Source organism: Solirhodobacter sp. (assembly GCF_964715405.1).
This window is the reverse complement of record NZ_CBAICG010000028.1, coordinates 1-45,649: the sequence shown is the minus strand read 5'-3', so window position 1 is coordinate 45,649 and position 45,649 is coordinate 1. Positions and strand designations below refer to the sequence as shown.

At 67.1% G+C, this 45,649-nt stretch carries 40 protein-coding genes; 20 read left to right on the top strand and 20 right to left on the bottom strand.

Features of this window, described 5'->3' with window-relative positions:
* Positions 1-225: hypothetical protein (locus tag AC11WY_RS13145; RefSeq protein ID WP_482926197.1), on the bottom strand; the 225-nt coding region annotated here is incomplete at its 3' end.
* Positions 226-233: 8 nt separating this feature from the next.
* On the opposite strand from AC11WY_RS13145, the gene AC11WY_RS13140 reads away from it, so the two are divergent.
* Genes AC11WY_RS13140 through AC11WY_RS13105 form a run of 8 tightly spaced genes read left to right on the top strand, consistent with a single transcriptional unit; the run spans position 234 to position 10,774 of the window.
* Positions 234-1,397 carry a glycosyltransferase family 4 protein gene (locus AC11WY_RS13140; RefSeq protein WP_482926195.1) on the top strand — a complete coding sequence of 388 codons (1,164 nt, stop codon included), beginning with the start codon at positions 234-236 and terminating at the stop codon, positions 1,395-1,397.
* A gap of 14 nt (positions 1,398-1,411) precedes the next feature.
* On the top strand, positions 1,412-2,542 hold the full coding sequence (wecB, locus tag AC11WY_RS13135) for a non-hydrolyzing UDP-N-acetylglucosamine 2-epimerase (protein ID WP_482926193.1): 1,131 nt from the start codon (positions 1,412-1,414) through the stop codon (positions 2,540-2,542).
* A 23-nt stretch (positions 2,543-2,565) separates the two neighbouring features.
* Positions 2,566-3,837 carry a UDP-N-acetyl-D-mannosamine dehydrogenase gene (gene wecC / locus AC11WY_RS13130; RefSeq protein WP_482926191.1) on the top strand — a complete coding sequence of 424 codons (1,272 nt, stop codon included), beginning with the start codon at positions 2,566-2,568 and terminating at the stop codon, positions 3,835-3,837.
* 37 nt (positions 3,838-3,874) lie between these two features.
* Positions 3,875-5,002 carry a Gfo/Idh/MocA family protein gene (locus tag AC11WY_RS13125; RefSeq protein ID WP_482926189.1) on the top strand — a complete coding sequence of 376 codons (1,128 nt, stop codon included), beginning with the start codon at positions 3,875-3,877 and terminating at the stop codon, positions 5,000-5,002.
* Entirely contained in the window at positions 4,999-7,128 is a 2,130-nt protein-coding gene (locus AC11WY_RS13120) for a bi-domain-containing oxidoreductase (RefSeq protein ID WP_482926187.1), read from the top strand. The genes AC11WY_RS13125 and AC11WY_RS13120 overlap by 4 nt, the downstream gene beginning before the upstream one ends.
* Complete coding sequence (locus AC11WY_RS13115; RefSeq protein WP_482926185.1) at positions 7,125-7,865, top strand: class I SAM-dependent methyltransferase; 741 nt, start codon at positions 7,125-7,127, stop codon at positions 7,863-7,865. The genes AC11WY_RS13120 and AC11WY_RS13115 overlap by 4 nt, the downstream gene beginning before the upstream one ends.
* 16 nt (positions 7,866-7,881) lie before the next feature.
* Positions 7,882-9,525, top strand: a complete 1,644-nt coding sequence (locus AC11WY_RS13110; RefSeq protein WP_482926183.1) for a heparinase II/III family protein — start codon at positions 7,882-7,884, stop codon at positions 9,523-9,525.
* 19 nt (positions 9,526-9,544) lie between these two features.
* Positions 9,545-10,774 (top strand): glycosyltransferase family 4 protein, encoded by a 1,230-nt coding sequence (locus tag AC11WY_RS13105; protein WP_482926181.1) that lies wholly within the window; start codon positions 9,545-9,547, stop codon positions 10,772-10,774.
* Positions 10,775-11,099: 325 nt separating this feature from the next.
* Here AC11WY_RS13105 and secA read toward each other — a convergent pair whose 3' ends face one another.
* Positions 11,100-13,823: a preprotein translocase subunit SecA gene (secA, locus tag AC11WY_RS13100; protein WP_482926179.1), complete on the bottom strand. Its 2,724-nt coding sequence runs from the start codon at positions 13,821-13,823 to the stop codon at positions 11,100-11,102.
* 184 nt (positions 13,824-14,007) lie between these two features.
* On the opposite strand from secA, the gene AC11WY_RS13095 reads away from it, so the two are divergent.
* From AC11WY_RS13095 to AC11WY_RS13080, 4 genes are all read left to right on the top strand, one after another.
* On the top strand, positions 14,008-14,922 hold the full coding sequence (locus AC11WY_RS13095; RefSeq protein ID WP_482926177.1) for a peptidylprolyl isomerase: 915 nt from the start codon (positions 14,008-14,010) through the stop codon (positions 14,920-14,922).
* Between the two features lie 21 nt (positions 14,923-14,943).
* Positions 14,944-16,323 (top strand): bifunctional glutamate N-acetyltransferase/amino-acid acetyltransferase ArgJ, encoded by a 1,380-nt coding sequence (gene argJ, locus AC11WY_RS13090; RefSeq protein WP_482926175.1) that lies wholly within the window; start codon positions 14,944-14,946, stop codon positions 16,321-16,323.
* Positions 16,324-16,378: 55 nt separating this feature from the next.
* Entirely contained in the window at positions 16,379-16,777 is a 399-nt protein-coding gene (locus tag AC11WY_RS13085) for a (deoxy)nucleoside triphosphate pyrophosphohydrolase (protein ID WP_482926173.1), read from the top strand.
* Between the two features lie 135 nt (positions 16,778-16,912).
* On the top strand, positions 16,913-17,050 hold the full coding sequence (locus AC11WY_RS13080) for a hypothetical protein (RefSeq protein ID WP_482926171.1): 138 nt from the start codon (positions 16,913-16,915) through the stop codon (positions 17,048-17,050).
* 94 nt (positions 17,051-17,144) lie between these two features.
* On the opposite strand, the gene infB is transcribed toward AC11WY_RS13080, so the two are convergent.
* The 8 genes from infB to AC11WY_RS13040 form a co-directional block, all read right to left on the bottom strand.
* Positions 17,145-19,685 carry a translation initiation factor IF-2 gene (infB, locus tag AC11WY_RS13075; protein ID WP_482926169.1) on the bottom strand — a complete coding sequence of 847 codons (2,541 nt, stop codon included), beginning with the start codon at positions 19,683-19,685 and terminating at the stop codon, positions 17,145-17,147.
* A complete protein-coding gene (locus AC11WY_RS13070; protein WP_482926167.1) occupies positions 19,682-20,314 on the bottom strand; it encodes an RNA-binding protein in 633 nt (210 codons plus the stop codon). Before AC11WY_RS13070 ends, infB begins: the two co-directional genes overlap by 4 nt.
* 16 nt (positions 20,315-20,330) lie before the next feature.
* A complete protein-coding gene (nusA, locus tag AC11WY_RS13065) occupies positions 20,331-21,947 on the bottom strand; it encodes a transcription termination factor NusA (protein WP_482926165.1) in 1,617 nt (538 codons plus the stop codon).
* 15 nt (positions 21,948-21,962) lie between these two features.
* Positions 21,963-22,580 carry a ribosome maturation factor RimP gene (rimP, locus tag AC11WY_RS13060; RefSeq protein ID WP_482926163.1) on the bottom strand — a complete coding sequence of 206 codons (618 nt, stop codon included), beginning with the start codon at positions 22,578-22,580 and terminating at the stop codon, positions 21,963-21,965.
* A gap of 131 nt (positions 22,581-22,711) precedes the next feature.
* Positions 22,712-23,182 carry a tryptophan-rich sensory protein TspO gene (gene tspO, locus AC11WY_RS13055; protein ID WP_482926161.1) on the bottom strand — a complete coding sequence of 157 codons (471 nt, stop codon included), beginning with the start codon at positions 23,180-23,182 and terminating at the stop codon, positions 22,712-22,714.
* Between the two features lie 68 nt (positions 23,183-23,250).
* Positions 23,251-24,426, bottom strand: a complete 1,176-nt coding sequence (locus tag AC11WY_RS13050; protein ID WP_482926159.1) for an acetyl-CoA C-acyltransferase family protein — start codon at positions 24,424-24,426, stop codon at positions 23,251-23,253.
* A complete protein-coding gene (gene maiA, locus AC11WY_RS13045; RefSeq protein WP_482926157.1) occupies positions 24,423-25,058 on the bottom strand; it encodes a maleylacetoacetate isomerase in 636 nt (211 codons plus the stop codon). The genes AC11WY_RS13050 and maiA overlap by 4 nt, the downstream gene beginning before the upstream one ends.
* A complete protein-coding gene (locus tag AC11WY_RS13040; RefSeq protein WP_482926155.1) occupies positions 25,055-25,483 on the bottom strand; it encodes a MarR family winged helix-turn-helix transcriptional regulator in 429 nt (142 codons plus the stop codon). The genes maiA and AC11WY_RS13040 overlap by 4 nt, the downstream gene beginning before the upstream one ends.
* Positions 25,484-25,669: 186 nt before the next feature.
* Here AC11WY_RS13040 and AC11WY_RS13035 point away from each other — a divergent pair, with 186 nt between their 5' ends.
* From AC11WY_RS13035 to fahA, 3 genes are all read left to right on the top strand, one after another.
* A complete protein-coding gene (locus AC11WY_RS13035; RefSeq protein ID WP_482926153.1) occupies positions 25,670-26,704 on the top strand; it encodes an MFS transporter in 1,035 nt (344 codons plus the stop codon).
* A 114-nt stretch (positions 26,705-26,818) separates the two neighbouring features.
* Complete coding sequence (hmgA, locus tag AC11WY_RS13030) at positions 26,819-28,159, top strand: homogentisate 1,2-dioxygenase (RefSeq protein ID WP_482926151.1); 1,341 nt, start codon at positions 26,819-26,821, stop codon at positions 28,157-28,159.
* Between the two features lie 3 nt (positions 28,160-28,162).
* Positions 28,163-29,422 (top strand): fumarylacetoacetase, encoded by a 1,260-nt coding sequence (gene fahA / locus AC11WY_RS13025; RefSeq protein ID WP_482926149.1) that lies wholly within the window; start codon positions 28,163-28,165, stop codon positions 29,420-29,422.
* A gap of 3 nt (positions 29,423-29,425) precedes the next feature.
* Here fahA and AC11WY_RS13020 read toward each other — a convergent pair whose 3' ends face one another.
* Positions 29,426-30,160 (bottom strand): metallophosphoesterase, encoded by a 735-nt coding sequence (locus AC11WY_RS13020; RefSeq protein WP_482926199.1) that lies wholly within the window; start codon positions 30,158-30,160, stop codon positions 29,426-29,428.
* A gap of 306 nt (positions 30,161-30,466) precedes the next feature.
* Between AC11WY_RS13020 and AC11WY_RS13015 the strand changes: the two genes are divergently transcribed.
* Positions 30,467-30,946: a hypothetical protein gene (locus AC11WY_RS13015; RefSeq protein ID WP_482926147.1), complete on the top strand. Its 480-nt coding sequence runs from the start codon at positions 30,467-30,469 to the stop codon at positions 30,944-30,946.
* Between the two features lie 74 nt (positions 30,947-31,020).
* On the opposite strand, the gene AC11WY_RS13010 is transcribed toward AC11WY_RS13015, so the two are convergent.
* The 5 genes from AC11WY_RS13010 to AC11WY_RS12990 all read right to left on the bottom strand — a co-directional run bounded on the left by AC11WY_RS13010 (position 31,021) and on the right by AC11WY_RS12990 (position 34,541).
* Positions 31,021-31,947 (bottom strand): electron transfer flavoprotein subunit alpha/FixB family protein, encoded by a 927-nt coding sequence (locus tag AC11WY_RS13010; RefSeq protein WP_482926145.1) that lies wholly within the window; start codon positions 31,945-31,947, stop codon positions 31,021-31,023.
* Position 31,948: 1 nt separating this feature from the next.
* Entirely contained in the window at positions 31,949-32,710 is a 762-nt protein-coding gene (locus tag AC11WY_RS13005) for an electron transfer flavoprotein subunit beta/FixA family protein (protein WP_482926143.1), read from the bottom strand.
* Positions 32,711-32,843: 133 nt separating this feature from the next.
* On the bottom strand, positions 32,844-33,416 hold the full coding sequence (locus tag AC11WY_RS13000; protein WP_482926141.1) for a cob(I)yrinic acid a,c-diamide adenosyltransferase: 573 nt from the start codon (positions 33,414-33,416) through the stop codon (positions 32,844-32,846).
* Entirely contained in the window at positions 33,416-33,625 is a 210-nt protein-coding gene (locus tag AC11WY_RS12995; RefSeq protein ID WP_482926139.1) for a twin transmembrane helix small protein, read from the bottom strand. Before AC11WY_RS12995 ends, AC11WY_RS13000 begins: the two co-directional genes overlap by 1 nt.
* Before the next feature lie 82 nt (positions 33,626-33,707).
* Positions 33,708-34,541: an SDR family NAD(P)-dependent oxidoreductase gene (locus AC11WY_RS12990; RefSeq protein ID WP_482926137.1), complete on the bottom strand. Its 834-nt coding sequence runs from the start codon at positions 34,539-34,541 to the stop codon at positions 33,708-33,710.
* 279 nt (positions 34,542-34,820) lie between these two features.
* On the opposite strand from AC11WY_RS12990, the gene AC11WY_RS12985 reads away from it, so the two are divergent.
* Complete coding sequence (locus tag AC11WY_RS12985) at positions 34,821-37,004, top strand: glycosyltransferase family 2 protein (protein ID WP_482926135.1); 2,184 nt, start codon at positions 34,821-34,823, stop codon at positions 37,002-37,004.
* A gap of 72 nt (positions 37,005-37,076) precedes the next feature.
* Complete coding sequence (locus tag AC11WY_RS12980; RefSeq protein ID WP_482926133.1) at positions 37,077-39,413, top strand: DNA topoisomerase IV subunit A; 2,337 nt, start codon at positions 37,077-37,079, stop codon at positions 39,411-39,413.
* Here AC11WY_RS12980 and AC11WY_RS12975 read toward each other — a convergent pair whose 3' ends face one another.
* Positions 39,414-39,674 carry a spike base protein, RCAP_Rcc01079 family gene (locus tag AC11WY_RS12975; RefSeq protein ID WP_482926131.1) on the bottom strand — a complete coding sequence of 87 codons (261 nt, stop codon included), beginning with the start codon at positions 39,672-39,674 and terminating at the stop codon, positions 39,414-39,416.
* 266 nt (positions 39,675-39,940) lie between these two features.
* Here AC11WY_RS12975 and AC11WY_RS12970 point away from each other — a divergent pair, with 266 nt between their 5' ends.
* Both AC11WY_RS12970 and AC11WY_RS12965 read left to right on the top strand, forming a co-directional pair.
* Positions 39,941-41,149, top strand: coding sequence for a glycosyltransferase family 4 protein (locus tag AC11WY_RS12970; protein ID WP_482926129.1), 1,209 nt, complete (start codon positions 39,941-39,943; stop codon positions 41,147-41,149).
* Positions 41,150-41,373: 224 nt separating this feature from the next.
* A complete protein-coding gene (locus AC11WY_RS12965) occupies positions 41,374-41,661 on the top strand; it encodes a hypothetical protein (protein ID WP_482926127.1) in 288 nt (95 codons plus the stop codon).
* A 79-nt stretch (positions 41,662-41,740) separates the two neighbouring features.
* Here AC11WY_RS12965 and AC11WY_RS12960 read toward each other — a convergent pair whose 3' ends face one another.
* The 3 genes from AC11WY_RS12960 to AC11WY_RS12950 are packed head-to-tail and all read right to left on the bottom strand — an operon-like array spanning position 41,741 to position 45,490.
* Entirely contained in the window at positions 41,741-42,421 is a 681-nt protein-coding gene (locus tag AC11WY_RS12960) for a rhomboid family intramembrane serine protease (protein ID WP_482926125.1), read from the bottom strand.
* A gap of 59 nt (positions 42,422-42,480) precedes the next feature.
* Positions 42,481-44,070, bottom strand: coding sequence for a VPLPA-CTERM-specific exosortase XrtD (gene xrtD, locus AC11WY_RS12955; protein WP_482926123.1), 1,590 nt, complete (start codon positions 44,068-44,070; stop codon positions 42,481-42,483).
* A gap of 13 nt (positions 44,071-44,083) precedes the next feature.
* Positions 44,084-45,490, bottom strand: a complete 1,407-nt coding sequence (locus tag AC11WY_RS12950) for a hypothetical protein (RefSeq protein ID WP_482926121.1) — start codon at positions 45,488-45,490, stop codon at positions 44,084-44,086.
* Positions 45,491-45,649: the final 159 nt, after the last annotated feature.

The window sequence follows — 45,649 nt, the reverse complement described above, 5'->3', positions numbered from 1 at the left end:
ATCGGGAAAGCGCGCCTCGAAAGCCTGGCGCGACATTGGGCGATCAGATTTCCAGCGGGCGGGCATGTGAGAACAATACGGAAACGCGACGCCTGCCGCAAGCCCTCGCACCACATGTTGTGGCTCCGGAGTCAGGGGGATAAGCCTTTCAGCCGCGATTGTGGTGTTTTTCGCGATATACCAATTTTTCAAATCGGCCTCACAGAAAACACCTGTGTCGAACAAGGATTTTAATGCTCGTAGCCAATATCATTGAGGAAGCCAAACTCGGCGGGCCGCAGATCCGGATGGTGCGGGTGGCGGCGGCGCTGGGTGACGCGGCGCGGACGCTGATCGTCATGCCGCGCGCCAACTCGGAGGCGTTCATCGCGGCCTGCGATGCTGCTGGCGTGCGCCACGTGGCATTGCCAATGACCCGCATCACCAAGGAATGGCGCGTCGCGCTCGGCTTTGTGCTCTTCTCGCCGATCGAGGTGATCCGCCTGGCGCGCCTGCTGCGCCGCGAGCGGATCGAGTTGGTCCATGCCTCCGGGGGAAGCTGGCAATACAAGGCGGTTCTGGCCGCGCGGTGGGCGGGCATCCCCTCGGTCTGGCACCTGAACGACACGCAGATGCCCGAGGTCATCCGCTGGGTCTTCCGACGCCTGTCGCCGTTGCCGACAGGGTTCATCTTCGCCTCCAACCGGTCGCGCGATTACTACGGCAATCTGCTGGCGCACCGGGTGCAGGACGTGATCCCCTCGACGGTCGATGCCGCCCACTTCGATCCGGCCCTGCCGCTCGCCGGGGATGCCGACGTCCTGACCCATCTCGGCGCGGCGCCGGTGATCGGCACGGTGGCGAACATCAACCGCATCAAGGGGCTGGAAACGCTGATCCGCGCTGCCGCGGCGGTGAAGCTGCGGATCCCCGATCTCAGGGTTGTGGTGATCGGCCCGGTCTACCCGAACCAGCAAACGCTTCATGCCGAGTTGGGCGAGTTGGCCCGCAGCCTTGGCCTTTCCGACAGCATCGAATGGGTCGGCGGCCGCGCCGATGTCCGACCGCTGCTGGGGCGGTTCGACGTTTACGTCTGCAGTTCGCTGGCCGAATCCTCGCCCGTCTCGGTCTGGGAGGCGATGTCGATGGCGCGCCCGGTGGTGTCCACCGACGTCGGCGATGTCAGCCTTCACCTGACGGACGGCGAAAGCGGCTTCATCGTGCCGGTCGGCGACGATGCCGCGATGGCCGACCGGATCGGCGCCTTGTTGGCCGACGAAGCCCTGCGCAAGCGGTTCGGGGCCCGCGCCCGCGAAACCGTGATCCGCGAGTTCAGCCCGGCGAAGATTGCGGACAAGACGCTTGCCCTTTACCAGCGCGTGCTGGACGCATGGCGGCAGGGCAAGGCAAAACCATGAGCGGCGAGGCCCAGATGAAAGTCCTGACGGTTTTCGGCACGCGCCCCGAGGCGATCAAGATGGCGCCTGTCACCAAGGCCCTTGCCGCGGCGACCGACATCGAGGCGCGGGTCTGTGTCACCGCCCAGCACCGCGGCATGCTTGATCAGGTGTTGCAACTGTTCGGCATCGTCCCGGATCACGACCTCGACCTGATGCGGCCGGGGCAGGACCTGACCGGGGTCACCTGCGGCGTGCTGGAAGGGCTGAAGCCGGTGCTGGAGGGCTACCGCCCCGACCTCGTGCTGGTGCACGGCGATACCACGACCACGCTCGCCACCTCGCTGGCCGCCTACTACGCCCGCGTGCCGGTTGCGCATGTCGAGGCCGGGCTGCGAACGCACGACATCTATTCGCCCTGGCCCGAGGAAGTGAACCGCAAGGTCGCCGGCGCCATCGCCGAACTGCATTTCGCGCCGACCGAGCGGGCGCGGCAGAACCTGCTGGCCGAGGCGGTGCCCGAGGCGCGCATCTTCGTGACCGGCAACACCGTCATCGACGCGCTGCACGAGGTCGTAGCGCTGCTCGATGCCGACGCGGCGCTGCAAAGCGACCTTGCGGCCCGCTTCCACCTCGATCCGTCGCGGCGGATGATCCTGGTGACCGGCCACCGCCGCGAAAGCTTCGGCGCCGGGTTCGAGCGCATCTGCGAGGCCTTGCGCCTGCTGGCGGCGCGCCCGGATGTCGAGATCGTCTACCCCGTGCATCTCAATCCGAACGTCAAGGGCCCGGTCGAGGCCCGCCTGTCGGGGCTGCCCAACGTCCACCTGATCCCGCCGCAGGACTACCTTCCCTTCGTCTACCTGATGAGCCGCGCCGACATCATCCTGACCGATTCGGGCGGTGTCCAGGAAGAGGCGCCGGCGCTTGGCAAGCCGGTGCTGGTGATGCGCGAGACCACCGAACGACCGGAAGCCGTCGATGCCGGAACGGTGCTTTTGGTCGGGACCGATGTCGATACCATCCTGCGGCAGACCGCCCGGCTTCTGGACAATGCCGAGGCATACCGTCAAATGCGCGTCGCACATAACCCCTATGGCGACGGCAAGGCGACCGGACGGATCCTGGCCGCCTTGCGCGATTGGCATCGGCGGAAGACTCTCTGAGCAAGGCAATGAGGCAGCAAGACATGCGCGACGACGATTTCAAACGAATCTCGGTGATCGGTCTCGGATACATTGGTCTTCCGACCGCAGCGATGTTCGCATCACGCGGCTACACGGTGATCGGCGTCGATATCAACGAGGCCACGGTGAACACCGTCAATCGCGGCGAAATCCATATCGTCGAGCCCGAGCTCGATATCGCCGTGCGCTCGGCCGTCACCGGCGGCTACCTGCGGGCCACGACCACGCCAGAGCCCGCCGACGCCTTCCTGATCGCCGTGCCGACGCCTTTCCGTGGCGAGAACCGGGCCCCCGACATCTCCTACGTCGAGGCGGCCGCAGCCTCGATTGCGCCGGTTCTGGCGCGCGGCAACCTGGTCGTGCTCGAATCCACCTCGCCGGTCGGCACCACCGAGCGGATGGCCGAAATTCTGGCGGCCGCCCGCCCCGATCTGAGCTTCCCGCAGAGCCACGGCGAAGCCTCCGACATCCGCATCGCGCATTGCCCCGAGCGTGTACTGCCCGGCAAGGTGATGCAGGAACTGGTGACCAACGATCGCGTCATCGGCGGCACCACGGCGCGCTGCTCGGCGCTGGCCGCGCAGCTTTACCGGATCTTCGTTTCCGGCGATTGCGTGCATGCCAGCAGTCCGCGCGCCGCCGAGATGGTCAAGCTGACCGAAAACAGCTTCCGGGACGTGAACATCGCCTTCGCCAACGAGCTGTCGCTGATCTGCGACAAGCTCGACATCGACATCTGGGAACTGATCTCGCTGGCCAACCGCCATCCGCGCGTCAAGATTCTCCAACCCGGCCCGGGTGTCGGCGGCCACTGCATCGCCGTCGATCCGTGGTTCATCGTCGCGAGCGCGCCCGACGAGGCGCGCCTGATCCGCACCGCGCGCGAGGTGAACGACGCCAAGCCCGAGTGGATCATGGACAAGGTGCGGGCCGCGATCGCCGCGCATCTGGCCGCAAACCCCGACATGACCCCGCAAGAGGTCACGGTGGCTTGCTACGGGCTCGCCTTCAAACCCGACATCGACGACCTGCGTGAAAGCCCTGCGCTGGAGATCGTGGCGCACCTTGCGCTGGACCTGCGCGGCCCGCTGCTGGTGGTGGAGCCATTCATCGCCAAATTGCCGCGCGCGCTGTCCGAAGGGGTATCGCTGGTCGCGTTCGACGAGGCCCGGCGACGCGCCGACGTGCACGTGATGCTGGTCGATCACAGGGCCTTCAAGGGCACCCCCCGCCCGGATGGGCGGATCGTCGATGCGCGGGGCGTCTGGCGGTGAGTCGCCGCCGCGCCGACAGGATGGCTGGGCCCGCCACATGAGCGCGCTGCGCAAGACACTGCGTTACATTGGCATCTACGGCCTTGGCCGGACGATGTTCAAGGTGGCCGCCCGTACCCGCCGGGCCCCCGCGCTGGTGTTCCGGCGGCATGATCCGCAGGACATCGGCCTGATCGGCTGCGGTCAGTTCGGCACCGCGACACTGGGCTATTTCCTCACCCGCCGCTTTGGCCGCCGCATCCGCTGGGTCTATGACACCAACCCCACCGCCGCCCGCACCGCTGCGCGGCTTCTGGCGGTGCCGAACGTGGCGCGCGGTGTCGACGATATCCTGAACGACTCGCAGGTGCGTCTGGTCTACGTCGCCTCCAACCACGCCTCGCACAGCGACTATGCCGCGCGGGCGCTGGCGGCAGGGAAAGATGTCTACGTCGAAAAACCGGTCGCCGTCTCCATCGCGCAATTGGCGACACTTCGCGTGGCGATGGCCAAGGCCGGCAAGCGGGTGTTCGTCGGCTACAACCGCCCGTTTTCCGCCGCCGTGCGCGCGTTGCACCAGACCTTGGGCGACCGCCCCGACGGGCCGCTCTCGCTCAACTGCTGTGTCTCCGGCCATGTGATCGGCCCGGATCACTGGTATCGCAAGCCCGAGGAAGGCACCCGCATCTGCGGCAACGCCGGGCACTGGATCGACCTTTTTGTCCACATGCTCGCCTGGCGCGGGCTACCCGACGGCTTCCGCATCACCCTCTTGCAAGCCGACCCGGCCGAGCCCGACGACAACTTCTCTCTCTCGCTCGCGACCGATCGCGGCGACATTTTTTCGCTGATGCTCACCGCCCGGAGCGAACCCTTCGAGGGCATCAACGAGACGGTAAATGCCCAGCAGGACGATGTGATCTGCAAGATCGACGACTTCCGTCGCATGACGGTCTGGAAGGGTGAACGGCTTCGGCGCTGGCGCTTCTGGCCCAAGGATGTCGGCCACAGGGCTGCGGCGATGCAGCCTTTCGGCGAAGGCCCCGCTCGCGACTGGCGCGAGATCGAGGCCTCGACCCTGCTGATGCTGCGGATCACCGACATGGTCCGCGATGGCACTGCGACAACCAGTTTCTCACTCAGCGACGCAATCACAGAACTCGACGGGACGCAAAAACCAGCATGAAACAGGTTCTCCAATCCCTTCGGGACGGGCACACCGAGGTCGCCGATATCCCCGCGCCGGGCGCGCGCGCGGGGCAGCTTGTCATCCACACGACGCGCAGCCTCGTTTCCGCCGGGACCGAGCGGATGCTGATCGCGTTCGGCAAGGGCAGCCTGCTTGCCAAGGCGCGCCAGCAGCCCGACAAGGTGCGCGAGGTGCTGGCCAAGGCGCGGACCGACGGCATCGGGGCGACGCTCGACGCCGTGCGCAGCAAACTCGATCAGCCGATCCCACTGGGCTATTGCAACGTGGGCCGCGTGGCGACGGTCGGTGCCGGTGTGACAGGCTTCGCGGTGGGCGACCGGGTCGTGTCGAACGGCAACCACGCCGAAGTGGTGGCAGTGCCCCGCAACCTCTGCGCGCGGATTCCCGACGGCGTCGGCGACGAGGCGGCAAGCTTCACCGTGCTGGCGGCGATCGGGCTTCAGGGCATCCGGCTGGCGCAGGTCACGCTGGGCGAATGCGTCGTGGTGACCGGCCTCGGCCTGATCGGGCTCTTGGCCGTGCAGATGCTGCGTGCCCAGGGCTGCCGCGTGCTGGGCATCGACCTCGACCCCGCCCGGTTGGAACTGGCACGCCGCTTCGGCGCGGAGACCGTGAACATCGGCCAGGGCGAAGACCCGATCGCCGCCGCGCAGGCCTTCTCGCGCGGGGCGGGCGTCGATGCCGTGCTGATCACCGCCTCCACCAGCAGCAACGAGCCGGTCTCGCAGGCGGCGAAGATGAGCCGCAAGCGTGGCCGCATCATCCTAGTCGGCGTCACCGGGCTGGAGTTGAGCCGGGCCGACTTCTACGAAAAGGAACTCAGCTTCCAGGTTTCGTGCGCCTACGGTCCGGGCCGCTACGATCCGGCCTATGAACAGGGCGGCCACGACTACCCGATCGGCTTCGTGCGCTGGACCGAACAGCGCAATTTCGAGGCCGTGCTTGATCTGATGGCCTCGGGCGCGCTGGATGTCGGCCCGCTCATCACCCACCGCTTTCCCATCACCGAAGCCGCCGAGGCGCTGGCCCTGCTGACGTCCGACCGCGCGGCGATGGGGATCGTGCTGGAATACAGCCCCGATCTCCGTGGCGCCGATCTCGCACGCCAACGGGTGGCGCTGCCGACCGTGGCCAACGCGGCGGTGCCTGCACAGGGCCGGATCGGCTTTCTCGGTGCCGGCAACTATGCCAGCCGGATGCTGATTCCGGCGTTCAAGGCGGCGGGCGGGTCGATCGCGATGGTGGTCAGCGCAGGCGGCGTCAGCGCCGTGCATGCCGGGCGCAAGAACGCGGCGGCCGAGGCCGCGACCGACGAGCACGCCTGTCTTGATGCGCCCGACATCGACACCGTGGTCATCGCGACCCGCCACGATGCCCATGCCCGCCAGGTTCTTGCCGCGTTGCGCGCAGGAAAGCACGTGTTCTGCGAAAAGCCGCTTTGCCTGACGCTGAATGACCTCGACGAGATCGAGGCCGAAGCGCGCGCCCGGCCCGGCCAGCTTCTGATGGTCGGCTTCAACCGCCGCTTCGCCCCCCACATCGTGCGGATGAAAGCGCTGCTGGCCACCACGCCCGAACCGAAAAGCTTCATCGTCACCGTGAACGCCGGGGCGATCCCGGCCGACCACTGGACCCAGGACCGCGCCGTCGGCGGTGGCCGGATCATCGGCGAGGCCTGCCACTTCATCGACCTGCTGCGCCATCTTGCGGGCGCGCCGATCGTGACGCAAACGACGCTGGCTCTGGGCCAGCCCCAGGGCGGGTCGGCCCCGTCTGACACCGCGACCATCACGCTCGGCTTTGCCGACGGCTCGGTCGGTACCGTCAACTACTTCGCCAATGGCCACAAAGGGTTCCCGAAAGAGCGGGTCGAGGTCTTCGTGGCGGGGCGGGTGCTGCAGCTCGACAACTTCCGCCGCCTGACCGGCTGGGGCTGGCCGGGTTTCGCCAAGATGTCGCTCTGGCGCCAGAACAAGGGCGTCGTCGAAGCGACCGCGGCCTTCCTGACCGCAATCCGCGAGGGCAAGGCAAACCCGGTCCCGCTGGAAGAAACCATCGAAACCAGCCGGGCTTCCATCATCGCCGCGGAGGGCGCCGCATGACCGGGATCGTTCGCTACCTCGACCGGACGCTCTACCCTGCGTTCCAGAGCAATTGGGATGATCTTCTGTTCCGCGACCGCATCCTCGCGAAACTGCGGCCTGATGCGGTGGTTCTCGACCTCGGTGCCGGGGCAGGCATCGTCGAGCGGATGAATTTCAAGGGCCGCGCGGCGAAGGTCTGCGGCGTTGATCTCGATCCGCGCGTGATCGACAACCCCTACCTCGACGAGGCCCGCGTGGCCGACGCGAACGGCATCCCCTACGGCGACGGGTTGTTCGATCTGGTCTTCGCCGACAACGTGATGGAGCATCTCGCGCAGCCGGAGGCGGTGTTCCGCGAGATCGCGCGCGTGCTGAAGCCCGGCGGCACCCTTCTGTTCAAGACGCCCAACCGCACCCACTATGTGCCGCTGATCGCGCGCTGCACCCCACACTCGTTCCATCAGTTCATCAACCGGCTGCGCGGACGCGCCGACGAGGACACGTTTCCGACGTGTTACCTGGCCAACAGCGCGGCCCAGGTGCGCGCGCTTGCCGCCCAGACCGGGTTCCAGGTGACAAGGATCGAGCGAATCGAGGGGCGGCCGGAATACCTGCGGATGAATGCGCTGACCTATCTGGCGGGCGCCGCCTATGAACGCATGGTGAACCGAATCCCGATTCTGGCGCGGTTCCGCGTGCTGCTGGTGGCCGAATTGCGCAAGGCCGGGCCGGTCTTGGCGCCGCAGTCGCGCTGACCGCGCCGCCCGTCGCATGACCGGCTCGCGCGCCCTGCGGCTGTGGCACACCGCCCGCCATCTGAAGCCGGTGCAGGTCTACGGCCGTCTCTGGTTTCGTCTGCATGTGCCGCGCCCCGACCTGTCGCCCGCGCCGGGCCTGCGCGCGATACCAGGACCGTGGCAGCACCCCGCCGCGCGGCGCCCGTCGCTGAGCGGGCCGCACAGCTTCTTGTTCCTCGGCCAGACCGGATCGCTTGACGAGATCGGCTGGGATGGCCCCGCGCGCGAAAAGCTCTGGCGCTACAACCAGCATTACTTCGACGACCTGACCGCGCTCGGCTCGGCCGACCGCGTGGCATGGCATACCGGATTGCTGGCGGATTGGGTGGCGTCGAACCCGCCCGGCACCGGCACCGGATGGGAGCCATACCCCACCTCGCTTCGCCTCGTGAACTGGGTGAAACGGGCGCTTGGCGGGCAGCCCCTGCCCGAGCCCTGCCGCCAGAGCCTCGCCGTTCAGGCGCGCTGGCTGATGCGGCGGCTGGAGCGGCACCTGCAAGGCAACCACCTTTTCGCCAATGCCAAGGCGCTGGTGTTCGCGGGGGCCTTTTTTGAGGGCCCCGAGGCGGCGCGCTGGCTGCAAACCGGCCTTGGCATCCTGCGCCGCCAGATCCCCGAGCAGATCCTGCCGGACGGCGGCCACTTCGAACTGGCCACGATGTACCACGCGCTCGCGGTCGAGGATGTGCTCGACCTGGTGAACGTGCTGACGGCCGGCGGCATTGCCACCGGCCCGGTGGCGGGCGACATGCTGCGCCAGTGCCGCGCGGTGGTGCCGGGGATGCTGCGCTGGCTTCGCACCATGACGCATCCTGACGGGCGCATCGCGTTCTTCAACGACGCGGCCTTCGGCATCGCCCCCGACGTGGCCGAGATCGCGGCCTACGCGGCGCGGCTGGGCTTCGGCGCGGCGGTTGACCCCGGCGCCCTCGCCTGGCTGGCCGACAGCGGCTATGCCCGGCTGTCCGCAGGCCCGGCCGTGCTGCTGGCGGACCTTGCGCGGATCGGGCCGGACTATCTGCCCGGCCATGCCCATGCCGATACTCTGTCGTTCGAACTGTCGCTGTTCAGCCAGCGGGTCATCGTCAACTCCGGCACCTCGCTTTACGGCAGCAGCGCCGAGCGGTTGCGCCAACGCGGCACGGCGGCCCACAGCACGGTCACCCTGGGCGGTGCCGACTCGTCCGAGGTCTGGGGCGGCTTTCGCGTCGCCCGCCGGGCGCGGCCTTCCGGTCAACGCGTCGTCGTCGCGTCCGATGGGGCGCTGGTCGCCGAAGCCGCGCACGACGGCTACCGGCGCCTTCCCGGCGCACCGCTGCATCGTCGACGCTGGACGCTCTCGCCCGGCGCGCTGGCGGTGGAGGACGAGGTGACATCGCCCGCTGCGGCCGAGGCGCGGTATCACCTGGCCGCCGGTGTGATCGCCACCCTTGCCAGCGAGCGGGAAGGCACCATCGTGCTTCCGACTGGCGCGGTGATCCGCTGGGCCTCCGAAGGCGGGGCCGTTCGGCTGGACCAGTCAACCTGGCACCCGGAATTCGGGCAGAGTATTCCGACCACATGCCTTGTCGTCCCGCTGGCCGGTGGCCGTGCCCGGCTAACCCTGACCTGGACCTGACCGAACTGGACCCGACCGCGTGCACATCCTTTTCCTGACCGACAATTTCCCGCCGGAATCGAACGCTCCGGCCAATCGCACGTTTGAACATGCCCGCGAATGGGTCGCCGCCGGTCACGCCGTGACGGTGATCACTTGCGCGCCGAACTTCCCCGACGGCAAGGTCTTTCCCGGCTACCGCAACCGGCTCTGGCAAAGCGAAGTGATGGCGGGCATCCGGGTGATCCGGGTCTGGACCTACATGACGCGCAACGAGGGTTTTGCCCGGCGCATCCTCGACTATCTCAGCTACATGGGCATGGCGTTCCTTGCGGCCTTCGGGGTGCGCAAGGTCGATGTCGTGGTCGGCACCTCGCCGCAGTTCTTCACCGCTTGCGCGGCCTGGGCGACAGCCGCCGTCAAACGCCGCCCGTTCGTGTTCGAGCTGCGCGACATCTGGCCCGAATCGATCCGGGCCGTCAGCGGCATGGGGTCGTCGCGGCTGCTGGACGGGCTGGAAAAGGTCGAGCTGTTTCTCTACCGCCGCGCCGCCGTCGTGGTCTGCGTCACCCATGCCTTCGTCGAGAACCTTGTCTCGCGCGGCATTCCCCGCGACAAGCTGCGGGTGGTCACCAACGGCGCCGATATCGCCCATTTCGACCCGCGCCCCAAGGACGAGGCCCTGCTGGACCAGCTCGGCCTTCGGGGCCGGTTCGTCGCGGGCTATATCGGCACGCTCGGCCTCGCGCATGGGCTCGACACGCTGCTGGATGCCGCAAGGCTGCTGGCTGCCCGACCGGACGGCGAGGCGGTTCGCCTGTTCATCCTCGGCGATGGCGCCGAACGGGCCGCGATCAAGGCGCGGATCGAAAGCGAGGGCCTGCACAACGTGCTGCTGCTGGACCGTGTCCCACGCGATCAGGTGGCGCGCTACTGGTCGATTCTCGACGTCGCGATCATTCACCTGCGGAAATCCGAGCTGTTCAAGACGGTGATCCCCTCGAAGCTGTTCGAGTGCATGGCGATGGGAATCCCGGTGCTGCACGGTGTCGAAGGCGAGTCGGCCGAGATCGTCACCCGCACTGGTGTCGGCGTTCTGGTTGAACCCGGCAATGCCCAGGCGATGGCGGACGCGCTGGGCAGGCTGCTGCACGATCCGCAGGGGATGGCAGCAATGCGCGCGGCGGGGCCGCTTGCCGCCCGCGAATACGACCGGAAAACCCTTGCAGATAAAATGCTTGACGTCTTGAAGAGCGCCAGGAGGCGGTGACGGTTGGGCGGCCGCAGGAGGTCGACGGATTCCAACCCACACCGCCGCCGGGTTTGCCGACGGTCAGACGCGCGATGATCAGCGGGCCGGGTGATCGCACCCGCCCGCGTCCTTGTCAGCCGCATGCGGCACGGCCTGACGCCAACACTGGCAAAACGGCTCAACCATCGCACACCATCGCATCGGGAGTCGGCCGCAGGAAAGCCGATCATGCCCACGCCGACCCCCTGTGCGGTCGCATCAGCGGGTGTTCCGGCCGGGCAACGTAGCGTCTTGCAATGGTAAGCATCTCAATGGCCTATTCCCAAGCCATTGAGATCACATGTCAAGCCAGCTTGCCGTGGCAGTGCTTGAACTTGTTGCCGGAACCGCAGGGGCAGGGGTCGTTGCGGGCGGGGGTGCCCCAGGTTGCCGGGTCGTTCTCGTCGAAGCCCGCGACCAGGGGCACGAGGGCCGCACCGGCGCCAACGGCTTCCAGCACCGGCGCAGGGGCCGGGGTGGGGATCGGGGCCGCGGTGGCCTGCTGTTGGGCGATGTACTGGCGCATCATCGCTTCCTGCTCTTCAGCGGTCAGCGGGCGCACCTGGGCCAGCCGCTGCGTGACATCGACGCGCAGCGCGTTCAGCATCGATTCGAACAACTGGAACGCCTCGGTCTTGTATTCGTTCAGCGGGTCGCGCTGGGCGTAGCCGCGGAAGCCCACCACCGATCGCAGGTGTTCCAGCGTCAGCAGGTGGTCGCGCCATTTGGCGTCGATGGTTTGCAGCAGCACCTGCTTTTCGATCGAGCGCATCGTCTCGGACCCGAAGGCCGCAGCCTTCTCGTCGGCGAATTTGTCCGAGGCCGCGCAGATGCGGTCGCGGATGGTGTCGCGGTCCACGCCCTCTTCGGCCGCCCAATCGGCGATCGGCAGGTCGAGCGCGAGCCGGGTGACCAGCGCCGCGTGCAGCCCCTCGGTATCCCACTGGTCGGCGTAGGTCTTGGGCGGCATGAAATCCTCAAGCTGATCGTCGACCACCTGATGGCGCATGTCCTGCACCACGTCCGACAGATCCTCGGCCTCCATGATCTCGCGGCGCTGGCCGAAAATGACCTTGCGCTGGTCGTTCATCACGTCGTCGAACTTCAGCAGCTGCTTGCGGATGTCGAAGTTGCGGCCTTCAACCTTGGCCTGCGCCTTTTCCAGAGACTTGTTCACCCAGGGGTGCACGATCGCCTCGCCTTCCTTCATGCCCAGCTTCGACAGCACCGCATCCAGCCGTTCCGAGCCGAAGATGCGCATCAGGTCGTCTTCCAGCGACAGGAAGAACGATGACCTTCCCGGGTCGCCCTGACGGCCCGAGCGGCCGCGCAACTGGTTGTCGATCCGGCGGCTTTCGTGCCGCTCGGTGGCAAGGACGTAAAGCCCGCCAGACGCCAGAACCTTGGCCTTGTCCACCCCGTGTTCGGCCTCGATGCGTTCGCGCAGCGCCGCAGGATTGGCCGTGGGGTCGGCGTCGAGCGCCTCCATCACCTGCATCTCGACGTTGCCGCCAAGCTGGATGTCGGTGCCGCGACCGGCCATGTTGGTGGCGATGGTCACCGCACCGAACTTGCCCGCGTCGGCGACGATCTTGGCTTCCTGTTCATGCTGGCGCGCGTTCAGCACGTTATGCGTGATACCCGCCTGCTTCAGCAGTTCCGACAGGAATTCCGATTTCTCGATCGAGGTGGTGCCGACCAGCAGCGGCTGACCCTTCTCGTGCGCGGCCTTGATCGCCTTGACGATGCCATCGTATTTCTCGCGCGCGGTGCGGTAGACCTGATCGTGTTCGTCTTTCCGGTCCACTGGCCGGTTGGTCGGAATCTCGACCACGCCAAGCTTGTATATCTCGGCGAATTCCTCGGCCTCGGTCAGCGCGGTGCCGGTCATCCCGGCCAGCTTTTTGTAAAGGCGGAAATAGTTCTGGAAGGTCACGCTTGCCAGCGTGACGTTCTCGGGCTGGATCGCGACATGTTCCTTGGCCTCGATCGCCTGATGCAGGCCTTCCGACAGGCGGCGGCCCTTCATCATGCGGCCGGTGAATTCGTCGATCAGCATCACCTCGCCCTCGCGGACGATATAATCCTTGTCGCGCGAATAGAGCTTGTGCGCCCGCAGCGCCTGCGTGACGTGGTGCACGATGGTGGTGGATTCCGGGTCGTAAAGCGACTGGTCCTCGGGCAGGATGCCCGCCTCGTGCAGGCGAACCTCCATGAACTCGTTGCCCTCTTCGGTGAAGGTCACGCTGCGCTGCTTTTCATCCAGCTTGAAGTGTTCCGGCAGGATCTCGGGGATCAGCTTGTCGATCGTGACGTAAAGCTCCGACCGGTCCTGGCTCGGGCCAGAGATGATCAGGGGGGTGCGCGCCTCGTCGATCAGGATCGAGTCGACCTCGTCGACAATGGCGTAGAAATGTTCGCGCTGGCTCATCTCGGCCAGTTCGGCCTTCATGTTGTCGCGCAGATAGTCGAAGCCCAGTTCGTTGTTGGTCGCATAGGTGATGTCGGCGCGGTAGGCCGCGCGCTTTTCGTCATCGGGCTGGAACGGGTAGACCACGCCGGTTGTCAGGCCAAGATGGCTGTAGACCTTGCTCATCCAGTCGGCGTCGCGTTTGGCCAGATAGTCGTTCACCGTGACGATATGCACGCCCTTGCCCGCCAGCGCGTTCAGATAGGCCGGGAAGGTTGCGACCAGGGTCTTGCCCTCGCCGGTCTTCATTTCGGCGATGTTGCCCTGATGCAGGAAGATGCCGCCCATCAGCTGCACGTCGAAGGCGCGCAGACCCAGCGCCCGCCGCGCCGCCTCGCGGCAGTTGGCGAAGGCTTCCGGCAGCAGGTCGTCCAGGCTCTCGCCCTTGGCGACACGTTCCCTGAACTCGGCCGTCTTCTGCTTGATGCCGTCGTCCGAAAGCTTCTGGAACTCCGGCTCCAGCGCGTTGATCTGCTCCACCACCGGCCGGGTCGCCTTTACCTTGCGGTCGTTTGGCGTGCCGAAGGCCTTCTTGGCGAGAGTTCCGAGCCCGAGCATGTTATCTCCGAAAGGTCGTTCCTGACAGCATCGTGTGAGGCTTTGCCTTGCCCGCCCGCGCCGCCTTGCCTAGAAGGGCTTGGCAGAACCGGCGCCGTTGCTCACACGACGTGAGCGATGTAAGCGGCTGCCGGAAGAGTGTCAACGTCGCCAGGCCGCGCGACCGCAGCAGGAGTTAGCCTAGATGTCGAAACTGACGCAATTGTGCCTTGGCGCGGTCCTCGCGCTGGGCCTTGCATCCCCGGCGCTGGCCGGTGGCACCACCGCCACCGTGACGGACACCACCGCGGCCCCGGCTGCCCCGGCGGTGGATGCGAACGGCAAGCCAGTGACCGCCGATACCGTGGTTGCCACCGTGAACGGCACCAAGATCACCCTGGGCGAGATGATCGCGATGCGCAGCCAACTGCCCGCGCAATACCAGCAGCTGCCGAACGACGTGCTGTTCAAGGGCATCCTCGACCAGTTGATCCAGCAGACGACGCTGGAACAGTCGGTCGAAAAGACAGTGTCGAAGAAAGACGCGCTGGGGCTGGCGAACACCAAGCGGGCCTTCCTTGCCAATGTCGCGCTGACCGCAGTCACCGACGCGGCCGTGACGGATGCCGCCCTGCAGGCCGCCTATGACGCGAAATATGCCAACGTGGATCCCGGCGTCGAATACCACGCCGCGCATATCCTCGTGCCGTCCGAACAGGAAGCCAAGGACATCAAGGCCAAGCTCGACGCGGGCGGCGACTTTGCCCAACTGGCCAAGGACAATTCCAAGGACGGCTCGGCGCAGGATGGTGGCGATCTGGGCTGGTTCGGGGTCGGCATGATGGTGAAGCCGTTCGAGGATGCCGTGGTGGCGATGAAGCCCGGCCAGGTTTCCGACCCGGTGCAGACCCAGTTCGGCTGGCACATCATCAAGCTGGAGGAAACCCGCCCGGCCAAGAAACCGGCGCTGGCCGACGTCAAGGATGACCTGTCCAAGCAGATCGAGCAGGACGCCGTGACGGCGAAGATCAAGGAACTGACCGACGCCGCCAAGATCGACCGTCCCGATACCGGGATCGACCCGTCGGTGTTGCAGAACGCGGCGTTGCTCGACAAGTAAACGCAGGACCGGGGGGCGGAGATGGCCAAGGAAAAGTCGGCGGACTGGAAGGCGGAAGCCAAGGAGCTTCGTGCGAAGCTTGGCAAGCTGCGCAAGCGTCTGAAGGAAGAACCCGCCCCCGTTCCGGCCACTGCCGCCGCCCCGGTCAAGGCGGCCAACCCCGTGTCGCCGCTCGCCCCGGCGGGCGGCTTCCCGGCGCTTCCGATCATCGGCGGCGTGTCGTTCGCCGCGGTTGAGGCCGGGGTGCGTTACAAGAACCGCAAGGACGTGACGCTCGTCCGTCTGGCCCCCGGCACCGCCATCGCCGGGGTCTTCACCCGCTCGTCCACCCGCGCGGCCTGTGTGCTCGATTGCCAGGTGAAACTGGCCACCAGGACGCCCGCCACCGATCAGGGCGCGGCCATCGTGGTGAACTCCGGCAACGCCAACGCCTTTACCGGCGCGGGCGGACAAGCGGCAGTGGACCGCGTCACCGGCGCCGTCGCCGCGGCGCTGGGGATTCCGGCTGCCCGCGTGTTCTCCTCCTCCACCGGCGTGATCGGCGAGCCGCTGCCGGATGACCGCATCACCGTGAAAATCGGCGCGCTGACGGAAGCCCTGAGCGAAGACGCCATCGAGATGGCCGCCCGCGCGATCATGACCACCGACACTTTCCCGAAAGGCGCCAGCGCCGAAATCGCGGGCGAGGGCGGGCCGATCCGCATCGCGGGCATCGCCAAGGGCTCGGGCATGATCGCGCCCGACATGGCGACGATGCTGGTCTACATCTTCACCGACGCCACCATTTCGCCCGTGAACCTGCAAAAGATGCTGTCGCGCAACGTCGATGACACGTTCAACGCGATCACCGTGGACAGCGACACCTCCACCTCCGACGCGCTGATCCTGGCCGCCACCGGCAAAAGCCCGGCCGCCCCGATCACCACCCTGCGCAGCAAGGTCGCCCGAAGCTTCGAGGCCGCGTTGCGCGGCGTGATGATGAACCTGGCGCACCAGGTCATCCGTGACGGCGAAGGCGCCACCAAGTTCGTGGAGATTCGCGTCACCGGCGCCGTCGACGCCGCCGATGCCCACAAGGTCGCAATGGCGATCGCCAACTCGCCACTGGTCAAGACGGCGATCGCGGGCGAAGACCCGAACTGGGGCCGCATTGTCGCCGCTGTCGGCAAGTCCGGCGCGGCGGCCGACCGTGACCGTCTGACGATCCGCTTCGGCGACATCCTGGTGGCCGAAAACGGCTGGCGCGCGCCCGACTACCATGAGGAAGAAGGCGCTGCCCACATGAAGGGGCAGGAGTTGCTGATCCAGGTCGACCTCGGCCTTGGCAGCGGCGCCAGGACCGTGTGGACCTGCGACCTGACGCATCGCTACATCGACATCAACGCCGACTATCGGTCGTAATGCCTAAGCAATCGCAGGAAAAGTGGGAACCGGTTTTCCGTCCGGGATTGCGCAAATGAAGATCGTTCTGGTTTCGGCCGTCGCACTGATCGACGTGGATGGGCGTGTGCTGCTGGCCCAGCGCCCGCCCGGCAAATCGCTCGCCGGGCTGTGGGAGTTTCCCGGCGGCAAGGTCGAACCGGGCGAAAGCCCCGAGGCCGCGCTGATCCGCGAACTGCGCGAGGAACTGGGCATCGAGACCTGGAAAAGTTGCCTCGCGCCGCTGACCTTCGCCAGCCACGCCTATGACGATTTCCACCTGCTGATGCCCCTTTTCGCCTGCCGCAAGTGGGAGGGCACGCCCCACCCGCAAGAGGGGCAGGTGCTGAAATGGGTGCGCGCCGCCGACCTGCGCGACTACCCGATGCCGCCCGCCGATCTGCCGCTGATCCCGATCCTGCGCGACTGGCTGTAGCGCGATTTTGCGCTTTGCCATGAGGCTGGGCGTGTCTTGGAAACAAAATGTCAAAATCAGGGCAAAAAAGTGGTGATTTGGAAATCACTTCACGGTAGCGTCACATTTGTTGAGGACTCGAACAGGGAAGATCAAATGCTGCGCACCATCACGATCGGAAGCTGCGTTTCTGTGCAAGGGATGTTCATCCGCCAGATGGATGACGGGAAAATCGCTGTTTGCGTGGGCGAAAAGACCTACGTCGGCTATCCGGTCGGTCGCCGCGCCGCCTGAGCCTGCGCGATCGGCATCCGGTCACGCGAATCGCGCATGAGAAAGGCCGGGGGGCTCGCGCCCTCCGGCCTTCTGTCTGTGCCCTCGGGCCGTATCAAGCGAGCTTGCGCTCGATCTCTTCGCGCTCGAAGATTTCGATGACATCGCCGGGGCGAATGTCTTCGTAGTTCTCGAAGGCCATGCCGCATTCCTGACCCGAGATGACTTCCTTCACCTCGTCCTTGAAGCGTTTCAGCGTCTTCAGCGTGCCTTCATGGATCACCACGTTGTCGCGCAGCAGACGCACACCCGCCGACCGGCGCGCCACGCCTTCGGTGACAAGGCAACCCGCCACCTTGCCGATGCCGGAGACCTTGAAGACCTCCTTGATCGCGGCGTAGCCGATGAAGGTCTCGCGGATCTCGTTCGACAGCAGGCCGGAGGCCGCCGCCTTCACGTCATCCACCAGATCGTAGATCACCGAGTAGTAGCGGATTTCCACGCCCTTCTGGTTCGCGCTGGCCCGTGCACTGGCGTTGGCCCGCACGTTGAAGCCGATCACCGGGGCATGGCTGGCTTCCGCCAGGCCGATGTCGGTGTCGGTGATCGCGCCGACGCCCGAATGCAGCACACGCACCCGAACCTCGTCATTGCCGATCTTCTCCATCGCCTGAACGATCGCCTCGGCAGAGCCCTGCACGTCGGCCTTCACGATGATCGCCAGTTCGGCGACGTTCTTGTCGGCCTTGGCCTTCGCCATCAACTGTTCCATCGTCGTGGCGGCGCCGGCGGCGGCGCGCTTGTCGCGGGTCGCCTTCTCGCGGTAGTCGGCGATCTCGCGCGCTTGCGCCTCGGTCTCGACCACGTTCAGCACATCACCGGCGGCCGGCGTGCCGTTCAGGCCCAGCACCTCGACCGGAACCGAAGGGCCGGCCTCGTCGATGCGCTCGCCCTTGTCGTTGATCAGGGCGCGCACCTTGCCCCACTGCTCGCCGACAACGAAGATGTCGCCTTTGCGCAGGGTGCCGTTCCGCACCAGAACGGTCGCCACCGGACCACGGCCCACGTCAAGCTTGGCCTCGATCACCGCGCCAAGTGCGGCGCGATTCGGGTTGGCCCGCAGGTCGAGCAGTTCGGCCTGCAACGCGATCGCTTCCAGCAGCTTGTCGAGGCCCTGTCCGGTCTTCGCCGACACTTCGACGTCAAGCACATCGCCCGACATCGCTTCCACCACGACCTCATGCTGCAACAGGTCGGTGCGCACCTTCTGCGGGTTCGCCTCGTACTTGTCGATCTTGTTGATCGCCACGATCATCGGCACCTTGGCTGCCTTCGCATGGGCAATCGCTTCGATCGTCTGCGGCATCACGGCGTCGTCGGCCGCAACCACCAGCACCACGATATCCGTCACCTGCGCGCCACGCGAGCGCATCGAGGTGAAGGCGGCGTGGCCCGGCGTGTCGAGGAAGGTCAGCACGGCCCCGTTGTCGGTCGTCACCTGATAGGCACCGATGTGCTGGGTGATCCCGCCCGCTTCGCCCGACACCACGCTGGCGTGACGGATCGCGTCCAGGAGCGAGGTCTTGCCGTGATCGACGTGGCCCATGATCGTGACGATCGGCGGACGCGGGGTCCGGTCGGCGTCGATGTCCTTGGCCTGCTCGATCACCTGCTCGACGTCGGAATCCGACACGCGCACGGCGCGGTGGCCGAATTCCTCGATCACCAGTTCGGCGGTATCGGCGTCGATGGTCTCGTTCATCGTGACCATCAGGCCCATCTTCATGAGCGATTTGACCACGTCACCGACCCGTTCGGCCATCCGGTTGGCAAGTTCCTGCACCACGATGGTTTCCGGCAGTTGCACGTCGCGCACCTGCTTTTCGGGCTTCAGGTTCATGCCCATCGCCTTCTGGCGGGCCCGTTCCTGCTTGCGCTTCATCGCGGCAAGGCTGCGTTGCCGCCCGCCCTCACCTGCCAGCGCCTCGGTCAGCGTCAGCTTGCCGACACGACGGACGTCTTCCGTCTTGGCCTTGCCGCGGCCCGCGCCATCCGCGCCGCGGTCATCGCGTTCACGGTCGGTCTTGCGCGGGTTCGACGTCGGTTTGGGCGCGGTGCGGGCATCGGTCGGCTCGCCCGACACTGCCGGAGCGGCCGGGGCGGGCTTGCGCGCCGCCGGGGCCGAAGCCTCTTCGGTGCGGCGCTTGGCGCGCGCGTCGGCTTCGGCTTCGACCGCCTTCAGGCGGGCCTCTTCCTCGACCTTCAGGCGTTGCGCCTCGACCTGGGCGCGTTCTTCGCGCTCCCTCGCGTCGATCTCGTCGCGCTTGCGCTGACGTTCCTCGTCACGGGCTTTCTCGTCTGCGGCGCGCGCGATGGCGTCATCGGCCTCGCGGGCACGGGCGGCCTGCACCGCCTTCAGGCGGCGCTCCATCTCGGCGTCGCTGATCCCGGCCGGCCGCTTGGACGGATCGCCCAGATGCGTCGCGGTGCCCGGCGTGGGCTGGCCCGCCGGTGCGCCGGGTTTCGGCACCACCACGCGCTTGCGCTTCGTCTCGACGACGACGCTCTTGGTGCGCCCGTGGCTGAAGCTTTGCTTCACTTGCCCGGATCGCGCCCCGCCAAGCCCGAGGGGTTTCTTGCCGTCTGTATCGCTCATGCGTCTTTCGTATCCTCTGCGGTGGCCGTGCCACCGATCCGCTCGCGCAATCCGGCGAGCTTTGCCGCTTCCTCTACAACACGGGTTGCGAGTCCACCAGCGGCAAGCGCGCCGTGTATCGCATGTTCGCGGGCGAAAGCCAAACCCATTTCCTGCGCGGTCAAACAGCCGATAAAGCCGTTCTTTCGCTCAGGTGGGTGCAACTTCGACTTGCCCCGCTCCGACCCGTCCGATGCCTGGATCAGGACCACACAGCGGCCCTTCGTCAGCCAGTCCTTCACTTTCTCGTAGCCTGTCACCGCGTCGCCCGCCTTGCGGGCCAGCGAGAGAAGGTCCACCACGCGCCGCGCCTGTGCCGCCTCGACCTCGTCGGCCAGCGTCTCGGACACCTTCACCGGTTGCTTGGCGGCGCGGGCGAAAAGCCCCTTCTTCGCCGCCTTCGTGATCGCCGCGCGGTTGGCCGTGACCCAGAGGCCCCGGCCCGGCAGGCGGCCCAGCACATCGGCCACCACCTGCCCCTCGGGGCCCACGACGAAACGGATCAGCCCCGCCTTGGGCTGAACCTCGCCGGTGACGATGCAGCGCCGCTCGGGTCCGTCGGTCTCGATCTCGGCGCCGCCGCGCGTCATGGTCCGGTCCTCCGGCTCAGGCTTCGTCGTCCTCGGTCTCTTCCTCGTCGCCGTCGGCAGTCAGCGCCGCCAGTTCCGAGGGGTCGACCCAGCCCAGCATCACGCGCGCCGTCATGATCAGGTGCTGCGCTTCCTCCAGGCTCATCTCGAACTTCTCAAGGACGCCTTCGTCCTTCTTGCGCTCGCCGTGCACCGTGGTCCAGCCGCCGGCCAGTTCCCAGTCGGCGCAGGTGGCGAAATCTTCCAGCGTCTTCACGCCATCCAGCGTCAGCGCCTCGACCATCTGCGGGGTCAGGCCCTCGAAGTTGATCAGGCTGTCCTCGGCGCCCAGTTCGCGGGCGTGTTCCAGCGCCTTGCGGGTCTGTGCTTCGAGGTGATCGCGGGCGCGGGCCTGCAATTCCTCGGCCGTGCCCTCGTCGAAGCCGTCGATCGACAGCAGTTCGTCCATGTCGACGTAGGCCACTTCCTCGAGGTTGGTGAAGCCTTCCGACACCAGCAACTGCGCCATCATCTCGTCGATGTCGAGCGTGTCGATGAACAACTGCGTGCGCTCGGCAAACTCGGCCTGACGGCGCGCGCTTTCCTCGGTTTCGGTCAGGATGTCGATGTCGAGCCCGGTCAACTGGCTGGCCAGCCGAACGTTCTGGCCGCGGCGGCCAATGGCGAGCGAGAGCTGTTCATCCGGCACCACCACCTCGATCTTGCCGGCCTCTTCGTCGATCACGACCTTGGACACCTCGGCGGGCTGCAGCGCGTTGACAAGGAAGGTCGCCTGATCCTGGTTCCACGGAATGATGTCGATCTTCTCGCCCTGCAACTCGTTCACCACGGCCTGCACACGGCTGCCGCGCATCCCCACGCAAGCGCCGACCGGGTCGATCGAGTTGTCGTAGCTGATCACGGCGATCTTGGCCCGGCTGCCCGGATCGCGCGCCACGGCCTTGATCTCGATGATGTTGTCGTAAATCTCCGGCACTTCCATCTTGAACAGTTCGGCCATGAACTGCGGGTCGGTCCGGCTGAGGAACACCTGCGGGCCGCGGGCCTCGCGGCGCACATCCTTGATGTAGGCGCGGATGCGGTCGTTCGGGCGGTAGCTTTCGCGGCCGATCTTCTCGTTGCGGCGCAGGATCGCCTCGCCACGGCCGATGTCGACGATGATGTTGCCGTATTCCTCGCGCTTGACCTGACCGTTGATGATGGTGCCCTTGCGGTCCTTGAATTCCTCGTACTGGCGGTCACGCTCGGCTTCGCGGACCTTCTGGAGGATCACCTGCTTGGCTGACTGCGCCGCGATCCGGCCCATCTCGACCGGCGGCACCTCGTCGATGACCTCGTCGCCGACCTTCGGCTCGGCAAGGAATTTCTTCGCCTCGGCCACCGTCAACTGCGACTGATGGTTCTCGATCGCCTCGTCCGCCATCACCGTGCGCACACGGGTGAAGGTCGCGCGCCCCGTCTTGCGGTCAATGTGGACGCGGATGTCCAGCTCGGCGCCGTAACGCGACTTGGCGGCCCGCGAGAGGCTGTCTTCCATCGCCTGGATCACCAGATCCGGGTCGATCATCTTTTCGCGCGCGACCGCTTCGGCGGTCTGCAACAGTTCAAGCTGGTTGGCAGAGGTAATCGCCATCGTTCTCTCCCGGGGTCAGTGTTTTGTCTCGGGGGCGTCGTCCGACGTGTCGTCGTCCTCGCCCGCCTCGGTTTCTTCAATCTCGTCGAACTGGCTTTCGTCGATCACGCCCGCCGCCTTGCGCTGCCGCAGCATCTCGGAAATCAGCTCATCCGTCAGGATCAGCTTGGCATCGCTCAGCCAGTCGAACTTCAGCCCGATGGTGACGGCCTCGCCGCCCTCCTCGATCTCGATCAGCACCTCGTCATCCTCGGTGCCGGCCAGCGCGCCCTTGAAGCGGCGGCGGCCGTCGATCAGTTCGGTGGTCTCGATGCGGGCCTCGTAGCCGTCCCACATCGCGAAATCCTTCAGCCGCGTCAGCGGCCGGTCGATGCCGGGCGACGACACTTCAAGGACGTAGTTTTCCTCGATCGGGTCTTCGACATCCAGCACGGCCGAAACGGCGGTGGAGATCGTCGCGCAGTCGGCGACCTCGATCCCGCCCTCGGGCCGGTCGGCCATGATCTGCAGGATGCGGGTCTTGCCGCCCATCAGGCGGATGCGCACCAGTTCGAACCCCAGCCCTTCGATGACGGGGGAAACGATTTCGGCAAGGCGCCGGTCGATGGCGGATTTGGCAATCAGGTCGGTCATGGGGTCCAAAAAACAAAAAACGGGCGCGCGGCCCGTCATTCCTGCCGGTGGAGCTTCGAGTGTGGACCTCAAAGCGCCGCTGTTGAAGGCCATATAGGCCAAGGACGCCGAGTCTGCAAGGCTCGAATAGCCTAAGCCCGCAGCGGCTTGACCTCCGGGTTGTTGCGCGCGACCCAGAGGTTCAGCGCCCCGGCCACCGTCACCCAGGCGAGATAGGGCGCCACCAGCAGCCCGGCGACCCAATCGAGCGGCCAGAACGTCACCAGCATCCCCGCCACCGCGATCCACAGCCCCGCCATCGCGATCAGCGAGCCCTTGAGCCGCCGCAGGCCGAAGAACATTGGCGACCAGATCGCGTTGAAGGCGATCTGCATCGCCCAGAACGCCATCGCCATCGCATTGCCGGGTTGCACCGCCACCCGTGAGGCCGCGACCGAACTGGCGAGGTAAAGCAACGTCCAGACCACCGGGAACATCCAGCGTTTGGGCACCCATGTCGGCTTCTTCAGCCCCTCATACCACTGGCCCGGCAGGAACATCGCCCCGGTCGAGGCCGCCGCCGCCGAGGCGGCGAGGAAGATCAGAAAAAGGTCCAGATGCATCGCGCCCTCCATGCCTGCGTCTCATCTAGGTGCTCTCGGCAAGGGTTCCAAGCGGCGATCGACGCGCGCTAGAGTCGCTCGATCGCCAGCGCGATGCCCTGCCCGCCGCCGATGCACATGGTGATCAGCGCGCGCCGCCCGCCCGTCCGTTCCAGTTCGTAAAGCGCCTTTACCGTCAACAGCGCCCCGGTCGCGCCGACCGGATGGCCCAGCGCGATGGCGCCGCCGTTCGGGTTCACCTTGGCCGGATCGAAGCCCAGTTCCGCCGACACCGCCAGCGCCTGCGCGGCAAAGGCCTCGTTCGACTCGATCACGTCGAAATCCGCCACTGTCAGCCCGGTCCGCGCCAGAAGCGCCCGCACCGCCGGAACCGGACCGATCCCCATCACCTCTGGGCGCACTCCCGCATGGGCATAGCCCACGATGCGCGCCAGCGGCTTCAGCCCAGCGCGCTCGGCCGCATCGGCGCGCGCCAGCACCAGCGCCGCCGCACCATCGTTGATGCCGCTGGCATTGCCCGCCGTCACCGTGCCGCCCTTCTGGAACACTGCCTTGAGCCCGGCCAGCGCCTCGGCACTGGTCGCCTTGGGGTGCTCGTCCTGCGTGAAGGCAACCGGCCCCTTCCGGGTCTGCACCTCCACCGGCACGATCTGGCCAACGAACCGCCCTTCGGCAATCGCCCGCGCCGCCCGCACCTGGCTTTCCAGCGCAAAGGCATCCTGCGCCGCGCGGCTGACGCCATGTTCGCGCGCCACATTCTCGGCCGTGACGCCCATGTGCCCGGTGCCGAACGGGCAGTTCAGCGTGCCCAGCATCATGTCCAGCACAGCCACGTCGCCCATCTTCTGGCCCCAGCGCGCGGCGGGCACGATGTAGGGCGACCGGCTCATGCACTCGGCGCCGCCCGCCAGCGCGAAATCGGCGTCGCCCAGCATCAGCGCCTGCGCCGCCGACACGATCGCCTGCGCGCCGGACCCGCACAGCCGGTTCACGTTCATCGCGGGCACCGAATCGGGCACCCCGGCCTGCATCGCGGCGACCCGGCTCAGATACATGTCCCTGGGCTCGGTGTTGATGACATGGCCGAAGACCACATGGCCGATCTGCCCGCCCTCGACTCCGGCCCGTTCCAGCGCGGCTTTGGCTGCCACGGTGCCAAGGTCGGTCGGCCGCACCCCGGCGAGCGCGCCGCCAAAGGTGCCGATGGCGGTGCGCGCGCCGGACAGGATCACGATGTCGGTCATGTTGTCTCCGGATTGAAATGGTCGGGGTGGGCGGCCTGCACCGCCGGAATATTCAGCAGCCTAGCCTCGATCGCCGCGCACCGCCGCCATGACGTCACGTCCAGCCCCCAGCGCCGCGCGTTGTACATCTGCGGCACCAGGCAGATGTCGGCCAGGCTCACCGCGTCGCCGTGGCAGAACCGCCCGGTTGCCGGATCGTCCAGCATCTGCTCCAGCGCCGCCATGCCGCGCCCGATGAATTTCGCCATCCACGCCTCGGTGGTGATCGCCCCATGCGAGCCTTCCACCGCGAAGCGCGCGACCGAGGAATTGCAGACGGGGTGAATCTCCATCGCCACCGCATAGGCCAGCGCCCTGACCCGCGCGCGGCCGCCCGGATCGGCGGGCAGGAAGGCCGCGCCGCGCGTTTCATCAAGGTATTCCAGAATCGCCACCGACTGCGTCAGCATCAGCCCGTCGATCTCCAGCGCGGGCACCAGCCCCTGCGGGTTGCGCTTCAGATGCGCCTCGCCCCGGTTCGCGCCGGTCAGCAGGTCCACCGCGACCGTCTCGAACGCCACGCCCGCCAGCCCCAGCCCGATCCGCACCCGGTAACTGGCCGAAGACCGCCAGTAGTCATACAGCACCGTCACTCCGCGCCCTCCGCGATCCGCGCCAGCGCCCGCCGCAGCCCGTCACCATCGGGCCCCAGCGTCGTCAGCAAGTCCGCCTGATAGGTTTCCGCCACCGGCACGATGCGGGCGAACAACGCCCGCCCCGCTTCGGTCAGCCGCATGTCCAAGAGCCGCTTGTCGGCCGCATTGCCGCGCTTTTCGACATAGCCCGCCGCCTCCAGCCGCGCCGCCGCCCGGCTGACCTTGGACTTGTCCATGTCCACCCGCGCCTCGACGTCACGCACGCTGACCGTGCCCGCCTGCGCGAGTTGCGCCAGCACGCGCCATTCCGGGATGCTGATGCCGAACTCCGCCCGGTAGCGTTCGGCAAAGCCGCGGCTGACCTTGGCCGCCGCCACGGCGAGTTGATAGGGCAGAAAGCTGCCAAGGTCGAAGTCCGGCACCGGCCCGCTCCGCTGATCGTTGCACGCGTCATGACTGCATGGGAAGGCCGCCCCCTGCAACCCCACGCGCGCGGCCCTCACTGGCGATTGACGCCGCCATGAAACCTGCCAAACCGTTGCCGTCACCGCCACCCGGAGGTCATCCTGCGCCGCCCTGCCAATGCCGCCCTGCTGATCGCGGGGCACATGAGTCTCATCCTGATGGGCGCCGGGCAGGCGCTCTACGGCCCGGCGCTGCCGATCTATGCACATGCGTTCGGCATCAGTCCGGCGACAGCGGGGCTCCTGATCTCGGCGCATTGGGTCGGCGCGCTGGCCGCAGTCGCCGGGCAGATGGCCAATATCCGCTTCACGGCGCGCCACGCGCTGTTGTTGCTCGCCGCCGGGGCCGCGCTGCTGGCGGTGCAGGGGGCCTGGGTGGTGATGCTGGCGGGCGCCATGCTGCTGGGCGCGGGCTACGGGCTGTGCGCCACGATCTACAATCGCCGCTACCTGACCGAATTCGGCGCCCGTGGCCCGGCGATGGTGGGGGTCGTCAATGCGGTCTTCGGGATCGGCGCGATCGCCTCGCCGCTGTTGCTGGTCGCCTACGGCAATTCCCCGCGCCTTGTCTTCGCGCTGGTCGCGCTGCTGGCACTTGCGGTGCTGCCCGCGGCCCGGCCCGCGCCTGCCGGGCCGCCCTCAGCCGACGCGCCGCTGAGGTTCCGGCCCGAACTGGTGCTGGCGGCGCTGGCGATCGGCTGCGAGTCGTCGAACATCGGCCTCGGCCCTACAGGCCTCGTCGGCCGCGCCGTGGACGAGACGACCGCCGCCACCCTCGCTTCGGCCTTCTTCGCGGCCTACCTCATCAGCCGTGTCACGCTTTACTGGATCGCGCCGCGCGTGCCCGCCGTCGTGCTGTTGCGCGTGGCGATTTCCGGCATCTGCGCCGCCTCGCTCGCCGCGACACTCGGGGCCGCCGGGCCGGGTTATGTCGCCGCCGGGTATTTTACCGGCATCATCTTCCCCTCGCTTTTCGTCGTGACCTCGGCCGCGATGGGCGACAGCCAGCGCGCGACCTCCACCATCATCGCCGCCGGTCTGGTCGGCGGCATCGTGGCCCCCGCGCTGCTGGGCGGCCTGCTGGCCGGCCTCGGCATGGCGCAATTCTTTCCGGCGATGGCGATCTATGCCGGGCTCGTGCTGCTGGCCAGCTTCGCGCTGATCCGCCGTCCCGCTTGACATCGTTGCACTTGCAACGATATATTGCGGTGCAACGTCGGTGTGTTTTCGGTGCAAAATCGGTGCGAAATCGGTGACCCGCTTTTTCCCTCCGCCCGGCCCAAGGAGCGCCCCATGACCCCGCAGGAACCGCCCCGCGCGCCCGGCCCGAACGCGGGTTACATGCCCGGATTCGGCAATGATTTTGAAACCGAGGCCCTGCCTGGCGCACTGCCGCAGGGCCAGAACAGCCCGCAGAAATGCGCCTATGGCCTTTATGCCGAACAACTGTCCGGCACCGCCTTCACCGCCCCCCGCGGCCAGAACGAACGCACCTGGTGCTACCGCATCCGCCCCTCGGTCAAGCATGTCCATCGCTTTGAAAAGATTGACATTCCACTTTGGAAATCCGCGCCCAACGTGATCCCCGACGTGATCTCGCTCGGCCAGTATCGGTGGGATCCGGTCCCGGTCGGAACTGCGCCGCTGACCTGGCTGACCGGGATGCGCACGATGACGACGGCGGGCGACGTCAACACCCAGGTGGGCATGGCCAGCCATATCTACCTCGTCACCCGCTCGATGGAAGATGAGTACTTCTTTTCCGCTGACAGCGAGCTTCTGGTTGTTCCGCAGGAAGGCCGCCTCAGGTTCTGCACCGAACTTGGCGTGATCACCCTCGAACCGCGGGAAATCGCGATCATCCCAAGGGGCTTGGTCTACCGCGTCGAGCTTCCGGAGGGCCCGGCCCGCGGCTTCATCTGCGAGAACTACGGACAGAAGTTCACATTGCCGGGCCGCGGCCCGATCGGCGCCAACTGCCTGGCCAACCCACGCGATTTCAAGACTCCGGTCGCCGCCTTCGAGGACCGCGAAACCCCCTCGCGCGTCATCATCAAGTGGTGCGGCCAGTTCCACGAAACCCGCATCGGCCACTCACCGCTCGACGTCGTCGCCTGGCACGGCAACTATGCCCCGCTGAAGTACGACTTGCGCACCTACTCGCCCGTCGGCGCGATCCTGTTCGACCATCCGGACCCGTCCATTTTCACCGTGCTGACCGCGCCCTCGGGGCAGGAGGGCACCGCCAACATCGACTTCGTGCTGTTCCGGGAACGCTGGATGGTTGCCGAACATTCGTTCCGTCCACCGTGGTATCACAAGAACATCATGTCGGAACTGATGGGCAACATCCACGGCGTCTACGATGCGAAACCCAAGGGCTTCGCGCCGGGCGGCCTGAGCTTGCACAACATGATGCTGCCCCACGGCCCCGACCGCGCCGCCTTCGAGGGCGCCTCGAACGAGGTCTTGCACCCGGTGAAACAGGGCGACACCATGCAGTTCATGTTCGAGACCCGCTTCCCTCAACACCTCACCGAATTCGCCGTGCGCGGGGCGCCCCTGCAGGACGACTACATCGACTGCTGGGCGAGCCTGGAGAAGAAGTTCGATGGCACGCCGGGGGTCAAGTAGCGGATGCGCCTGATGAAATCCTGGGTGGTCAGTGCCAGCGATCCGACCACCGACTTCCCGCTCAACAACCTGCCCTGTGGCGTCTTTTCGATCAGCGAGGAAGAGCCGCGCTGCGGTGTGGCGATCGGCGACATGATCCTCGACGTGGCAGGGCTGGAGGCGGACGGGCTTCTCTCGCTGTCCGACGATCCGGTTTTCGATGTTCCGTTCTGGAATGAACTGATGGAACTTGGCCGCGATGCCTGGGCCGCGCTCCGTTGTCGGTTGACCGCGCTGCTGTCGGAAGACTCGCCGGACGAGGCCGCCTGCCTGCCGCACCTTTATCGGCAATCCGACGCAACGCTGCACCTGCCCTTCCTGGTGTCGGAATTCACCGACTACTATGCCGGGCGGAACCATGCGCTCAATGTGGGAACGATGTTCCGCGGCCCGGAAAATGCATTGCCGCCCAATTGGTTGCACATCCCCATCGGCTATAACGGCCGGGCGTCGTCGGTGGTTGTTTCGGGCACCAACGTGCGGCGCCCGCTGGGCCAGTTGAAGCCGCCGGGAGCCGATGCGCCCTATTTCGGCCCCTCGAAGCGCTTCGATTTCGAGTTGGAGATCGGCGCCGTCGTGGGCCGACCCTCGCAGGGCATGGTTTCGGTGGCCGAGGCCGACGCGATGATCTTTGGCTACGTCCTGCTGAACGATTGGTCGGCACGCGATATCCAGGCCTGGGAATACCAGCCGCTCGGGCCGTTTCAGGCCAAGGCGACGGCCACCACGATCAGCCCCTGGATCGTCATGGCGGCCGCGTTGGCGCCGTTCCGCGCCGCCACCCCGGCGCGCGAGCTTCCGCTCTTGCCCTACCTGCGCGAACCCGGCCCGATGCTCTATGATATCGCGCTGGAGGTTGGCCTTGCCCCTGCCGGTCAGCCGGAAACCGTGATCAGCAGAACGAACGTTCGTGAATTATACTATTCCCCCGCGCAACAGCTTTGCCACCACACCACCTCGGGCTGCCCGATGAATGTGGGCGATCTGCTTGGCTCCGGCACGATCTCAGGCGCGACGAAGGACAGCCGGGGCAGCCTTCTGGAACTGAGCTGGGGCGGCACGGAGCCGATCACCCTCGCCAATGGCGAGACGCGTGGTTTTCTGGAGGATGGCGACACGCTGACCCTGCGCGGTCATGCGCAAGGCGCGGGGTATCGCATCGGTTTCGGCACCTGCGCGGGGCGCATCCTGCCTGCGGTTGCGGTGCCGGACTGGGCGCGGTAACGCTCAGGCCCGCAACGGCACGCGTCCCGTGGCCGTCAGGTGGAACACCTCGCGCCCCTCGATCACCACGGCGGTCAGCGGGCCGCCGTAAGCCGCACTCGAATCAATGTTCACCCGGTTGCCGTAGTGTGTGGGCACGTCGAGCGCGGTGTGCCCGTGGACCACGAGAACCCCGTGATCGCGCCTATCCTCCAGGAATGGCGAGCGGATCCAGACCAGATCGTCTTCGCTCTGCGCATAAAGGGGAATGCCGGGCCGGATGCCTGCATGGACGAACACCACCTGCCCGCGCCGCACCCAGGTTGGCCGGATCTCCATGAACACCCGGTGCGCCTCGGGCACTGCCGCCCGTGCCTCGGCATGAACCGGGCCGAGCGGGCGGTCGGCCGCATTACGGACACCGTAAGAGGCCAGCGTGGCGGCCCCGCCAAGGCGCGGATGCAGCCAGCCCAGTTCCGGCCGCAGGCCGGGGTCGTGATAGCCGACATCGTTCAGGAAAGCGGTGAACATCCGGTCATGATTGCCTTTCAGCACGATCCAGGGCCGACCCTCGGCGATGCCCGCCCGCAGATGCTCGACGACCCCGGCGCAATCCGGTCCACGATCGACAAGGTCGCCAACGTGGATCGCCGGCGCCGCGGCATCGCCGCAGTGCGCGCGGTCGGCCTCGATCAGCGCATGGGCGCCGTGCAGGAGCGCCAGATGCCCGTGGATGTCTCCGATCGCATAGCTGCGCATCATCACCTTGCCGCCCCTGGCCGTTGGTCGCGCGCAATGTGCGGCGCGGGAAATCCCTAGGATCATTGGGGGGCATCGGCAACGCCGAATCCTGTCGCCGACCCCGATCCCGTCAAAAGCCGCCATGCGAAAGGCCCGCTGGTGGGTGGGCGATCTCGCGCGCGAAGATAATCGCTTGATGTCCGCCATCCCTCGGGTCTGCCGCGCGTCAGGATGAAGAGATTTGCATTTGCGGCAGATCAAGGCAGTCGGCGGGCGTTGGTTCACAATCACGTCATCGAAGCATCTGAATATGGAGCGACATAGATGACATTTTCTACGGCAAAACGTGCCTTGGTGGCCTTGGCGGCATTACTTGCCCTGTCTGCGTGTCTGGAGCAAAAGCCGGACGCGGTGAAGAAGATCGAGACCAACCTCGGTGACGAGAATTCGGCGGTAAACTCGGGCCCGGGTCAGGGTGCCAGCGGCGCGGCGCAGAGCGGCGCACTGGATTACATCGGTCCGGGCGGTGAGGTGGTGGGCGCCGGTGTGGCGGTGCTGAATACCGCACCGACGGCGGTTCTGTTGGTGCTGCAGAAACAGGAACAGGATGCCTTGGCGGCGGAGTTGGATCACCCGGATGATCCGGTTTACAAGGCAAGGTCGGACTTCGCGTCGGCGAAATACAATTGCTTCGCGCGCAAGGATTGCGCGACTTACTACAAGTTGCTTGATGCGCAGAAGAAGGCCGCCGCCGCCAACACGGCGGGCGGGGGCGGCGGGGCCGGCGGCCACAGCGGCGACTGAACCCCGAAAAGAACAATGCGGCCGCCCGGGTGAGGGCGGCCGCGCTGCATTCTCCGCGAATGAAGCCTGCCCTGTCAGAGCTTGGCGATCAGTTCCGGCAGGGCGGTGAACAGGTCGGCGACCAGGCCGTAGTCGGCAACCTGGAAGATCGGCGCCTCTTCGTCCTTGTTGATCGCCACGATGACCTTCGAATCCTTCATGCCCGCAAGGTGCTGGATCGCGCCCGAGATGCCGACGGCAACGTAAAGGTTCGGCGCCACGACCTTGCCGGTCTGGCCCACCTGCCAGTCGTTCGGGGCATAGCCCGAGTCAACTGCCGCGCGGCTGGCGCCAACGGCGGCGCCGAGCTTGTCGGCCAGTTGCTCGATGATGTCGAAGCTGTGCTTCGATCCCACGCCGCGCCCGCCCGACACGACGATCTTGGCCGAGGTCAGTTCCGGGCGGTCGGAGGTGGCGACCCGGTCCTCGACCCAGACCGACAGGCCCGGATCGGTGGCGGTGGCAAGGCCTTCCACCGGGGCGGCGCCACCGGTGGCGGCCGCCTCGAACCCGGCGGTGCGGATGCTGGCAACCTTCACGCGGTCAGAGGATTTCACCGTCTGGATCGCGTTGCCCGCATAGATCGGGCGCTCGAACGTGTCGGCGTCGATCACGGCGGTCACATCCGAGATCACCATCACGTCCAGCAGTGCCGCGACCCGCGGCAGCACGTTCTTGTTGGAGGCCGTGGCCGCGCCGCAGATATGCGAATAGCCCCCGGCCAGCGACACGATCAGCGCGGCGGTCGATTCCGCCATGCCGTGGCAATAGGCATGATCCCCGGCAAACAGCACCCTGGACACGCCCGCAAGGGTTGCAGCCTCGGCGGCGGCGGCATCGCCGCCCGCACCGGCCACCAGCACGTGAACCTCGCCCAGACCGGCCACTGCCGTCAGGGTCTTGGCCACCTGATCGGTGGCAAGACGGCCTTCATTCACATCAGCAACGAGAAGAACGGCCATGTCAGATCACCCCCGCTTCATCTTTCAGTTTCGCGATCAGCTCGTCCACCGAGCGGACCTTGACGCCCGCCTTGCGGCCCGCCGGTTCCACCGTCTTCACCACGGTCAGCCGCGGCGCGACGTCCACGCCGTAGTCGGCGGGGGTCTTTTCCTCCAGCGGCTTCTTCTTCGCCTTCATGATGTTCGGCAGGCTCGCATAGCGCGGTTCGTTCAGCCGCAGGTCCACAGTGATGATGGCAGGCATCGTCACGCGGATCGTCTGCATGCCGCTGTCAACCTCGCGCGTGATCAGCGCATGATCGCCCTCGATGGCAAGCTCGCTGGCAAAGGTGCCCTGGCTCCAGCCCAGCAGCCCCGCCAGCATCTGGCCGGTGGCGTTCATGTCGTTGTCGATCGCCTGCTTGCCGCAGAGCACAAGCCCCGGCTGCTCGGCATCCACCACCGCTTTCAGCAGCTTCGCCACGGCCAGCGGCTCGATGTCGGTCTGCACGTTGTCGGTGGCGTCGATCAGAATCGCCCGATCCGCGCCCATCGCCAGCGCGGTGCGCAGCGTTTCCTGCGCCTGACGGACGCCGATCGAGACGACGATGATCTCGGTCACTTGTCCGGCCTCTTTCAGCCGGATCGCCTGCTCGACGGCTATCTCGTCGAACGGGTTCATCGACATCTTCACGTTCGCCAGATCGACGCCAGAGCCATCCGCCTTGACGCGAACCTTCACGTTGTAGTCGATCACCCGTTTCACGGGCACCAGAACCTTCATCGGAAAACTCCTCTCTCCATCAGCCCCCAGGGCCGCGGGGGATCACAATCGCTCTGCCGGTTGTTAGCCGCTCTGTGCCGGTCAGGACAGACCAAAATCGACCGGTTTCAGCGGCGCGACGTCGCGTTTCACCTTACCGCGTCAGGCCGGGCACCCAGAGCACGTCGGCTTTGCCATCGTCGTTGGCGATGCGGCCCGCGACAAAGAACCAGTCGCTGAGGCGGTTGAGGTATTTTACCGCCTCGGCGTTGATCGCCTCCATCGTGGCAAGCTCGACCGTCAGGCGTTCGGCGCGACGGCAGACGGTGCGGCACAGGTGCATCTGCGCGGCCAGCGCCGAACCGCCGGGCAGGATGAAACTGCGCAGCGGCGTCAGCCGGGCATTCATCACGTCGATCTCCCGCTCCAGCCGCTCCACCTGGCTTTCGATCATGCGCAGGGGCGGATAGGCGGCCTCGGCATCCCGCTCCATGTCGGGGCGGCAGAGGTCGGCGCCAAGGTCAAAGAGGTCGTTCTGGATGCGGGCAAGGGCGGCATCCATCTCGCCGTCGGCATGCAGCCGGGCGAGGCCGACGGTGGCGTTGGTTTCATCCACGGTGCCGTAGGCGGTGACGCGGATCGAATGCTTGGCCACCCGCGCGCCATTGCCAAGCGCGGTTTCGCCGGCGTCGCCGGTCTTGGTGTAGATGCGGTTCAGAACAACCATCAGTGCCCCCCGGACCGCCGGAAATAGACGTAGACGAGGATCAGCAGGATCGCCACCGCCTGCGCCCCCACCCGGTAGCGCATCAGCCGGTTGGCGTTCCGGGCGTGAAACTTGCCGCCCGCGCCGAAGCTGCCGATGCCGAGCATCAGGATCGCCAGCACAATCAGCACGGCGACCACGACAAGGAGGAAAAGCGGATCATGAAGCATCAGGGGTTCCTTCCGTGATCCCCTGATCTAGCCCGGCGGGCACGAAAAGCGAACCGGAAACTGCTGCGACCGATGCGCCGGGTCAGCCCTTGGCGATCAGCCAGTCCAGCGCGCGGGCGGGCAGGACACGGCGCAGCGCACCCATCAGGTAGGTCGGCGTGGTGACATAGTAGCGCGCGCGCGGCCACGGGCTTTCCAGCGCCCGGATCAGTTTCGCGGTGACGGCGGCGGGGGCAAGCTGAAACGGATCAGGGCCGCGGCTTTCGTAAAGCCGGGGACGCAACGATGCGCGGTATCGCTCGGCGCGCGGCGAGGCTTCCCAGTTCACCCAGGCCTCGAAATGCGGGATCGAGTTCTGCCGGATCTTCGTGCCGATCGGGCCGGGTTCGATCAGCACGATCTTCAGCGGCGTGTCGCGCATCTCGATGCGCAGCACGTCGGTCAGCCCTTCCAGCGCGAACTTGGTGGCGACATAGGCGCCGCGCCACCGGGCCCCGACAAGACCCAGCACCGAGGAACAGGTGACGATGCGACCATGCCCCTGCGCCCGCATCACCGGGATCACCCGGCGGGTCAGGTCATGGGTGCCGAACACGTTGGTCTCGAAGATTTCCGCCAGCGCGCCGCGCGGCAGATCCTCGACCGCGCCGGGGCAGGCGAAGGCCCCGTTGTTGAACAGCGCGTCCAGCGTGCCCCCGGTGCGGGCCAGCGCCTCGTCCACCGCGCCCGCGACGCTGCCCTCGTCGGCCAGATCAAGGCGAAAGCTTTCGAGCCCCTCGGCCTGCAGGCGGTCGCAGTCGGCCTGTTGCCGACAGGTGGCAAACACGCGCCAGCCGCGCGCCTTCAACCCGTGCGCCGCATCATGGCCGATCCCCGAGGAACAGCCGGTGATCAGGATCGACCTGTCGTGGCTCATGCAATCGGACCCCTTGGTGATTTCCGCCACTGGCCCCCAAGTCGCGGACGGCGGTGCCGGAGAGCTCGTTGACCCCGGTGTTGCGGGTTTTGGAGAATCATGCAAACATCAATTCAGGATCACATGTTCGTGAGGGTTTTGGCGCGTGTTGATGTTTTCAGGGTTCGGCGGTCTTTTCCTGTTTGGTTTCGCCATGTTGTTGTTCTGCTTCGATTTCGGGGGCGCCGACTCGAGCGATGACAGAGACAGCCTTTGAGCAGGGCACATTGCCGACTGAGTGTGATCGTTCCATTCTACGATGAAACCGCCTACCTCACGATGGCCCTCGGCTCGATCCGCAATCAGGGCCTGCGGGATGTCGAGGTCATCCTCGTCAATGACAACCCCGATCGCTTCGGCCCCGCCTACTTTGCCGGTCTTCCGTTGCCGCCCGAGGTGCGCGTGCTGCACCATGCGGCGAACGGCGGGCTTTCACGGGCGCGCAACAGCGGCCTGGCCGAGGCGCGCGGGGCCAGGATCGCCTTTCTGGATGCCGATGACTACTACCTTGCCGACGGGTTGGCCGCGCAGCTTGCCCTTTCGGAAAGCAGCGGCGCCGACATCACCCATGCCGCCTGCTGCATCAGCCCGGTGGGCTCGCCCGACCTGACGCTGCTGGGCCGGGACAAGGCGCTGTTCTCGGTACCCCGGCAAGGCGACGGGCTGCGCGGGGTGGAAGAGGCGCAGTTCTTCACCTCGTCGTGGTCGAGCCTCTACCGGCGCGATTTTCTCGATGCCGGGGGGCTCAGGTTCGACCCCGAGCAGGTGAAGTTCGAGGACCGCCTCTTCGTGCTGCAAACCGTCATCGCGGCGCGCCGGATCGCCTGCCTCGGGGCCCCGGCGCGGGTCTGGCGGCGGCGCGCGGGCTCGATCTCGACCCAGCGGGCCGACCCCGAGGTGTTGCGGTTGCAGCTTCAGTTGCTGGAGAAATGCGTGGGCGTGATGCGCGCCCATGCCGCCCGCCCGCGCACCCCGCCGCGGTTTCTGCGGCGCGAGTTGTTCAACACCCTGTCGCGGCTGATCTGGGATGTCGACCTGCTGCCGCAGCTTGCGGCGGGGGGCGACGCCACGATGGCGGACTATGGGCCGCGGATCCGGGCGATGCTGGGCGAGGATCGGTTCGGCCAGCAGATCTTCAGCGACCCGGTGCTGTCCCGCATCAGCCGGGTCGGCCAGCAAACCCGCAAGGGGCGCATCAGCCGGGTGGATTTCTTCGAGATCCACCGGGCCCTGCGCGCGGGCGATGTTGCCGCGGCGGCGGCCTGCATCGCCGCGCGCGCCCCGACGGCCGCCCCGCGGCGCGCCCGGCGGCGGAATGGCAAGCGGCTGATCCTGCATCTGGGAATGCACAAGACCGGGTCCACCTGGCTGCAGCGGTGCCTGCAGGCCGAGGCCACCGGATTGCGGGGCATCCGCGTGCTGTTCCCCGCGGCCGGTCTGGCAGGGCCGGCGTTCGTTCCGGTGCGGCCCGGCGGGTTTCCCGGCCACCTCGGTCTGATGCAGGCCGTGCATGACGATGACGATGCGCCCTGGCGCACCCTGGCCGCCGAGATTGCCGCATCGCGCTGTGATACGGTGATCCTGTCGTGCGAAAACTTCCTTGCCCCGCTGGCGCGCGGGCGCGACGACCTGCTGGCCCGCCTGTTCGACCGCCTTGCAACGTTCGAAAGCTGCCAGCCCATCGCCTTCGTGCGCCGCCCCGATCGCGGCCCTGAGGCGCTCTACCGCGAGGTGGCCTGCAACGGGCAGCGCCTCGGCGCGCGGTCGGTGCAGGAGTTCATGGTGGACTATGGCGCCCTGCTGACCGACCTTCCGGCCCTGTTCGCGCCGTTCGAAGCCTTCGCCGGGCGCCCCGTCGCGCTTGGCGACTATGATGCCGCGGCCGCACAGGGCCGCCTCTGGTCGGCGTTCACCGCGCTTGCGGGTCTTGGAGAGCTCTCGCTTGCCGCGTCCGCCACCCCGGCCTACCGCACCCCGACCAGCGCCGAGGTTCAGGCCGCGCGGCTTGCGAATGCGCTGGTGGCATCGGAGCCGCAGCGACGGCGCGTGCTGCGCGGGTTCTTTGCGGCCGGGGGCGAGGCGGGCGGCCCCGACGCCCCGCTCCTGTCGCCGCAGGACCGGCTGGCGCTGGTGGATGGCTTTGCCGAACGATCCGCCGCCTTCGCGCAGGCCCGCGGCTACGCGCCCGCCCTGGCCGACCTGCGCGCCGCGCTTGCCACCGAAGCCTGGCACCCGCCCCCCGGCCCCGATGATGCCATGCTTGAACGCCTGCAACAGGCCCGGCTGCAGGCGGAGTTCGAGCCGCGCGCCCCGGCACCGGCCGACAGCCCCGCCCCCGCCGGGCCGCCCGAGATGATTATCCGCATCCGCCCGCGCCCCTGGCTGACCCGCGCGATCGGGCGGCTGCGCGGCCTGCGCCGCTGAGCCGCCAGACCGATTGGGGCCGGTGCGGGATTGGCACTGGACCCGCGTTGGGGCCGGAATTACACCACGGACATGAGCCAGACGCCCGACGACCCCAGCATCGCGCCTGAAACCGGTGCCGCCACCACCTCGGAACCGCTGAGCCGCGCGATCGGCGAGCGGTATCTGACCTATGCGCTGTCCACCATCATGGACCGCGCGCTGCCGGATGTGCGCGACGGGCTGAAGCCGGTGCACCGCCGCATCCTGTATGCGATGCGCGAACTGCGGCTGGCCTCGACCGGCGGGTTCCGCAAGTCGGCCAAGATCTCGGGCGACGTGATGGGCAACTACCACCCGCACGGCGACGTTGCGATCTATGACGCGATGGCGCGGCTGGCGCAGGATTTCAACGTGCGCTACCCGCTGGTCGACGGGCAGGGCAACTTTGGCAACATCGACGGCGACAACCCCGCCGCGAGCCGCTACACCGAGGCCCGCCTGACCGCCGCCGCCGAGGCGCTGATGGCCGGGCTGGACGAGAACGCGGTCGATTTCCGCCCGAACTACGACGGCACGCTGACCGAACCGGTGGTGATGCCCGCCGCCTTCCCGAACCTGCTGGCGAATGGCTCGTCGGGCATCGCGGTGGGGATGGCGACCAACATCCCGCCGCACAACATCGGCGAACTGGTCGAGGCTTGCCTTGCGCTGATCAAGGCGCCGGATGTCACCAACGCGGCGCTGGTGGCGCTGGTGCCGGGGCCGGATTTCCCGACCGGCGGCGTGATCGTCGAACCGAAGGCCAGCATCCTGGAAACCTACCGCACCGGCCGGGGCAGCTTTCGGCTCAGGGCGCGCTGGTCGGTCGAAGACCTTGGCCGGGGCCAGTGGCAGATCGTCGTCACCGAAATTCCCTATCAGGTGCAGAAGTCGCGGCTGATCGAAAAGCTGGCCGAGGTGATCCAGTTGAAGAAGGTGCCGATCCTTGCCGATGTGCGGGATGAAAGCGCCGACGACGTGCGGCTGATCCTGGAACCGCGCTCACGGACCGTCGACCCCGAGATGCTGATGGGGATGCTCTACCGCAACTCCGACCTTGAAATCCGTTTCGCGCTGAACATGAACGTGCTGATCGACGGCCGCACGCCGAAGGTGTGCAGCCTGAAGGAAGTGCTGCGCGCCTTCCTCGACCACCGGCGCGACGTGCTGAACCGGCGCAGCCAGCACCGGCTGGAGCGGATCGACCACCGGCTGGAAGTGCTGGAAGGTTTCATCACGGCCTTCCTGAACCTCGACCGGGTGATCGACATCATCCGCTATGACGCCGACCCCAAGGCCGCGCTGATGGTCGAGGACTGGGGCCACCCGCACGCGCGGGCGGTGAATGAAAAGGACTACATCTCGCCCCTGACGCTCGCCCTGCCCGGCGCGGCGGTCGAGCCGACACTGACCGATGTGCAGGCCGAGGCGATCCTGAACATGCGGCTGCGCAGCCTGCGGCGGCTGGAAGAGATGGAACTGCTGCGCGAACAGGACGCGCTGATGAAGGAGCGGGCGGAGCTGGCCGACCTGATGGACAGCGAAACGCTGCAATGGAAGCGGATCGGCACCGAACTGCGCGAGGTCGGCAAGCAGTTCGGCAAGGCCACCGCGAACGGCCTGCGCCGCACCAGCTTCGCCGATGCCGCCGAGGCCGAGGAGGTGCCGCCCGAAGCGATGATCGAGCGCGAGCCGATCACCGTCATCTGCTCGAAAATGGGCTGGGTCCGGGCGCTGAAGGGGCACGGCGCGCTCGATGCCGAGATGAAGTTCAAGGACGGCGACGAGGGGCGCTTTGCTTTCCACGCCGAGACCACCGACAAGATTCTGATCTGTGGCTCGAACGGCCGGTTCTACACGGTGCTGGGCGCCAACCTGCCGGGCGGGCGCGGCATGGGCGAGCCGCTGCGGCTGATGGTCGACCTGCCGAACGAGGCCGAGATCGTCGAGATTCTGATCTACAAGCCGGGCGAGAAACTGCTGATCGCCTCGACTGCGGGCGACGGTTTCGTGGTGCCGATGGACGAGGTGGTGGCCCAGACGCGGGCGGGCAAGGTGGTGCTGAACGTGCGCGACGACGTGAAGGCGCGGGTCTGCCGCATCGTGCAGGGCGACCACGTCGCGGTGGTCGGCGACAACCGCAAGATGCTGGTGTTCCCGCTGACCGACCTGCCCGAAATGGCGCGCGGCAAGGGCAACCGGCTGCAACGCTACAAGGACGGCGGGTTGTCGGACGCCACGACCTTCACGCTGGCCAAGGGCCTGACGTGGAAAGACCCGGCCGGGCGCACCCGGACCGAACCCGACCTGACGGAATGGCTCGCCGCGCGCGGCACGGCAGGGCGGATGGCGCCGCGCGGTTTCCCGCGCGACAACCACTTCAATTGATCACCACAAGGCAAGGATGCCACCCGCGCTGGTGCCGGTCGCCTTCACCACGCTGACGCGGATCGGCAGCAGGCTGCCCGCGGGCACCGACTGGAAGGTGACGGCCTGCCCCCCGGCCATGCTGACCGCCACATCGCCCGGCTGGCCGACATAGATCGCGCGGGTGACGGTGGGCAGCGTGACGCTGTCGCTGGGGGTGACGGCGGCGGCGTCGCGGATCGGCGAAACCGGGGTGGTGGGGAATTCCTTGAAACTGTCCATCTGCACTCTCCTGCTCTGCAGGATCGCGAGGCCGCGCAGACGCCCCGCGACCGGCCTGCGATCTCGGGGGTGAGGCACCGCGTTGGTGCGACCTCAGGCCCCTAGATGGCAGATCGAGGTTAAGAAACCGTTTACGCCGCCAAAGACGCCTCCCGGTCCTATGGACAGCGCCGGGTCCGCCCGGCATTCTTCACGCCAATGAGAGGGCCCCGGCGCCCCGCACCGAGGATGGCCACCCCGGCCGAGCAGCGCGAGTTTTCCCCACCTTGACCGACCTCGATCCCAAGCCCCGCCGCGTGTTGATCCTGGTGGAAAACCTGCCCGTGCCGCTCGATCGCCGGGTCTGGCTGGAGGCGACGACGCTGGTCGCGCAGGGCTACGAGGTCAGCGTGATCTGCCCGATGGGCCGCGGCTGGGACAAGGCCCGTGAAGAGATCGAGGGCGTCCACATCTACCGCTACCCCGAGCCGCCCGAGGCGCATTCCGGCGCCGTGGCCTATGCGCGTGAATATCTGCATGCGCTGTGGCACATGGCGCGGCTGGCCCGGCAGGTCTGGCGCGACCGCGGGTTCGACGTGATCCAGGGCTGCAACCCGCCCGATCTGCTGTTCCTCATCGCGCTGCTCTATCGCCCGTTCGGGGTGCGCTACCTGTTCGACCATCACGATGTCGGCCCGGAACTGTTCGAGGCGAAATTCGGCCGCCGCGGCTTTCTCTACCGCGTCATGCTGTGGTGGGAGCGGTTGAGCTTTCGCACCGCCTCCGTTTCGATCGCCACCAACGAAAGCTTCCGCCGCGTGGCGCTGAAGCGCGGAAAGATGGCACCCGAGGACGTGTTCGTCGTCCGCTCGGCGCCGAGAGTCGAGAAGTTCGAGATCCGGCCCGCCGACCCCGAAGTGCGGCGCGGCGCGAAAACCGTGCTGGGCTATGTCGGCGTGATCGGCCAGCAGGAGGGCATGGACCTGCTGGTCGAAGCGGTCGACATTCTGGTGCGCAAACTCGGCCACGGCGATCTGCACGCGGTCATCGTGGGCTTCGGCCCCCACCTGCCCGAGGTGCAGCGCGATGTGGCGGCGCGCGGGCTGGAGGATCACTTCACCTTCACCGGCGCGCTGTTCGGCGAAGACCTTTTGCGCGCGCTGAACAGTTGCGACATCGGCGTCAGCCCCGACCCGAAGAACGGGATGAACGACATCTCCACCATGAACAAGGTGATGGAGTACATGACGCTGGAAAAGCCGGTGGTGCAGTTCGACCTGATCGAGGGACTGGCCTCGGCGGGGGAGGCCTCGCTTTACGCGAAAGCCAACGATCCGGTGGATTTCGCGGCGAAGGTCGCCTGGCTGATCGACAACCCCGACAAGGGCCGCGCGATGGGCCGGATCGGCCGCGCGCGGGTGTTCGATGCGCTGTCCTGGGCCCATTCGGTGCCGAACCTGCTGGCGGCCTATGACCGGGTGTTCGCGAAGCGGTAGGCCCGAGCCCGGACCCTGAACGCGCCGTCGCGCATGATCGTCGCGCCGCTGGGCCGGAAGTGGCCGAGGGCAACCAGCGCCCGCAAGACGGCATCACGTTTTGCGTGAACGACAATCTGGATCAGCATAACCGCCTCTACGTGGCGTCATGCCTGTGACTTGGCCGCCGATGCAAGGGCGACCAGGAGACCGCTACATCTGAACACGTCAACAGGAGAACTGCGATGAAGATTCTGTTTCGCGCGATCGCTCTGACCACGATGGCTGCCGCCTTTGCGGCCCCGACGCTTGCCGCGGCGGCAACCATCGACGCCAAGACCCTGACCTGCGCGACCTTCTCGGCCATGAACGCGGCCGACATGACCGCTGCCGTCACCGCGCTGCATGCGGCATCGGCAGACGCCAGCATGGCGATGGATGCCACGGCGAACGCCGCTGCTGTTACCGCCACCACGGCGGCCTGCACCGGCCACCCCGACATGCTGGCCTCTGCCGCGATGACGACGAAGTAACCCAGGCTTCGGGTTCATCAGCGACGGCGCAGACCTTGTTTCGGTCTGCGCCATCGTCTTGTCTTGACCCTGATGCAGTTCAGGCGCGGCGCCGGTCGTACAGCAGGCCAAGCCCCCAGCCGGACAGAAACCCGCCAAGGTGCGCGCCCCAGGCAAGCCCGCCGTTCATCGCCCAGAAGAACACGACGTTCAGCCCGATCAGGTAGACGATCGGCCGCGCGAGCGCCCGCGCCGCCTGCGCAGGGCTTTGGCCATAGCGGCGGCGGTCGGCCCAGGCCCAGGCGAGGATCGCACCGGCCAGCCCGAACAGCGCGCCCGAGGCCCCCACCATCGGATCGGCGCTATACGAGAACACCGCAAACCCGGCGCCGCCGCCGATCGTCGTCAGCAGGTAAAACAGCAGATACCGCGCCTGCCCCAGTCGCGCCGCGACCGGCGCGCCCAGCGAAACAAGGGTGATCATGTTCAGCGTGACGTGCCAGAACCCGCCATGCAGAAACCCGTAGGTCAGGAACATCGCCGCGGGTTGCAGCGGATAGACCGGCGTATCGCCCCGCAGCAGGCTGGCCCAGAAACTGCCGTAAGTGTAGGCCGTATCGCGCCAGCCCGGCGCACCCCAGAGTCCGGCATCCGCGCCCTCCAGCGCTCCCTCGATCAGCAGGCAGACCATGAGGATCAGCACTGAAACCGGGTTGCGCGCGAACCAGCCGCGCAGGCGCGCGCGAAAGACCGGGGTGAGGATGGATCGGCTGTCGCTCATGCCGCCGAAGTGCGCCTGCGGTGCGCCCGGCGCAAGTGAAAACCCGGTGAGGACGGGCGTCAGAACGGCAGGAAGCGCGGCAGGGCAGGCAGCGTCGCGGCCATCAGGTGCTGGATGCGGGCATCCGCCGCCGCCTCGGCCTCGCCCTCGTTGATCGGCGTGACATAGCGCACCAGCGCGCCATCGGTGCGCCCGCGCGTCAGCCCGTCCCAGACCACGCTGGCCTTGACGGCGAAGTCATTCGTCATCCGGCGGCCGCGCTGCTCGAACCAGTAGTAGACCAGTTGCCGGGTGGTGCCGCGCTCGATCACGGCGCGGTTCAGCGTGAAGCGGCCGTAGGGGGTGCCCGCCATGTCGACCGACATCGGGGCGAGGCTGAAGATCTCCCAGCCGCCGACCGGCAGACAGACCTCGGGCGAGTGGATGCCCTCGCCTTCGGTCTGGCGCTTGTAGTAGGCCACGAAGAAGTTCACCGCGTCACGCTCGGCCGGCGCGGCATAGGTGATGTTCACGTAGTCGTCCGCCGCGAGAACCTTCGCCACATCGGGGTCGAGTGTGGTCGCGCTGCCAGCCCAGGGGCCGGCGCTGCGCGGGAAGGACGCGAAACTCGCCCGCGACAACGCCGTCGCAGTGCCGCCGCCAAACGACAGCCAGCCCGCCGACACGCCGATCGTCAGCAGCGCCGCCGCCACCAGCGCGGGCGACAGGCGCAGGCCCCGCAGCCGCAACAGGATCGGCAGAAAGCCGCGGGTATCAAGGTCGATCACTTCGGCCAGCGGCATCGGCGCGGCGGTGGTCCGCTGCAACCCGGCCGCCAGCAGGAACAACAGCGCGACGCAGATCAGGAACACCACCCAGCCCTCGAAGGCATGCAGCACGCCCTCGGCCTGCCCGATGCCGTAACGATCCACCATCATCCCGATCATGGCGATGCGCAGCGCGTTCATCACCACGGTCAGCGGCGCGGCGGTCAGCACCAGCACCAGCTTGTGCCAGCGCGGGCCCCGGTAAAGGATCGCGAACAGGTAGGAGAAACTGAGGATCGGGAACAGGTAGCGCAGCCCCGAGCAGGCCTCGGCGACCTGGAGCTTGTAGACGCCAAGGTCGATCACGTTGCCTTCCAGGAACACCGGCACGTTGGCCTGATCCAGCACCCAGACGCCCATCTCGGACGACAGGTGCTGCAGGATGATGTTGACCTTCCAATACAGGAACTGCGGCAGCGGCAGCATGAAGATCAGGTGCAGCACCGGCAGCATGTGGCGCGACCCGCGCGCCCAGCCAAAGACGGTCAGCACCAGCCCCGCAATCCACACGATCAGCGCATAGGCGACCACGTCGGGGATCTGCATCATGTTGCCCAGCACGGCGCCAACGAGGCCCGCCGCCAGCACCGCGAGGCCGCGGCCACGGTCGCGCACCACGGCGGCGGGCGGCGGCATCCGGCGCATCTCGCGCAGGAAAAGGTAAAGCGAGATCAGCGGGATCAGCGGGCCATAGCTGTATTCCGGCGTGATCCAGGCTTTCCCCAGCGACACCAGCCCAAGCTGGAACAGCGGCACCGACCCCGCAATCAGCAGCAGGAACCAGCCAAGGCCCGCAGACCGCAGCGGGATGCTGCGGGCACCGGAGGCGGCGACGTCGCTCATTGCGCGCTCTCGTTCATGGCCGCACGGTGAAGGTGCGCCCGATCGAGAAGAAGACCGAGTTGCCCGAGGCGGTGCCATTGACCGGATCCGACCGGTAGCGATAGCGATAGCCCGCCGTCAGCATCCAGTCCTGCGTCAGCGCGTGTTCGTAGGCCGCGGTGAAGCTGCTGCCACGGCGCGGCACCACGCCGTTGCCCGCGACCGGGTCCACGCGCGCATACTCGATGCCGAAGCGCACGCCGGAAAGCTGGCTCACGTCGTAACGGTAGCTTGCCGAGGCCCGCGTCACGAGTTCGTCGCCAACGTCCAGACCGCTGAAGGCCAGCGGGCTGACGACCTGGCGCGACAGGGTGGCGGTGATCTGCCCGGTCGAAAGGTTCTGAATGTAGCCAAGCGTGGCGATCGCATCGACATGGCCCTGTCCGCCCCGCGTCGCGCCCAGGCTGTAGCTGAGCTTGCCCGTCGTCATGTCGATCGCCTGCCCGCCGGTCAGCGTGGTGCGGGCGCCACCGGGCGACAGGCTGCGCTGGGCCGAGAACGTCGCGGTGCCGTTGTCTTGCGTCCGGGTCAGCACAAGGCCCAGAGTCGGCTCGGACCGGCTGGAGTCGGCGCCCGTCGTGAGGGTGCGGTTGCGCGCCGCGCCGAGCGTCACATCCAGATGGGTGCGGGCGTCGAAATCGTGACCCAGGGTGAAGTCCAGCTCTTCCGAGCGATAGCGTGTGCTGGCGGGATCCTGCGCGGTGAAGTTCGAGCCGGTCAGAACCACCTTGCCCGTGGTCCGGTCCGAAAAGGCGATCCGCGCGCCCATCGACAGCTGCGTGTTCGTGCTGTCGTAATAGGCCGCCGAAGCCCCGCTGTAGCGCCGCGCCGAGGTCTGCGCCGAGAACAGGAAGCCCAGCGGCTGGTCGATCCCGGTCTCAAGACCCAGCGATGCCGCATACAGGCGCCGGGTTCCGCCGCTGGGCGCCAGATCGACGCTGCCCTCCTGCGTGGCGGCAAGCGGGTCGAGGTAAAGCAGGCTGGCGGCGTCGTAACTGGCGCTGGCGGTCAGCTTCGCCGCCGCCGTCGCATGGGTGTAACTCAGACGGGTCGACTGGCCATCAAAGCGCGTGTCGTTGCCGCCCCCGGGCAGGCGCGCGGCCCGCAGCACGCCGCCGAGGGTCAGATCGAGCGACGACAGCCGCGTGCTGGAATGCAGCCCGAAGCTCAGCGCGGTGTCGAACAGCGTGGCCGCGCCGGGCGAAGTGGGCGCCATGTCGAGGTTGCTGTCACTGCGCAGCGTGGACAGCACGCCGAAGGTCAGCGTGGTGCCCGGCTCGGTCGTCGTCGGCTGACCGGTGACCTGCGCATAGGCGAGGCCGGAAACGAGGCTGGCCGCCACGGCCAGTGCGGCCTTCTTGCGGAAGCGGCGGGGGATCATGCGGGGCCTCATTCGAACAGCCTTCGTGTTGGGATGACGATGACGTCGCCTTTGGCGAGTTCTGTGGTTGGTGGGATTGGGTTTGGTTTGGGGGATTTTTGGGTTGAGAGGGAGAAGGTGTAGGTTTTGTCTTCGCCGGTCTGGGGGTTGTGGCGGTGA

Bases quoted from the DNA above. Each gene is read 5' to 3' on its own strand.
- AC11WY_RS13140 (WP_482926195.1), top strand. From the start codon at position 234: ATGCTCGTAGCCAATATCATTGAGGAAGCCAAACTCGGCGGGCCGCAG.
- wecB (WP_482926193.1), top strand. From the start codon at position 1,412: ATGAAAGTCCTGACGGTTTTCGGCACGCGCCCCGAGGCGATCAAGATG.
- wecC (WP_482926191.1), top strand. From the start codon at position 2,566: ATGCGCGACGACGATTTCAAACGAATCTCGGTGATCGGTCTCGGATAC.
- AC11WY_RS13125 (WP_482926189.1), top strand. From the start codon at position 3,875: ATGAGCGCGCTGCGCAAGACACTGCGTTACATTGGCATCTACGGCCTT.
- AC11WY_RS13120 (WP_482926187.1), top strand. From the start codon at position 4,999: ATGAAACAGGTTCTCCAATCCCTTCGGGACGGGCACACCGAGGTCGCC.
- AC11WY_RS13115 (WP_482926185.1), top strand. From the start codon at position 7,125: ATGACCGGGATCGTTCGCTACCTCGACCGGACGCTCTACCCTGCGTTC.
- AC11WY_RS13110 (WP_482926183.1), top strand. From the start codon at position 7,882: ATGACCGGCTCGCGCGCCCTGCGGCTGTGGCACACCGCCCGCCATCTG.
- secA (WP_482926179.1), bottom strand. From the start codon at position 13,823: ATGCTCGGGCTCGGAACTCTCGCCAAGAAGGCCTTCGGCACGCCAAAC.
- AC11WY_RS13095 (WP_482926177.1), top strand. From the start codon at position 14,008: ATGTCGAAACTGACGCAATTGTGCCTTGGCGCGGTCCTCGCGCTGGGC.
- argJ (WP_482926175.1), top strand. From the start codon at position 14,944: ATGGCCAAGGAAAAGTCGGCGGACTGGAAGGCGGAAGCCAAGGAGCTT.
- AC11WY_RS13085 (WP_482926173.1), top strand. From the start codon at position 16,379: ATGAAGATCGTTCTGGTTTCGGCCGTCGCACTGATCGACGTGGATGGG.
- AC11WY_RS13080 (WP_482926171.1), top strand. From the start codon at position 16,913: ATGCTGCGCACCATCACGATCGGAAGCTGCGTTTCTGTGCAAGGGATG.
- infB (WP_482926169.1), bottom strand. From the start codon at position 19,685: ATGAGCGATACAGACGGCAAGAAACCCCTCGGGCTTGGCGGGGCGCGA.
- AC11WY_RS13070 (WP_482926167.1), bottom strand. From the start codon at position 20,314: ATGACGCGCGGCGGCGCCGAGATCGAGACCGACGGACCCGAGCGGCGC.
- nusA (WP_482926165.1), bottom strand. From the start codon at position 21,947: ATGGCGATTACCTCTGCCAACCAGCTTGAACTGTTGCAGACCGCCGAA.
- rimP (WP_482926163.1), bottom strand. From the start codon at position 22,580: ATGACCGACCTGATTGCCAAATCCGCCATCGACCGGCGCCTTGCCGAA.
- tspO (WP_482926161.1), bottom strand. From the start codon at position 23,182: ATGCATCTGGACCTTTTTCTGATCTTCCTCGCCGCCTCGGCGGCGGCG.
- AC11WY_RS13050 (WP_482926159.1), bottom strand. From the start codon at position 24,426: ATGACCGACATCGTGATCCTGTCCGGCGCGCGCACCGCCATCGGCACC.
- AC11WY_RS13035 (WP_482926153.1), top strand. From the start codon at position 25,670: ATGAGTCTCATCCTGATGGGCGCCGGGCAGGCGCTCTACGGCCCGGCG.
- hmgA (WP_482926151.1), top strand. From the start codon at position 26,819: ATGACCCCGCAGGAACCGCCCCGCGCGCCCGGCCCGAACGCGGGTTAC.
- fahA (WP_482926149.1), top strand. From the start codon at position 28,163: ATGCGCCTGATGAAATCCTGGGTGGTCAGTGCCAGCGATCCGACCACC.
- AC11WY_RS13020 (WP_482926199.1), bottom strand. From the start codon at position 30,160: ATGCGCAGCTATGCGATCGGAGACATCCACGGGCATCTGGCGCTCCTG.
- AC11WY_RS13015 (WP_482926147.1), top strand. From the start codon at position 30,467: ATGACATTTTCTACGGCAAAACGTGCCTTGGTGGCCTTGGCGGCATTA.
- AC11WY_RS13010 (WP_482926145.1), bottom strand. From the start codon at position 31,947: ATGGCCGTTCTTCTCGTTGCTGATGTGAATGAAGGCCGTCTTGCCACC.
- AC11WY_RS13005 (WP_482926143.1), bottom strand. From the start codon at position 32,710: ATGAAGGTTCTGGTGCCCGTGAAACGGGTGATCGACTACAACGTGAAG.
- AC11WY_RS13000 (WP_482926141.1), bottom strand. From the start codon at position 33,416: ATGGTTGTTCTGAACCGCATCTACACCAAGACCGGCGACGCCGGCGAA.
- AC11WY_RS12995 (WP_482926139.1), bottom strand. From the start codon at position 33,625: ATGCTTCATGATCCGCTTTTCCTCCTTGTCGTGGTCGCCGTGCTGATT.
- AC11WY_RS12990 (WP_482926137.1), bottom strand. From the start codon at position 34,541: ATGAGCCACGACAGGTCGATCCTGATCACCGGCTGTTCCTCGGGGATC.
- AC11WY_RS12980 (WP_482926133.1), top strand. From the start codon at position 37,077: ATGAGCCAGACGCCCGACGACCCCAGCATCGCGCCTGAAACCGGTGCC.
- AC11WY_RS12975 (WP_482926131.1), bottom strand. From the start codon at position 39,674: ATGGACAGTTTCAAGGAATTCCCCACCACCCCGGTTTCGCCGATCCGC.
- AC11WY_RS12965 (WP_482926127.1), top strand. From the start codon at position 41,374: ATGAAGATTCTGTTTCGCGCGATCGCTCTGACCACGATGGCTGCCGCC.
- AC11WY_RS12960 (WP_482926125.1), bottom strand. From the start codon at position 42,421: ATGAGCGACAGCCGATCCATCCTCACCCCGGTCTTTCGCGCGCGCCTG.
- xrtD (WP_482926123.1), bottom strand. From the start codon at position 44,070: ATGAGCGACGTCGCCGCCTCCGGTGCCCGCAGCATCCCGCTGCGGTCT.
- AC11WY_RS12950 (WP_482926121.1), bottom strand. From the start codon at position 45,490: ATGATCCCCCGCCGCTTCCGCAAGAAGGCCGCACTGGCCGTGGCGGCC.